62 protein-coding genes (1 of these 62 running past the window's edge) are annotated in these 55451 nt (G+C 76.2%); 32 read left to right on the forward strand and 30 right to left on the reverse strand.

The features are described from left to right. A partial coding sequence (locus tag ACI8AC_RS00005) for an acyl-CoA dehydrogenase family protein (RefSeq protein ID WP_456894011.1) occupies positions 1-432 on the forward strand: 432 nt, incomplete at its 5' end. Positions 433-468: 36 nt separating this feature from the next. Here ACI8AC_RS00005 and ACI8AC_RS00010 read toward each other — a convergent pair. The 3 genes from ACI8AC_RS00010 to aztD all read right to left on the reverse strand — a co-directional run bounded on the left by ACI8AC_RS00010 (position 469) and on the right by aztD (position 3426). Further along, complete coding sequence (locus ACI8AC_RS00010) at positions 469-1089, reverse strand: antibiotic biosynthesis monooxygenase (protein WP_456894013.1); 621 nt, start codon at positions 1087-1089, stop codon at positions 469-471. Between the two features lie 100 nt (positions 1090-1189). After that, complete coding sequence (locus tag ACI8AC_RS00015; RefSeq protein ID WP_456894015.1) at positions 1190-2083, reverse strand: metal ABC transporter substrate-binding protein; 894 nt, start codon at positions 2081-2083, stop codon at positions 1190-1192. After that, entirely contained in the window at positions 2080-3426 is a 1347-nt protein-coding gene (gene aztD / locus ACI8AC_RS00020) for a zinc metallochaperone AztD (protein WP_456894017.1), read from the reverse strand. The genes ACI8AC_RS00015 and aztD overlap by 4 nt, the downstream gene beginning before the upstream one ends. Before the next feature lie 113 nt (positions 3427-3539). On the opposite strand from aztD, the gene ACI8AC_RS00025 reads away from it, so the two are divergent. Further along, positions 3540-4280, forward strand: a complete 741-nt coding sequence (locus ACI8AC_RS00025; RefSeq protein ID WP_456894019.1) for an alanyl-tRNA editing protein — start codon at positions 3540-3542, stop codon at positions 4278-4280. A gap of 30 nt (positions 4281-4310) precedes the next feature. On the opposite strand, the gene ACI8AC_RS00030 is transcribed toward ACI8AC_RS00025, so the two are convergent. The 6 genes from ACI8AC_RS00030 to ACI8AC_RS00055 all read right to left on the reverse strand — a co-directional run bounded on the left by ACI8AC_RS00030 (position 4311) and on the right by ACI8AC_RS00055 (position 9817). After that, complete coding sequence (locus tag ACI8AC_RS00030; RefSeq protein ID WP_456894021.1) at positions 4311-4679, reverse strand: DUF7668 domain-containing protein; 369 nt, start codon at positions 4677-4679, stop codon at positions 4311-4313. After that, on the reverse strand, positions 4579-5139 hold the full coding sequence (locus ACI8AC_RS00035) for an AMIN-like domain-containing (lipo)protein (RefSeq protein WP_456894023.1): 561 nt from the start codon (positions 5137-5139) through the stop codon (positions 4579-4581). The genes ACI8AC_RS00030 and ACI8AC_RS00035 overlap by 101 nt, the downstream gene beginning before the upstream one ends. Before the next feature lie 121 nt (positions 5140-5260). Beyond that, complete coding sequence (locus ACI8AC_RS00040) at positions 5261-6382, reverse strand: alkaline phosphatase (RefSeq protein WP_456894659.1); 1122 nt, start codon at positions 6380-6382, stop codon at positions 5261-5263. Further along, positions 6379-7416, reverse strand: coding sequence for a glutathione S-transferase family protein (locus ACI8AC_RS00045; protein WP_456894025.1), 1038 nt, complete (start codon positions 7414-7416; stop codon positions 6379-6381). The genes ACI8AC_RS00040 and ACI8AC_RS00045 overlap by 4 nt, the downstream gene beginning before the upstream one ends. 29 nt (positions 7417-7445) lie before the next feature. After that, on the reverse strand, positions 7446-7910 hold the full coding sequence (locus tag ACI8AC_RS00050; RefSeq protein ID WP_456894027.1) for a DUF1810 domain-containing protein: 465 nt from the start codon (positions 7908-7910) through the stop codon (positions 7446-7448). Further along, on the reverse strand, positions 7907-9817 hold the full coding sequence (locus tag ACI8AC_RS00055; RefSeq protein WP_456894029.1) for a S9 family peptidase: 1911 nt from the start codon (positions 9815-9817) through the stop codon (positions 7907-7909). The genes ACI8AC_RS00050 and ACI8AC_RS00055 overlap by 4 nt, the downstream gene beginning before the upstream one ends. A 236-nt stretch (positions 9818-10053) precedes the next feature. On the opposite strand from ACI8AC_RS00055, the gene ACI8AC_RS00060 reads away from it, so the two are divergent. After that, positions 10054-10317: a hypothetical protein gene (locus ACI8AC_RS00060; protein WP_456894031.1), complete on the forward strand. Its 264-nt coding sequence runs from the start codon at positions 10054-10056 to the stop codon at positions 10315-10317. A 198-nt stretch (positions 10318-10515) separates the two neighbouring features. On the opposite strand, the gene pstB is transcribed toward ACI8AC_RS00060, so the two are convergent. From pstB to ACI8AC_RS00090, 6 genes are all read right to left on the reverse strand, one after another. After that, positions 10516-11295, reverse strand: a complete 780-nt coding sequence (gene pstB / locus ACI8AC_RS00065; RefSeq protein ID WP_456894033.1) for a phosphate ABC transporter ATP-binding protein PstB — start codon at positions 11293-11295, stop codon at positions 10516-10518. Between the two features lie 33 nt (positions 11296-11328). Next, complete coding sequence (gene pstA, locus ACI8AC_RS00070; RefSeq protein ID WP_456894035.1) at positions 11329-12399, reverse strand: phosphate ABC transporter permease PstA; 1071 nt, start codon at positions 12397-12399, stop codon at positions 11329-11331. Next, positions 12399-13349 (reverse strand): phosphate ABC transporter permease subunit PstC, encoded by a 951-nt coding sequence (gene pstC, locus ACI8AC_RS00075; protein WP_456894037.1) that lies wholly within the window; start codon positions 13347-13349, stop codon positions 12399-12401. The genes pstA and pstC overlap by 1 nt, the downstream gene beginning before the upstream one ends. Before the next feature lie 133 nt (positions 13350-13482). Beyond that, positions 13483-14607, reverse strand: coding sequence for a phosphate ABC transporter substrate-binding protein PstS (gene pstS, locus ACI8AC_RS00080; RefSeq protein ID WP_456894039.1), 1125 nt, complete (start codon positions 14605-14607; stop codon positions 13483-13485). Between the two features lie 262 nt (positions 14608-14869). Further along, the gene (gene mshD / locus ACI8AC_RS00085; RefSeq protein WP_456894661.1) at positions 14870-15823 is read right to left on the reverse strand and encodes a mycothiol synthase; all 954 of its coding nucleotides are present in this window, start codon (positions 15821-15823) and stop codon (positions 14870-14872) included. Beyond that, positions 15820-16554 (reverse strand): winged helix-turn-helix transcriptional regulator, encoded by a 735-nt coding sequence (locus tag ACI8AC_RS00090; RefSeq protein WP_456894041.1) that lies wholly within the window; start codon positions 16552-16554, stop codon positions 15820-15822. The genes mshD and ACI8AC_RS00090 overlap by 4 nt, the downstream gene beginning before the upstream one ends. Before the next feature lie 195 nt (positions 16555-16749). On the opposite strand from ACI8AC_RS00090, the gene ACI8AC_RS00095 reads away from it, so the two are divergent. The 5 genes from ACI8AC_RS00095 (at position 16750) to ACI8AC_RS00115 (ending at position 19789) form a co-directional block, all read left to right on the forward strand. Further along, positions 16750-17571: a hypothetical protein gene (locus ACI8AC_RS00095; protein ID WP_456894042.1), complete on the forward strand. Its 822-nt coding sequence runs from the start codon at positions 16750-16752 to the stop codon at positions 17569-17571. 2 nt (positions 17572-17573) lie between these two features. Continuing rightward, positions 17574-18263: an LmeA family phospholipid-binding protein gene (locus ACI8AC_RS00100; RefSeq protein WP_456894044.1), complete on the forward strand. Its 690-nt coding sequence runs from the start codon at positions 17574-17576 to the stop codon at positions 18261-18263. Positions 18264-18334: 71 nt separating this feature from the next. Then, positions 18335-18409, forward strand: a complete 75-nt coding sequence (locus ACI8AC_RS00105) for a putative leader peptide (protein ID WP_370453278.1) — start codon at positions 18335-18337, stop codon at positions 18407-18409. Positions 18410-18659: 250 nt separating this feature from the next. Further along, on the forward strand, positions 18660-19493 hold the full coding sequence (locus tag ACI8AC_RS00110; RefSeq protein ID WP_456894046.1) for a sulfurtransferase: 834 nt from the start codon (positions 18660-18662) through the stop codon (positions 19491-19493). 2 nt (positions 19494-19495) lie between these two features. Then, entirely contained in the window at positions 19496-19789 is a 294-nt protein-coding gene (locus ACI8AC_RS00115) for a DUF1416 domain-containing protein (protein ID WP_456894048.1), read from the forward strand. 72 nt (positions 19790-19861) lie between these two features. Here ACI8AC_RS00115 and ACI8AC_RS00120 read toward each other — a convergent pair whose 3' ends face one another. Both ACI8AC_RS00120 and ACI8AC_RS00125 read right to left on the reverse strand, forming a co-directional pair. Further along, complete coding sequence (locus ACI8AC_RS00120) at positions 19862-21121, reverse strand: PP2C family protein-serine/threonine phosphatase (protein ID WP_456894050.1); 1260 nt, start codon at positions 21119-21121, stop codon at positions 19862-19864. A 94-nt stretch (positions 21122-21215) separates the two neighbouring features. Then, positions 21216-21920, reverse strand: a complete 705-nt coding sequence (locus ACI8AC_RS00125; protein WP_456894052.1) for a TetR/AcrR family transcriptional regulator — start codon at positions 21918-21920, stop codon at positions 21216-21218. A gap of 137 nt (positions 21921-22057) precedes the next feature. Between ACI8AC_RS00125 and ACI8AC_RS00130 the strand changes: the two genes are divergently transcribed. The 3 genes from ACI8AC_RS00130 (at position 22058) to ACI8AC_RS00140 (ending at position 25399) form a co-directional block, all read left to right on the forward strand. Continuing rightward, positions 22058-23035 (forward strand): NAD-dependent epimerase/dehydratase family protein, encoded by a 978-nt coding sequence (locus tag ACI8AC_RS00130; protein ID WP_456894054.1) that lies wholly within the window; start codon positions 22058-22060, stop codon positions 23033-23035. Positions 23036-23162: 127 nt separating this feature from the next. Further along, positions 23163-23696: an FABP family protein gene (locus ACI8AC_RS00135; protein WP_456894056.1), complete on the forward strand. Its 534-nt coding sequence runs from the start codon at positions 23163-23165 to the stop codon at positions 23694-23696. After that, complete coding sequence (locus ACI8AC_RS00140) at positions 23693-25399, forward strand: DUF885 domain-containing protein (RefSeq protein ID WP_456894058.1); 1707 nt, start codon at positions 23693-23695, stop codon at positions 25397-25399. The genes ACI8AC_RS00135 and ACI8AC_RS00140 overlap by 4 nt, the downstream gene beginning before the upstream one ends. A gap of 40 nt (positions 25400-25439) precedes the next feature. Here the strand turns inward: ACI8AC_RS00140 and ACI8AC_RS00145 are convergent, their stop codons facing one another. Then, entirely contained in the window at positions 25440-25964 is a 525-nt protein-coding gene (locus tag ACI8AC_RS00145; protein WP_456894060.1) for a hypothetical protein, read from the reverse strand. A 104-nt stretch (positions 25965-26068) separates the two neighbouring features. Between ACI8AC_RS00145 and ACI8AC_RS00150 the strand changes: the two genes are divergently transcribed. Together ACI8AC_RS00150 and ACI8AC_RS00155 are read left to right on the forward strand one after the other, a co-directional pair. Then, on the forward strand, positions 26069-28357 hold the full coding sequence (locus tag ACI8AC_RS00150; protein ID WP_456894062.1) for an MMPL family transporter: 2289 nt from the start codon (positions 26069-26071) through the stop codon (positions 28355-28357). Beyond that, positions 28354-29082: an LmeA family phospholipid-binding protein gene (locus ACI8AC_RS00155; RefSeq protein ID WP_456894064.1), complete on the forward strand. Its 729-nt coding sequence runs from the start codon at positions 28354-28356 to the stop codon at positions 29080-29082. Before ACI8AC_RS00150 ends, ACI8AC_RS00155 begins: the two co-directional genes overlap by 4 nt. A gap of 19 nt (positions 29083-29101) precedes the next feature. Here the strand turns inward: ACI8AC_RS00155 and ACI8AC_RS00160 are convergent, their stop codons facing one another. Beyond that, positions 29102-29815 (reverse strand): hypothetical protein, encoded by a 714-nt coding sequence (locus tag ACI8AC_RS00160; RefSeq protein ID WP_456894066.1) that lies wholly within the window; start codon positions 29813-29815, stop codon positions 29102-29104. A gap of 308 nt (positions 29816-30123) precedes the next feature. Continuing rightward, on the reverse strand, positions 30124-31512 hold the full coding sequence (nhaA, locus tag ACI8AC_RS00165) for a Na+/H+ antiporter NhaA (protein WP_456894068.1): 1389 nt from the start codon (positions 31510-31512) through the stop codon (positions 30124-30126). 165 nt (positions 31513-31677) lie between these two features. Between nhaA and murD the strand changes: the two genes are divergently transcribed. From murD to ACI8AC_RS00215, 10 genes are all read left to right on the forward strand, one after another. Then, positions 31678-33006, forward strand: coding sequence for a UDP-N-acetylmuramoyl-L-alanine--D-glutamate ligase (gene murD, locus ACI8AC_RS00170; protein ID WP_456894070.1), 1329 nt, complete (start codon positions 31678-31680; stop codon positions 33004-33006). Further along, on the forward strand, positions 32999-34408 hold the full coding sequence (locus tag ACI8AC_RS00175; RefSeq protein ID WP_456894071.1) for a hypothetical protein: 1410 nt from the start codon (positions 32999-33001) through the stop codon (positions 34406-34408). Before murD ends, ACI8AC_RS00175 begins: the two co-directional genes overlap by 8 nt. 35 nt (positions 34409-34443) lie before the next feature. Beyond that, positions 34444-34911, forward strand: coding sequence for a Fur family transcriptional regulator (locus tag ACI8AC_RS00180; protein ID WP_456894073.1), 468 nt, complete (start codon positions 34444-34446; stop codon positions 34909-34911). Next, complete coding sequence (gene ygfZ, locus ACI8AC_RS00185; RefSeq protein WP_456894075.1) at positions 34908-36029, forward strand: CAF17-like 4Fe-4S cluster assembly/insertion protein YgfZ; 1122 nt, start codon at positions 34908-34910, stop codon at positions 36027-36029. Before ACI8AC_RS00180 ends, ygfZ begins: the two co-directional genes overlap by 4 nt. Further along, positions 36026-36871, forward strand: a complete 846-nt coding sequence (locus ACI8AC_RS00190) for a 3-keto-5-aminohexanoate cleavage protein (RefSeq protein ID WP_456894077.1) — start codon at positions 36026-36028, stop codon at positions 36869-36871. The genes ygfZ and ACI8AC_RS00190 overlap by 4 nt, the downstream gene beginning before the upstream one ends. Further along, a complete protein-coding gene (locus tag ACI8AC_RS00195) occupies positions 36868-37428 on the forward strand; it encodes an RsiG family protein (protein WP_456894079.1) in 561 nt (186 codons plus the stop codon). Before ACI8AC_RS00190 ends, ACI8AC_RS00195 begins: the two co-directional genes overlap by 4 nt. 109 nt (positions 37429-37537) lie before the next feature. Next, the gene (locus ACI8AC_RS00200; RefSeq protein WP_456894080.1) at positions 37538-38545 is read left to right on the forward strand and encodes an asparaginase; all 1008 of its coding nucleotides are present in this window, start codon (positions 37538-37540) and stop codon (positions 38543-38545) included. Between the two features lie 112 nt (positions 38546-38657). Beyond that, entirely contained in the window at positions 38658-39167 is a 510-nt protein-coding gene (locus tag ACI8AC_RS00205; RefSeq protein ID WP_456894082.1) for a helix-turn-helix domain-containing protein, read from the forward strand. Continuing rightward, on the forward strand, positions 39164-39964 hold the full coding sequence (locus ACI8AC_RS00210) for a hypothetical protein (RefSeq protein ID WP_456894084.1): 801 nt from the start codon (positions 39164-39166) through the stop codon (positions 39962-39964). The genes ACI8AC_RS00205 and ACI8AC_RS00210 overlap by 4 nt, the downstream gene beginning before the upstream one ends. Before the next feature lie 118 nt (positions 39965-40082). After that, entirely contained in the window at positions 40083-40370 is a 288-nt protein-coding gene (locus ACI8AC_RS00215; RefSeq protein ID WP_117375531.1) for a DUF2516 family protein, read from the forward strand. Between the two features lie 9 nt (positions 40371-40379). Here the strand turns inward: ACI8AC_RS00215 and ACI8AC_RS00220 are convergent, their stop codons facing one another. From ACI8AC_RS00220 to ACI8AC_RS00235, 4 genes are read right to left on the reverse strand one after another with little or no spacing between them, the layout of a single operon-like run. After that, positions 40380-40586 carry a PspC domain-containing protein gene (locus tag ACI8AC_RS00220; protein ID WP_456894086.1) on the reverse strand — a complete coding sequence of 69 codons (207 nt, stop codon included), beginning with the start codon at positions 40584-40586 and terminating at the stop codon, positions 40380-40382. Between the two features lie 31 nt (positions 40587-40617). Beyond that, entirely contained in the window at positions 40618-41481 is an 864-nt protein-coding gene (locus ACI8AC_RS00225) for a spermidine synthase (protein WP_456894087.1), read from the reverse strand. Further along, positions 41478-41849, reverse strand: coding sequence for a hypothetical protein (locus tag ACI8AC_RS00230; RefSeq protein WP_456894089.1), 372 nt, complete (start codon positions 41847-41849; stop codon positions 41478-41480). Before ACI8AC_RS00230 ends, ACI8AC_RS00225 begins: the two co-directional genes overlap by 4 nt. Positions 41850-41887: 38 nt before the next feature. After that, positions 41888-42745: a class I SAM-dependent methyltransferase gene (locus ACI8AC_RS00235; RefSeq protein ID WP_456894091.1), complete on the reverse strand. Its 858-nt coding sequence runs from the start codon at positions 42743-42745 to the stop codon at positions 41888-41890. A gap of 34 nt (positions 42746-42779) precedes the next feature. Here ACI8AC_RS00235 and ACI8AC_RS00240 point away from each other — a divergent pair, with 34 nt between their 5' ends. After that, complete coding sequence (locus ACI8AC_RS00240) at positions 42780-43787, forward strand: UDP-N-acetylmuramate dehydrogenase (RefSeq protein ID WP_456894093.1); 1008 nt, start codon at positions 42780-42782, stop codon at positions 43785-43787. A 109-nt stretch (positions 43788-43896) separates the two neighbouring features. On the opposite strand, the gene ACI8AC_RS00245 is transcribed toward ACI8AC_RS00240, so the two are convergent. Continuing rightward, positions 43897-44682: an SDR family oxidoreductase gene (locus tag ACI8AC_RS00245; RefSeq protein WP_456894095.1), complete on the reverse strand. Its 786-nt coding sequence runs from the start codon at positions 44680-44682 to the stop codon at positions 43897-43899. Positions 44683-44768: 86 nt separating this feature from the next. On the opposite strand from ACI8AC_RS00245, the gene mshA reads away from it, so the two are divergent. Genes mshA through ACI8AC_RS00260 form a run of 3 tightly spaced genes read left to right on the forward strand, consistent with a single transcriptional unit; the run spans position 44769 to position 48263 of the window. Further along, positions 44769-46118 carry a D-inositol-3-phosphate glycosyltransferase gene (mshA, locus tag ACI8AC_RS00250; RefSeq protein ID WP_456894097.1) on the forward strand — a complete coding sequence of 450 codons (1350 nt, stop codon included), beginning with the start codon at positions 44769-44771 and terminating at the stop codon, positions 46116-46118. A 19-nt stretch (positions 46119-46137) separates the two neighbouring features. Next, positions 46138-46674, forward strand: a complete 537-nt coding sequence (locus tag ACI8AC_RS00255) for a YbjN domain-containing protein (protein WP_456894099.1) — start codon at positions 46138-46140, stop codon at positions 46672-46674. After that, a complete protein-coding gene (locus ACI8AC_RS00260; RefSeq protein ID WP_456894101.1) occupies positions 46671-48263 on the forward strand; it encodes an MFS transporter in 1593 nt (530 codons plus the stop codon). Before ACI8AC_RS00255 ends, ACI8AC_RS00260 begins: the two co-directional genes overlap by 4 nt. On the opposite strand, the gene ACI8AC_RS00265 is transcribed toward ACI8AC_RS00260, so the two are convergent. Then, on the reverse strand, positions 48236-48994 hold the full coding sequence (locus ACI8AC_RS00265) for a methyltransferase (RefSeq protein ID WP_456894103.1): 759 nt from the start codon (positions 48992-48994) through the stop codon (positions 48236-48238). The genes ACI8AC_RS00260 and ACI8AC_RS00265 overlap by 28 nt on opposite strands. A 60-nt stretch (positions 48995-49054) precedes the next feature. On the opposite strand from ACI8AC_RS00265, the gene ACI8AC_RS00270 reads away from it, so the two are divergent. Further along, entirely contained in the window at positions 49055-49354 is a 300-nt protein-coding gene (locus ACI8AC_RS00270; RefSeq protein ID WP_456894105.1) for a hypothetical protein, read from the forward strand. 34 nt (positions 49355-49388) lie between these two features. Then, the gene (locus ACI8AC_RS00275) at positions 49389-50153 is read left to right on the forward strand and encodes a phosphoglyceromutase (protein ID WP_456894106.1); all 765 of its coding nucleotides are present in this window, start codon (positions 49389-49391) and stop codon (positions 50151-50153) included. A 53-nt stretch (positions 50154-50206) separates the two neighbouring features. Here the strand turns inward: ACI8AC_RS00275 and phoU are convergent, their stop codons facing one another. Continuing rightward, a complete protein-coding gene (gene phoU, locus ACI8AC_RS00280) occupies positions 50207-50866 on the reverse strand; it encodes a phosphate signaling complex protein PhoU (RefSeq protein WP_456894108.1) in 660 nt (219 codons plus the stop codon). A 228-nt stretch (positions 50867-51094) separates the two neighbouring features. On the opposite strand from phoU, the gene ACI8AC_RS00285 reads away from it, so the two are divergent. Together ACI8AC_RS00285 and ACI8AC_RS00290 are read left to right on the forward strand one after the other, a co-directional pair. Next, a complete protein-coding gene (locus ACI8AC_RS00285) occupies positions 51095-52297 on the forward strand; it encodes a sensor histidine kinase (protein WP_456894110.1) in 1203 nt (400 codons plus the stop codon). Beyond that, entirely contained in the window at positions 52294-52974 is a 681-nt protein-coding gene (locus ACI8AC_RS00290; protein WP_456894112.1) for a winged helix-turn-helix domain-containing protein, read from the forward strand. The genes ACI8AC_RS00285 and ACI8AC_RS00290 overlap by 4 nt, the downstream gene beginning before the upstream one ends. A 173-nt stretch (positions 52975-53147) precedes the next feature. Here ACI8AC_RS00290 and ACI8AC_RS00295 read toward each other — a convergent pair whose 3' ends face one another. Together ACI8AC_RS00295 and ACI8AC_RS00300 are read right to left on the reverse strand one after the other, a co-directional pair. Beyond that, positions 53148-53369 carry a DUF3072 domain-containing protein gene (locus ACI8AC_RS00295; RefSeq protein WP_456894114.1) on the reverse strand — a complete coding sequence of 74 codons (222 nt, stop codon included), beginning with the start codon at positions 53367-53369 and terminating at the stop codon, positions 53148-53150. Between the two features lie 44 nt (positions 53370-53413). After that, on the reverse strand, positions 53414-53620 hold the full coding sequence (locus ACI8AC_RS00300) for a hypothetical protein (RefSeq protein ID WP_456894116.1): 207 nt from the start codon (positions 53618-53620) through the stop codon (positions 53414-53416). A gap of 81 nt (positions 53621-53701) precedes the next feature. Between ACI8AC_RS00300 and ACI8AC_RS00305 the strand changes: the two genes are divergently transcribed. Next, on the forward strand, positions 53702-54700 hold the full coding sequence (locus ACI8AC_RS00305; protein WP_456894118.1) for a helix-turn-helix domain-containing protein: 999 nt from the start codon (positions 53702-53704) through the stop codon (positions 54698-54700). A gap of 192 nt (positions 54701-54892) precedes the next feature. Here the strand turns inward: ACI8AC_RS00305 and ACI8AC_RS00310 are convergent, their stop codons facing one another. Next, positions 54893-55451, reverse strand: the 3' portion of a protein-coding gene (locus tag ACI8AC_RS00310; RefSeq protein ID WP_456894120.1) for a class I SAM-dependent methyltransferase. The gene runs 287 nt beyond the window's last position; only the last 559 of its 846 coding nucleotides appear in the window; its start codon lies beyond the right edge, outside the window; the stop codon is at positions 54893-54895.

A 55451-nucleotide genomic window follows, 5' to 3' on the forward strand; every position in this document is an offset into this window, starting at 1 on the left:
GCCGCCGCCTGCGAGCAGGTGCTCACCTGGACGGTGGCCTACGCCGCCGAGCGCCACCAGTTCGGCCGCCCGATCGGCGCCTTCCAGGCCATCCAGACCCACGCCGCGGTGATGGCCGGGGAGGTCACCGCCACCGCCGCCCTGGTCGACGCCGCCGTGGCCGCCCTGGACCGCGGCGCCGACCCGGTCCCGGCCGCCGCCGCGGCCAAGGTCCGCGCCGGCACCGCCGCCACCACCGTGGCCGCGCTGGCCCACCAGGTGCACGGCGCGATCGGCTTCACCCAGGAACACCGCCTGCACCACCTCACCCGCCGGCTGTGGTCCTGGCGCGACGAGGGCGGCAACGAACGCACCTGGGCCGAGGTCCTCGGCGTCGCCCTGCTCAGCGGCGGCCCCGACGACCTCTGGCCCGCCCTCACCCGGGTGGTGTGAGCCCGGGGCGGCCCGCGGGCCGCCACCGGGGCCTCCTCAGACGGTCTCCGGCACCCGCAGGTGGGCGAGCACGAGGTCGAACTCGCCGACGTCGGTGACCGCCATGTGCAGCTTCGTCGCGAGCTCGTCCCGGGTGGCCCGCGCCTGCTCCCGGGTGGCCTCCATCGCGGCCCGGTCGGTGAAGGTCACCGCCGTCGCCCCCATGCCCTCGCCGCGGCTGACCAGGGTGCTGGCGCTGCAGAACCCGGCGTACTCCTCCAGGCGCGGCAGCACCGCCGTCCGCGCCACGTCGAGGATCTCGTCGGTCCGCTCCGGGTCGAACCGGGTCCAGGTCACCCGCGTGCACGCGCCCTCGGGGGCCTCGTGCGCCCGGTGCAGCACCGCGATCTCCCACTCCCGCACCTCGGGGGTGCCGCCGAAGACCTCGGCCGCGCGCCGGCGCGACTCGCGGACGCCCTCCGCGCTGGCGTGCATCGCCTCCTCGTCGCGCCAGGCGGAGGTGACGATGCACCGGCCGGTCTCCCGGTCGGCGAGCATCGACAGGCCGATGCAGCCGTCCATCCCCGTCAGCAGGGGCATCACCTCGTCGCGGACGTGGGCGATGCCGGCGTCCACCGACGCGGGGTCCCCGTGGACGGTGTTCGAGCGGGCGTACATGCCACCACTCCTCTCGAGCCGCGGCGGCGCCCCTGCGGCGTCCGCCGCGGGGCACAGGGTCCTCGGCAGCGGGGCGCCGGCAAAGCCCCCGGCCCCCCGCTCACCCGCAGACCAAACCGCGGCGCAGGGCGTCGAGGTTCCCCCGCATCAGCCCGAGGTAGTCCTCGCCCTCGGCGACCTGCTCGACCGGGTGCAGCACGTCGGTGCCGGCACCGGTCTCCTCGGCCAGCGTCCGGGCGACCGCCGGCGCGGTGGCCGCCTCGAAGAACACCGTGCGGACGCCGGCCTCCCGGACGACGCCGGCCACCTCCCGCAACCGGGCCGGCGTGGGCTCGACACCCGGGTCGATCCCGGCGATGCCGACCTGCCGGAGGCCGTAGCGCTCGGCCAGGTAGCCGAAGGCCTCGTGCGCGGTCACCAGCGTGGCCCCCCGGCACGGCGCGAGCGCCGCGGCGTAGTCGGCGTCGAGGGCCTCCAGCGTCGCCTGCAGCCCGGCACCGCGCCGGGCCACGTCGTCGGCGGAGCCGGGCGCCGCAGCGGCGGCCAGCGCCGCCTCGAGGTCCTCGGCGACGGCGGCCAGCCGCTGCGGGTCGAGCCAGACGTGCGGGTCGCCGTCGAGGTCGGCCACGGCGGCCGCGTCGACGAGCCGCTCGGGCGGGTCCTGGGCGAGCACCTCGTCGAGGCTCGGCTGCAGGCCCCCGGAGAGGTGCACGACGACGTCGGCCTCGACCAGGTCGGTGACCTGCCGCGGATCGGGCTCGAAGCCGTGCACGTCCCCGCCCGGGGGCAGCAGGCCGGTGACCCGGACGTCGGGGCCGGCCAGCTGCTCGGCGAGCCACTGGAGCGGGTAGGACGTCGCGACGACGTCGACGGTGCCGTCCGCGCCCCGCGCCGCCGTGCCGGTGCAGCCGGCCAGTGCGGCCACCAGGCAGCCGGCGAGGACGCCGGTGAGCGCCCGGGTGGGTCCGGCGACGCGGGAGCGCGGGACGGTCATGCGCCGCCGTCCTCCCCGTGCTGCATCTCGCCCCCGTGCGCCCCCTCGTCGCCGTGGTCGTCGCCCTCGTGCGCGTGCTCCGCGCCCTCCTCGACGTCCCCGGAGACGCCGGTGAGCTCGTTGGGCGTCACCTCGAGGTCGGCGCTCTTCCAGACCTCGCCGCCCTCGACGTCCACGGCGTGGATCTGCCGGGTGGCGGGCTCGGTCACGTAGGCCGTGCCGTCGACCACGACCACCTGCGGGTGGGGGTCCTGCCAGTCCTCCGACTCCTCCCAGGGCCCGGTGACGGGGATGGACCGGGTGACCGCGCCGGAGGCCGGGTCGACGACCTGCAGGGCGCCGTCGTAGGTGAGGACCAGGCCCTCGCCGTTCGGCCCGCGGCCGAAGGAGCGGTACCAGTAGGGCGCCGGGAGGTCGACCAGGCGCATCTGCGCGGCGGTGGTGTCGATGAGCGCGACGGTGCTGGACCGGTCCTCCGCGCTGCGCTCGTAGTCGCCGAGCACGATCGGCGAGTCCTCGGTGCCGAACTGGTTGCCGATCCGGCCGTACCCGTCCGGGCTCTGGATCTTGGTGAGCTCGCCGCCGGTGTACAGGACGGCACCGTCCTGGCAGCCGATGACGATCGCCTCGTCGGCGGCCACGGTCTCGCCGTGCACGCCGGGGCAGTCGTCGCGGGCGGCGGTCTCCGCCCCCTCGGCGTCCAGGACCCGGACGCCGGAGCGCTCCTCCTCGGTGCCGTCGGAGACGAGCATCCTGCCGTCGGAGAGCTCGACGGCGACGCCGTGGTGCGCCTCGGGGGTGCTGACCTCGCGGACCTCGCGGTCGGGGTCGGCGACGTCGGCGCTGTCGAACGCGGTCACCTCCCCGGTGCCGTCGTCGAAGAGCACCGTGCGGCCGGCGTGCACGACGACGTGGGCCGGCCTCTCGGCCGGGATGACGACGTCGGTGAGCCCCGGCTCGGTCGTGTAGTAGTGCGAGTGGTCGCCGTGCGGCTCGGCCCAGGCGCCGGCGTCGAGGACCTGGAAGCCGCCCTGCGTGGAGACCAGCACGTGGCGGCCGTCCCCGGCGGGGTTGAGCCGGTTGAAGCCGTCGAGCGGCTCGTCGGCGAGGACCTCGAGCGTCGTGCCGTCGAGCACCTGGACACCGCCCTCGTAGGTGATCGCCAGGCGGGGGCTGCCGGCCCCGACCTCGCTGACCGCGGGCTCGGCCCGCTCGTCGGTGGGGGTGGGCGAGCCGGCGGCCGCCTCCCCACCGTCGGCGGAGGCGCAGCCGACGAGCAGCGCGAGGGGGAGGGCGGCGGCCAGCACCGGCGCGCGCCGGGGGCCGGGGGACGGGCGGTTCACGGCGACTCCTGGTGGTCGACGGGCGAGGGACGCGGCCACGCTATCAACAACGAGAATCGTTCTCAGTACGAGGGGTGTGGTGGGCCGGCGCCCGGCCGGGCAGCATGCGGTGCGTGATCCGCGACAGCGACCGGCACGGCCACACCCACCGCCTCGACCTCGCCGACGCCACCGTGCGCGAGTGGGCCGCGACCGTGGTCGCCGCCGACCCCGAGCGGGGCATCGTGCTCGACCGCAGCGCCTTCTACCCGGGTGGGGGCGGCCAGCCGCCGGACGAGGGGGTGCTGCTCTGGGGCGGCGTCCGCACCCGGATCGCCGGCACCCGGAAGGGCGACGAGCTCTACCTGGTCCCGGTCGAGGGCGATCCCGTGCCGCCGCCGGGGACCGCGGTCCGCGGGGCGCTCGACGACGAGCGGCGCACCGCGCTCATGCGCACCCACTCCGGGCTGCACGTGCTCACCGGGGTGGTCTTCCGCGACTTCGGGGCGCTGGTGACCGGCGGCAACATGGAGCCGATGACGGCGCGGATGGACTTCGACCTCGCCGAGGTGCCGGCCGACTTCAAGGAGCGGGTCGCCGAGGCGGTGAACGCCGAGATCGCCGCCGACCGCCGCATCGAGGTGAGGACGCTGCCGCGAGAGGAGGCGTTCGCGATCCCGGACATCATCCGGACCGCGACCAACCTGCTGCCGCCCGACATCGAGGTGGTGCGGATCGTCGACATCGTCGGTCTCGACACCCAGGCCGACGGCGGCACGCACGTGGCGTCGACGTCGATGGTCGGCCGGGTGGAGGTCACCAAGATGGAGAACAAGGGCCGCGGGTTCCGCCGGCTGCGGATCCGCATCGTCTGAGCGGTGCGCCGCCCGGCCGGCGTCGACCGGCTACAGCGCGTGGACGTCGTGCACCCCGACGACCGGGCCGGCGTCGGTCTCGACCACCACGCCCTCGAGGGAGAGGTCGCTGCGGCCCTCCTCGGCGGTCCGGAGGTCCACCACCACGAGCCACCGCCCGGGCCCGTCGGGGGGCTCGAAGGCGGTCGCGTGCTCCCGGGCCTCCTCCGGCAACGGCACGATCGTGGCACCGCGTCCGCCGTAGTGCCGGATCCACAGCGACAGGTCGGCGTCGGCTCTCAGCGCGGCCTCGGCGACCTCACCAGGCGTGCCAGCGGTGGGCCACGTCGAGGACGACCCGCGAGGCCGCGCCGGGGCCGTCGAGGGCGAAGACCCGCACCGGCAGGCGGGCGCGGACACCGACGGCGAACTGCGTCTGACCCTCGAAGGACCCGACGAGGTGGACGGCGCGCAGCGTGTCGTGGCCGCCGACGTCGGCGACCGGGCCGGCCGGCTCGTCGAACACGAGCAGGCCGCCGGCGGACCGGTCGTGCACCGGGTGACCGAGCCGCACCGAGAGCACGGCCCCGCCGGGCACCGGGTGCGGGAAGCCGGAACCGGCCTGGTGCACCACGTCGACGTAGCGCACGTCCCAGGCGTGCGGGCCGGGGCCGCCGATGTCGAACACCACCCGGTCGAAGCACGGGTGCCGGCCGGTGCGGACGTCGGCGACCGGCTCGGCCGCCAGGTCACCGGCCACCTCCGGCAGCGACCCCCAGGGGAGGACCGGGCAGGTCGTCGCGGCGGCGGCCGGGGCCAGGGCGGTGGTCGTGCCCAGCGCCAGCAGGACGGCGGAGACGACGGTCAGCAGGCGGCGCACGGGGACCTCCTCGTCCACGGGTCCTCTGCATACCGCCGTTCGCGGCGGTCGCCGTGGCGGCCGTGTGACGGTTCCCCGACGAGGTCGTGACCGCACCCGGCAGCGGCGCGCCGAGCTCGGCTCAGCCGAGCAGGACCTCCCGCAGGACCTCGTGCAGGCGCGTGTTCGGGTACGTGCCCGACAGCCGCTGGCTGCCCGGGCCCCGGGCGGTGACGGGGGTCGGCGCCGCGGTGTGCGACTCGGTGCTCCAGTCGAGGTCGACGGCCCGGTCGTCGTCGCCGGCGACCGGGATCGCGTCGTCGGCACCGGGGCCGGCGTCCTCCACGGCCAGCCCCCCGGTCTCGTGGTCACCGGTGACGACCAGCAGCGTGCCCGGGTGGTCCTCGGCGTGCTCCCGCGCGACCGCCACCGCCCCGTCGAGGGACTCCATGGCCGCCAGCAGCGCGTCGTCGTCGTTGGCGTGCCCGGCCTCGTCGACCCGCTCCTCCTCCACGACGAGGAAGAAGCCGTCCGGGTCGGCGGAGAGCCGGTCCAGGGCCACGCGGGTCAGCTCGGCCAGCGACACGGCCGGCTCCGGGGACCCGTACAGCGGCCCCTCGGCGAACAGCCCGAGCAGCCGGTCGCCCTCGGCCGAGCCCAGCCGGTCGGCGTCGGTGACCGCGGTGACGCCCTCGGCGTCGGCGCGGTCGAGCAGGTCGTCGTCCCACACGCCGGCGCCGCCGCCGAGGACGACCGACGGGCCGGCCGCGGTCAGGTACTGCTCGGCGACGTCGTCCTGGTCCTGCCGGTCGGGCACGGAGCTGAAGAACGCCGCCGGGGTGGCGTCGGTGACCGCCGAGGTGGTCACCAGGCCGGTGGCCAGCCCGGCCTCGGCCGCCTCCCGGCCGAGCGGGGTCAGCCGCTCCCCGTCGGGGCCGACGCTGAGGGCGCCGTTGGCGGTCTTCTCCCCGGTGGCCCACGCGGTGGCGGCGGCCGCCGAGTCGGTGACCGTCGAGGACGGGTCGGCCGGGACCGTGGTCTGCGACCCGGCCACCGGCAGCGAGCCCATGGCCAGCTCGCCGTCGGCGCCGGCCAGGGCCAGCCGGGCCGCCTCGGCGTGCGCGGCCCCCATCCCGTCCCCGACGACCAGGACGACGCTCCGCGGGGCGGTGCCGGGCCCCTGCGCGGGGTCGGCGTCGGCGGAGCAGGCGGGCAGCAGCAGGACGGCGGCCGCCGCGGCGAGCGCCGGTCGGGCGCGGCTCAGCGGTGCCCGACCCCGCCGGGGCCGTGCTCGGCCGGCACCCGCTCGCCCTCCGGCGGCGGACCGGGCGGGGTGCCGTCGCCGAACGGGGACCCGCCGAGCTCCTCGCGGCCGTGCGGCGTCAGCCACACCGAGGTGTCCGGCCCCTGCGGGACGACCTGCGTCGGGTTGATGTCGGTGTGGACGACGTAGTAGTGCTCCTTGATCTGCGGGAAGTCGATGGTGTCGCCGAACCCCGGGGTCCGGAACAGGTCGCGGGCGTAGGCCCACAGCACCGGCATCTCGGTCAGCTTCTGCCGGTTGCACTTGAAGTGGCCGTGGTAGACGGCGTCGAAGCGGGCCAGGGTGGTGAACAGCCGGACGTCGGCCTCGGTGATCGTGCCGCCCATCAGGTACCGCCGGTCGGCCAGCCGCTCCGAGAGCCAGTCCAGCGCGGTGAACAGCCGGTCGTAGGCCCGGTCGTAGGCCTCCTGCGAGCCGGCGAACCCGCACCGGTACACGCCGTTGTTGACCTCGGTGTAGACCCGCTGCATGACCTCGTCCATCTCGTCGCGCAGCTTCTCGGGGTAGAGGTCGGGGGCGCCGTCGCGGTGGAACGCCGTCCACTCGGTGGAGAGGTCCAGGGTCATCTGCGCGAAGTCGTTGGTGACCGCCTGCCCCGAGGGGACGTCGACGATCGTGGGCACCGTGATGCCCTTGGGGTACCCCGGGTCGCGGGCCAGGAAGGCCTCCTGCAGCCGCTCGTAGCCCAGCACCGGGTCGCGGCCGCCCGGGTCGAGGTCGAAGGTCCAGCTGCGCTCGTCGTGGGTCGGCCCGCACAGGCCCATGGAGATCGCCTCCTCCAGGCCCAGCAGCCGGCGCACGATGATCGCGCGGTTCGCCCACGGGCAGGCGCGCGCCACGACCAGCCGGTAGCGGCCGGCCTCCACGGGCCAGTCGCCCGACCCGTCCGCGGTGATGCGGTCGGTCAGGTAGCTCTGGTCCCGCTCGTACTCGCCACCGGTGACGTAGCCCGACCCGGAGTTCTCCTCGCCCATGCCCCCACTCTGCCCGGGCCGCTCCCCGGCTACGCGCGCCGGTCCGGGTCGCCGGCTCGGATCCGCGACGTGGTGGCGCTGTCGGGCTCCCCGGCGTAGAAGCGGTCGAGCACCTCCCCGTAGACGGCCCGGCCGGGGTCGGCCGCGGCGAACAGCGTCATCGACGAGCGCAGCTTGAGCGCGTCGACCGGCCCCAGCACCTGCTCCGCGCTGCGCCCGGGGACGCCCAGCAGCGCCCTCGCGGCCTCCTCCAGCCGCGGGCCGAGCACGGGGTGGGCCAGGTAGGCCCGCGCCTCGTCGAGGCCGCTGATCGCGAAGTGCTGCGCGGTGGCGCTGCGCCCCAGCCCGGCGACCTGCGGGAAGACGAACCACATCCAGTGGCCGCGCTTGGCGCCGGCCCGGAGCTCCGCGACCGCCTGCTCGTGCACCCCGCCGTCCTGGGCCCGGACGAACCGGTCGAGGTCGAAGCCGTCCCCGCCCACCCCGCTGCTCACGCGGCCGGCTCCGCGGTGCGCTCGCACGGCCCGGACAGGTGCTCGGCGAGGAACCGGACCATCGCCCCGTACAGCCGCCGCCGGGAGTCCGCGCGGCGGTAGTCGTGCCCCTCGCCGGGCAGCTCCAGGTACTCCACCGGCCGGCCCAGGGCGCGCAGCGCGTCCACGATCTGGAGGGCCTCGCCGATCGGCACGTTCGTGTCGTGCTCGCCGTGCACCACCATGAGCGGGACGTCGATCCGGTCGGCCGAGGCCAGCGGGGAGATGTGCTCGAGCAGCGCGCGGTCCCGCTCGGGGTGGCCGTACTTGGACACCGCCACCGAGGCGATCCACGGCTCGCTGTCGCGGAAGAACGTCATCAGGTCGCTCATGCCGCAGACGTCGACGCCCGCGGCGAAGGTCCCCGGGAAGAAGGCCAGCATGGCGAGGGTGAGGTAGCCGCCGTAGGAGCGGCCGGTGACCGCGATCCGGTCGCGGTCGGCGATCCCGGCCTCGACCAGGTGCCGGGCCGCGGAGCAGACGTCGTCGAAGGCCGCGTAGCGCTGGTAGAGGTCGTCGGCGTGCACGAACTCCCGGCCGAAGCCCGACGAGCCGCGGATGTTCGGCGCGAACACCGTCAGCCCGGCCGCGGCCAGGGCCTGGTGCTGGGGGGAGAACATGGGGCGCTCCTGCGCCTCCGGCCCGCCGTGCAGGTAGACCACCGCCGGGCCGGGGGTGTGCGCGGCCCGGTACAGCCAGCCGGTGAGCGGCAGCCCGTCGACCCCGGTGAAGGTCTCCAGCGTCGGGACGACGAGCAGCCGGGCGGGCAGGTCCGGTGCGGCGGTGACGCGGGTCCAGTGGTGGGTGGCGGTGTCCAGGTGCCACAGCTCCCGCGGGCGCAGCGGGCCCTGCACGCCCAGCACCACGCTGCTGCCGTCGCGGCTGAGCACCGGGTCGGAGGCGACCAGCCCCGGCAGCCCGGGGATCGGCGTGCGCTCCCGCGTGGCGGTGTCGAACAGCTCCAGCTCGTTGGACCCGGCCACGTTCCACACCAGCAGGAGCAGCCGGCCGGCGTCGTCGGCGTCCACCCACTCCAGCTCCGCGTCGTCGCGGGCGGCCAGCGTGCGGGCCTCGCCCCGGTAGCCGTTGGGGCCGAACGGCAGGCCGATGAGCTGGCGCCGGGGCAGGCCGACGTCCGAGGCGAGGTAGACGTAGACCGGCCCGCTGTGGTCGTCGGGCGCGGGGCGGATGAGCGCGACGTCGGTGGAGCCGGTGGCGCCCGCGGGCAGGGCGCTGAAGTCCTCGTCGGTGAGCCGGTCGACGACGACGACGAACTGCTGGCCGCGCTCGCCGTCCCGGATGACCAGGAACCGCTCCTCCAGCGACACGTCCAGCACGTGGATGTGGTCACCCTCGGCCAGCCAGTCCAGCCGGCCGGTCGCCGGGTCGGCCAGGTAGGAGGTGGTCGGGCTGCCCGGCGTGGCGCCCGGGAACGTGACGACGAAGCGGTGGCCGCTGCGCGTCCAGGGGCCCAGCTCGGCGTGCTCGCCGGCGTCACCGGCGATGCGGCGGGCCTCGCTGCCGTCGGGGCGGACCACCCACACCGCCGTCCGCACGCCGCCGTCGGTGGCCACCTCGCAGGCCAGCCAGCGGCTGTCGGCCGCCCACCGGACCTCGAGCACCGGGTCGTCGGAGAGCGGCACGTGGCGCGCCGGGGGCTGCGGCCCGTCGAGCACGATGTCCTGGATGTAGAGCTGCGGGACGCCGGAGCGGTCGGAGATGAACGCCACGCGGGTGGCGTCCGGGGTCATGTTGGGGCCCCAGCTGCCCCAGGCGTCGACGAGGTCGGCGGCCAGCTCGACCGCTTCCTCGACCTCCGCGGCGGTCGGGCGCACCCCGCCCGTCTCCCTCAGTCCTCCGTCGTGCACCCGCGGGACGGTAGACCCTCCCCGGCGCCCCACCGCGGTGCGCCCCCGGGGTGTGCGCGTTCGGCCTGCTCAGCAGAGCGGGGCGTGGCGGCGGGCGTGGCGGTGGGCGTGGCGGCACGCCGGGGACGCGGGACGGATCCCCGTGATCACCGCGGGTACGGGTGCCGCGCGCGATCCCCTTCCGGGGGCGGCCGGTCCGTGCCACGGTGCGCCGCCGCCCGTCCAGGAGGGGAACCGTGCTGCTGCGCATCGTGTCCGGGGCCGTCGCCGTGCTCGCCGCCGTGGCCGCGGCCCTGGCGGCGATCGGGTTCGCCGTCGGGCGCCAGCCGTCGGTGCCCGCGGCCGCCGGGTCGGCCGTGGTCGCCCTCCTGCTGCTGGCGCTCGGCATCCGGGTTTTGGTGCGGCGCCCCTCGCAGCGACCGGCCCGCCGCTGGCGGTCGGGCGGGGACTCCCGGGGCCTGGTCGACCTGCTGGCCGACCTGCCCGACCTCTTCCGCTGAGCGCCCGGGGCGGGGCGGGGGCCGGCGGGGCCCCCCCCCCCGCCCCCCCCCCCCCGCCCCCCGCCCCCCCAGCCCCCCCCCCGCCCCCCCCCGCCGCCCCCGCCCCCCCCGCGGCCGGTACCCGCGGGGGCCGCCCCCCCCCCCGCCCCGCCCCCCCCCCCCCGGACGGCGGCCGACCCCGTCAGGGGCCGGCCGGGCTCACCCGAAGCGGCCGGAGATGTAGTCCTCGGTGGCCTTCTGGTCCGGGTTGCTGAAGATCTTCTCGGTCGGGTTGAACTCGATCAGCCGGCCCGGCTGGCCCACCCCGTTGAGGTTGAAGAAGCCGGTGGACTCGCTGACCCGCGCGGCCTGCTGCATGTTGTGCGTGACGATGACGATCGTGTAGCGCTCCTTGAGCTCCGTCATCAGGTCCTCGATCGCCAGCGTGGAGATCGGGTCCAGCGCCGAGCAGGGCTCGTCCATGAGCAGGACGTCGGGCTCCACCGCGATCGCCCGGGCGATGCACAGCCGCTGCTGCTGGCCACCGGAGAGGCCGGAACCCGGCCGGTCGAGCCGGTCCTTGACCTCCTCCCACAGGTTCGCCCCGCGCAGCGAGCGCTCGACGAGGTCGTCCATGTCGGACTTCTTCATCCGCCGGGCGTTAAGCCGCATCCCCGCGGCGACGTTCTCGTAGATCGACATCGTGGGGAACGGGTTGGGCCGCTGGAAGACCATGCCGATCTGGCGGCGGACGTCGACCGGGTCGGCGTCGGCGCCGTAGAGGTCGTGGCCGTCCATGACGACCTTGCCCTCGACGCGGGCCCCCGGGATGACCTCGTGCATCCGGTTGAGGGTCCGCAGGAAGGTCGACTTCCCGCACCCGGAGGGGCCGATCAGGGCGGTGATGCTGCGCGGCTCGATGGAGACGTTCACACCCTCGACGGCGAGGAAGTTGCCGTAGTAGATGTTGAGGTCCGAGACGTCGATGCGCTTGGCCACGAAGGTGGGTCCTCTCTGGTCGGTGCTGGGACGTCAGCGGCCGGTCTTGGGGGCGAAGAAGCGGCTGATCAGGCGGGCGACCACGTTGAGGCCCATGACCAGCATGATGAGCAGGAGCGCCGCCGTCCAGGCCCGGTCGATGGCGAACTCCGGCGGCACGCCCGGCTGGGTGAGCTGGTAGTAGGCGTAGACGGGCAGGGTCGCCATGCGGCCGTCGAACGGGTCGAAGTTCGTGGCGTTGGTGATGCCCACGGTCACCAGCAGGGGCGCGGTCTCCCCGACGACGCGGGCGATCGCCAGGGTGACGCCGGTGCCGAGGCCGGCGATGGCGGTCGGGATGACGACCTTGACGATCGTCCGCCACTTCGGGACGCCCAGGGCGTAGGAGGCCTCGCGGAGCTCGTTCGGGACGAGCTTGAGCACCTCCTCGGCGGAGCGCACCACCACCGGGATCATCAGGACCGACAGCGCGACGGCGCCCATGATGCCCAGCCGGACCCCCGGGCCGAAGAACAGCACGAACAGGGCGTAGGCGAAGAGGCCGGCGACGATCGACGGGATGCCGGTCATCACGTCGACGAAGAACGTGATGGCCCGCTTGAGCCGGCCGCGGGCGTACTCGACGAGGTAGATGGCGGTCATCAGCCCGATCGGCACCGAGATCAGCGTGGTGAGCGCGGTGATGATCAGCGTGCCGAAGATGGCGTGGTAGGCGCCGCCGCCCTCGCCGATGATGCCGACCAGCGAGGAGCCGAAGAACTCCCCGTCGAACCGGACGATGCCCCGGCCCACGACCTCCCAGACCAGCGACACGAGCGGGACCATCGCGAGGCCGAACGCGCTGCTGACGACGGCGGTCACCAGCCGGTCGGTGGCCTTGCGGCGGCCCTCGGTCACCCGGGAGGCGAGGTAGAGCGCGAGGGTCCCCAGGACGACGGCGTAGACGACGAACAGCGCGATGTTGAAGTCGCCGAGGAGCTCGAGCCCGGCGGCGACGGCGGCGGCACCCGCGAAGCAGGCCCAGGGCGCCCAGCGGGGCAGCCGGCCGACGGCCGGCTCCACCGCGTCCGGGGCGCTGACCGGCGTGGGGGTCTGGGTGGCCATCAGTTGGCTCCGGAGAAGTCGGCGCGACGGTTGACGATCCAGCGGGCCAGCATGTTCACCACGAGGGTGATGACGAACAGGGCCAGGCCGCTGGCGATGAGGGTGTTGACCGCGATGCCGGTCGACTCGGGGAACTGCAGGGCGATGTTCGCCGCGATCGTCGCGGGGTTGCCGCTGCTGATCAGGTTGAACGTGATGCCCCCGGAGACCGACAGCACCAGGGTGACGGCGAGGGTCTCGCCGAGCGCGCGGCCCAGCCCGAGCATCGAGCCGCCGATGATGCCGCTCTTGCCGTAGGGGATGACCGCCATCCTGATCATCTCCCAGCGGGTGGCGCCGAGGGCCAGCGCCGCCTCCTTGTGCAGCGTGGGCACCTGCAGGAAGACCTCGCGGGAGATGGCGCTGATGATCGGCAGGATCATGATCGCCAGGACCAGGCCGGCGGTGAGCATGGTGCGGCCGGTGGCCGACGTCGGCCCGGCGAAGAAGGGGATGAACCCGAGGTTGTCCTCGAGCCACCGGTAGAAGGGCACCATCTTGGGCGCCAGCCAGGAGATGCCCCAGAAGCCGTAGACGATGCTGGGGATGGCCGCGAGCAGGTCGACGACGTAGCCCAGGCCCTGCGCCAGCCGCCGCGGCGCGAAGTGCGTGATGAACAGCGCGATGGCCACCGCCAGGGGGGTGGCCACGATCAGCGCGATGAAGGCGGCCAGCAGGGTGCCGAAGATGAGCGGGGCGATGTAGGCGACCAGGCCCTCGCCGCCGGGGATCTCCTCGGCGGGGGCGGTGATCGCCGGGACGGCCTCCGCGACCAGGAACGCCGCGACGCCGGCCAGGATGACGAGGATGAGGATGCCGGCGCCCCGGGCGCTGCCGGCGAACACCCGGTCACCGAGGCGGCGGACCGGCTGGGGGGGGCCGGGCGGGGACGGGGTCCGGGTGGCGGTCACCGTTGCTCCGAGGGTCGTGGGCCGGGTGCGGCGGGGAGGTGTGGGGGGACGCGGTGCAGCATGCCCGTCTCCGGGCGGGGCAACGGCCCGGGACGCCGTTCGGCATCCCGGGCCGTCGCCGGTGTCGCTGAGATCACCCGGCGTTGATCGCGTCGATCGCCGTCTGGGCCTGGTCGCGCAGGGCGTCGGAGATGGGCGCGGAGCCGGCGGCCTCGGCCGCGGCCTGCTGGCCCTCCTCGCTGACCACGAAGCTCATGAAGTCCGCGACCAGGTCGGCGGTCTCCTGCTCGTCGTAGGTGACGCAGCCGACGTGGTAGCTCACCTGGACGATCGGGTAGTTCCCGGACTCCGTGGTGTCCCGGCGGATGTCGATGGCGTAGTCGTACTCGCCGCGCCCCTCGACCCGCTCGGAGTTCTCGACGACCGCGGCCGCGGCCTCGGGGGTGGGCTGCACGAACTCCTCGCCCACGCCGATCGCGGCGACGCCGAGGTCACCCGCCTGGCTGGGGTCGGCGTAGCCGATGGTGCCGTTGCCGGCGCCCACCGCCTGGACGACGCCCGAGGTGCCCTGGCCGGCCTCGCCGCCCGGGACCGGCCAGTCGCCGCTGACCTCGTAGGTCCAGATGTCGGGCGCCGCCGCGGCCAGGTACTCGGCGAAGTTCTCGGTGGTGCCCGACTCGTCGGACCGGTTCACCGGGGTGATCGGCAGGTCGGGCAGCTGGACGTCCGGGTTCGCCTCGGCGATCGCCGGGTCGTTCCAGTTGGTGATCTGCTGGGCGAAGATGCCCGCTACCACCTCCGGCGGCAGGTTGAGGGAGTCGACGCCCTCGAGGTTGTAGACGACCGCGATCGGGGCGATGTAGTTCGGCAGCTCGAAGACCTGCCCCTCCCCGCTGCAGCGCTCCTCGGCCGCGGTCAGCTCCTCCTCGTCGAGGTAGGCGTCGGAGCCGGCGAAGTCGGTGCCGCCGGCGACGAACTGCTCGCGGCCACCGCCGGAGCCGACCGGGTCGTAGTTCACCGTGACGTCCGGCTGCACGCTGGAGTAGGCCGCGGTCCAGCCCTGCATGGCCGCCTGCTGGCTGCTCGCACCCGCACCGACGAGGGTGCCGCTGAGCTGCTCGCTGGCCTCGCCGCCCCCCGCGGTGCCGCCCTCGGCGGCGTCGCTCTCCTCGTTCGCGGCGCCGCACGCAGCGAGGGCGAGAGTGCCGGCGAGCGCCAGGGAGAGGGTCGCGGCGCGCGTCTTGGTCCCGAGGTTCAACTCGATGCCTTTCGACTGGGTGCCCGGTCGTCCGTCGCCGGGCAGCAGGAAACCAACGAGCGCCGACGCTAGGGAGCCGAGGTGGCCGCCCCCGGTGAAGTGGGTGAACGACCGGTGAACGGGTCTTGTGATGCGGCTGACGTTCCTCGGTACTCCGGGCGAGAGGACGGTGAACAGCCCGCGCGCCCGGTTCCGGGGACGGCCCGGTCACGGTCGGATGGGAGGTTGGGGTGAGGTGCACGACTCCCGGCCGGGGGACGGTTCAGCCGGCGGGACGCCGCCAGGAGACGTCGACGGCGTGCCGGCGGAACCCGCTGCGCTCGTAGAGGGCCACCGCCGCGGCGTTGTCCTCCTCGACGTAGAGCAGGACGGAGGTCAGGCCCCGGGAGGCCAGGTGGGCCAGCCCGAGGTCGGTGAGGGCGCGGCCCAGCCCGCCGCCCTGCGCCTCCGGGTCGATGCCGAGGACGTAGACCTCGCCGACGGCCTCCGGGCCCTCGTCCCCGGGCGGGTGCACCTTGGTCCAGTGGGACCCGAGCAGCCGCCCGCCGGCGCCCGGCCCGCCGCGCCAGGCCAGGAGGAAGCCCTCCGGGTCGAACCACGGTTCGGCCTCGCGCACGCGGAGGTCCTCGATCGTCCAGCCGCCCTGCTCCGGGTGGGTGGCGAAGGCCCGGGCGTTGACGGCCAGCCAGGCCTCCTCGTCCCGGCCGACGCGGAAGGCCTCCACGTGCACCCCCTCCGGCAGCGGCGGTCGCCGCGTGGCGTCGGCGGCCTCCAGCGGGCGGCGCATCTGCAGGAGCACGCGGGCGCGCTCGTACCCGCGGGGGCGGGCCAGCTCGGCCGAGCCGGGGAGGTCGCCGTGCGCCCACACCCGCAGCGGCCGCGACCCGGCCAGCTCCTCCAGCCGGGTCAGCAGCGCCCGCCCGACGCCCCGGCGGCGCCGGTCGGGGGCCACGACGAGCTCGGCCTCGGCGTCGCCCGTGCCGTCCCCGCCCTCGAAGCGGGCGTAGCCGGCGGGTGTGCCGTCGTCGTCCCGGAGCAGCAGGTCCCGGCCGCCGGGCGGGCCGCCGTGCTGGAGGCGCAGCTCGGTCTCCTCGGAGACCGGCCGCACGCCGTCGGCCGCGGCGGCCGCCCGGAGCAGGGCGAGGACGTCGGCGACACCGGCCGGGTCGAGCCGGCCGGCGTTCCCGGGGGAGGACGAGGTCAGGACCGGCCTCAGACCAGCTCGGCGTCGGCGGCCTCGGCCCGGGCGGCCGCGGCGGTGGCGTCGGCCACCTGCTGGTCGAGCTTGTAGCCGACGTTGCGCACGGTGCCGATGAGCGCCTCGTGCTCGGTGCCGAGCTTGGCCCGCAGCCGGCGGACGTGGACGTCGACGGTCCGGGTGCCCCCGAAGTAGTCGTAGCCCCAGATCTCCTGGAGCAGCTGGGCCCGGGAGAAGACCCGGCCGGGGTGCTGGGCCAGGTACTTGAGCAGTTCGAACTCCTTGTACGTGAGGTCGAGGGGGCGGCCGCGCAGCTTGGCCGAGTAGCTGTGCTCGTCGATCACGAGCTCGCCGGCCTGCGTGATCCCGCCGTCGGCGCCGTCGGCCGGGGTGCTGGCGGCCAGTCGGCGGGCCGTGGCCCACTTCAGCCGGGCGTCGACCTCGGCGGGGCCGGCGGTGTCGAGCAGGACGTCGTCGACGCCCCAGTCCGCGGAGAGGGCGACCAGCCCGCCCTCGGAGAGCACCGCCACCAGGGCGGAGGCCACGCCGGTCGAGGACAGCAGCCCGCACAGCGTCCGGGCCTGGATCAGGTCGTGCCGGGCGTCGACGAGGACCACGTCCCCGGAGTCGCCGTCCAGCAGGCTCGACAGTTCGGGGGCCACCACGCGCACCTGGTGGCCGAGCAGCCCGAGGGCGGGCAGCACCTCGGTCGTGGCCTGGCGGGCGGCGGTCATGAGCACGAGTCGCATGTCGTCTCCTCGGGGGAGCCGGGGACGACCAGGTCGTCCGGGGGCCCACGACGGCGCTGTCGAGATACGGAAGGATAGCCGACCCGGTGTCGCGACCGTCCGTCCTCCCCGCGTGTGCGCTGCGTGGCGTCCCGGGCAGGGCGTCCTCCGTGCGCCGTCCCGGCCCGGCCGCCCGCCGTCTGCGACGATCGACGGATGACCGCCGCTGCGCTGGGGACCGGGCTGTCGGCCCGCGGGCACCAGCTGCCCGCCGCCGCGGCGGCCGCGGTCGCCACGGCGCTGCTGTGGGCGCTGCCGGAGCAGGCCGGGTCCGGTGGCCGGCTCGCGGCGGTGGCGGTCCTGCAGGTGGCCCTCTCCCTGGCCTGGGTGCCGGCCACCGGCGTGCACGGCGGCCGCGGCGCCCCGCTGCTGGGGGTGGCGGCGGCGCTCGGGGCCGACCTGCTCCTGGTGGTCCCCGAGGAGCCGGAGATCGGTGTGCTGCTGGCCGTGCCCGGGGCCGGTTTCCTGGCCGCCGTCCTGCACCAGATGCTGCGCCGCCCGCCGCGCCGGGAGGTGGTGGGCTCGCTGGCCGGCGTCCTGCTGCTGGTCTGCGCGGTCACCGCTCTGGCGCTGCTGCTGCGGCTCGAGCCCACGGGCGAGGGGTCCCCGGCGGTCACGACCGCGGTGCTGGTGGTGGGTGCGACGCTGGTCACCGGCGCGCTGGTCGACCTCGTCCTGCCCCGCCCCTCCCTGGCGCCCGGCGTGGCCCGCGGGGTGCCGGCCCTGGTGCTGTCCGTGCTCGCGGGGGCCGCGGTGGCCCTGCTCCGCCGGGGCGGGGGGGACCTGCTGGGCGTCGTCACCGTCCTCCTGGCCGGCCTGCTTCTCGCCGGAGTCGCCGCGCTCGTCGGGCTCGTCGCCGACTACACCGTCGCCGGCGGGGCCCGGCGGACCTGGGCCGCCGCGGTGGTGCAGGCGGTGCTGCCCTTCGCCGCGGTGGCCCCGGTGGCCTTCTCCCTCGTGCTCCAGGACGTGCTCTGACCGTGCGCGCGCTCGTGGTCGTCCTCCTCGTGCTCGTCGGGCTGGCCGTGCTGGCCGACCGCGTCGGCGTGGCGCTCGCCGAGGACCGGGTGGCGCAGGTGGTGGCCGAGCGCGGCGAGCTGCCGGCGACGCCGGACGTCGAGATCGGCGGCTTCCCCTTCCTGACCCAGGCGCTGGGCGGTCGCTACGACCGGGTGCGGATCGTCGTCTCCTCCGCCGACGTCGGCCCGGGGGAGGTCACCGGGATCGACGTGACCCTCCAGGGACTGCAGGTGCCGCTGTCCGACGTCCTCGGGGGCGCGGTCCAGGAGGTGCCCGTCGAGCGGGTCGACGGCACCGCCACGCTCTCCTACGCGCTGCTCTCCGACCAGCTCGGGCCGGGGACGACGCTGGAGCGCGAGGGGGACGGGTTGCGGATCACCCGCACCGTCGAGCTGGCCGGGCAGGAGCTGCCGCTGACCGCGGTGGGCACCGTGTCGCTGGACGGCGACGACCTGGTCGTCGACGTGGACGAGGCCGCGGGGGCGGGTGTCGGCCTACCCGGCTTCCTCGTCGACCGGGCCAGCGACCTGCTGGACCTGCGCTACCCCATCGAGGCGCTGCCGTTCGGGCTGGAGCTGACCGGCGTCCGCCCGGCCGCCGACGGCGTCGTCGTCAGCGTGGTGGCCACGAACACCGTGCTCAGCGGCTGAACGGCCGGGCGGGTCCGTCCGGTCCCGGTCCGCGAGGGTGGACCCGCCGGCGCATCGGTTAGGCTCGCAGCGTGGGCATCCTGCTGACCTCGCGCCGCGCAGTGGACCTGTGCCGCGTCGGCAGCTGCCTGTGTCCGGCCGGCTGAGGGCGAGCCCCGGCCCGCCCAGACGTGCCCCGATCGCCGTCCGGAGGCCCTCCGCCGATGTCCCCGCAGCGCACAGGGCGCCCCGCCGTGCCCGCCCGGGCCCGCGGCGGGACGTCCCCCGGCCGGCGCACCGCCCCGGCCGCGGGACCCCGGGGAAGCGCCACCGCCACCCCGGTCGGCACCACCTGATCGGCACCACCCCTCATCCGCACCGCCCGACCGAACCGATCCGCAGGGAGGAACACCCCCCATGAGCCGCAACGACGTGCTCGTCTCCGCCGACTGGGCGCAGGAGCACATCGGCCAGCCCGGCCTGGTCTTCGTCGAGGTCGACGAGGACACCAGCGCCTACGACAAGGGCCACATCGAGGGCGCCGTCAAGCTGGACTGGAAGACCGACCTCCAGGACCCGCTGCGCCGCGACTTCGTGAGCAAGGAGCAGTTCGAGCAGCTCCTGTCGGCCAAGGGCGTCGGCAACGACGACACCGTGGTGCTCTACGGCGGCAACAACAACTGGTTCGCCGCCTACGCCTACTGGTACTTCAAGCTCTACGGCCACGACCAGGTGAAGCTGATCGACGGTGGCCGCAAGAAGTGGGAGCTCGACAGCCGGCCGCTGTCGGAGGACCCCGTCGAGCGCCCTGCCACCCAGTACGTCGCCAAGGAGGCCGACACCTCGATCCGCGCCTTCCGCGACGAGGTCGTCGCCGCCATCGGCGCCAAGAACCTGGTCGACGTCCGCTCGCCCGACGAGTTCGCCGGCAAGCTGGTCGCCCCGGCGCACCTGCCCCAGGAGGGCGCGCAGCGGCCCGGCCACATCCCGTCCGCGGTCAACGTGCCGTGGAGCAAGGCGGCCAACGAGGACGGCACCTTCAAGAGCGACGAGGAGCTGGCCAAGCTCTACGCCGACGCCGGGCTCGACACCTCCAGGGACACCATCGCCTACTGCCGGATCGGCGAGCGCTCGAGCCACACCTGGTTCGTGCTGCGCGAGCTGCTCGGCCACCAGAACGTCAAGAACTACGACGGCTCCTGGACCGAGTACGGCTCGCTGGTCGGCGTCCCGATCGAGAAGGGGGCCTGAACATGTGCGGTGCGCCCAAGCAGGGCGGCGGCCTCGCCGGGGTCGACCTGACCACCCAGACGGTCATCCAAGGCTCGGTGTGGCACGACGGCGCCCCGGTCGCCGGCGCCTACGTCCGGCTGCTGGACGCCACCGACGAGTTCACCGCCGAGGTGGTGACCAGCCCCGAGGGTGAGTTCCGCTTCTTCGCCGCCCCCGGGGAGTGGAAGCTCCGCTCGCTGGCCCCGGTCGGCCGGGGGGAGCGGCTGCTCAGCGCCGACGTCGGCCTCAACGAGACCACCGTCGCGATCGCCTGAGGACCGCCTCCTCCGCAGCGTCGCGGCAGCGGCCCCCTCGCCCGTGCGAGGGGGGCGCTGCCGCGTCCGGGGTCACCCGGCCCGGGGCGGCAGGCGCTCCGGGCCGGCCTCCGGGGGGCGGGGGCGGTCCTCCGGGTGGGCGCGGACGGCGACCAGCGCGACGTCGTCGGCGCCGTCCCGCGGCACCAGGCGCCCCAGCAGCGTGTCGCAGAGCTCGTCGAGCGGGGCGCCGCCCAGGTCGCGCAGGGCTGCGCGCAGCTCCGCGGTGCCCTGGTCCAGGTCGGCCCCCCGGCGCTCGACCAGGCCGTCGGTGAGCAGCAGCAGGGTGTGCTCGTCGGGCAGGTCGGCGGCGTGGTCGGTGCGGAGGGCGTCGGGGTCCACCCCGAGCATGAGCTCCGGCCGGGTGGCCAGCACGGTGCTGCTGCCGTCGGGGGCCAGCAGCAGCGGCGGTGGGTGGCCGGCGTTGCTCCAGCGCAGCACCCGGCGGCCGGCGGCCGGCGCGTCCGGGTGGCGCTCGACGCGGGCGAGGACGGCGGTCGCCAGGCTGCTCACGCCCAGGCCCAGGGCGGTGCGCTCGGCCCGCCGGAGCGTGGCCGACGGGAGCGCGTCGTCGTCGTAGGCCAGGGCGCGCAGCAGGCCGCGCAGCTGCCCCATGGCGGCCGCCGCGGTGCTGTCGTGCCCGACGACGTCGCCCACGACCAGCACGGTGGCGCCGTCGGGCTGCAGGAACGCGTCGTACCAGTCGCCCCCGACCTGGGCCCCGCGCGTCGCCGGCCGGTAGCGCACCGCGACCTGCAGGTGGTCGGGCTCCGGGGGTGGGGTCAGCAGCGCCTGCTGCAGCCGGTCCGACAGCGCCCGCTCGGCGGCGGTGCGCTCCTCGAGGCGGCGCAGCTCGGCGGTCTGCCGGGCGGCGGCCAGCCGCTCGGTGAGGTCGCGGAAGGAGACGACGACGCCGGTGACGGCGCCCTCCTCCACGGTCGGGACGGCGATCAGCTCGACCGGTACGGGGGTGCCGTCGCTGCGCCAGAACACCTCGGAGTCCGCCGCGACCGTGCGGCCGGTGGCGAGCGCCCGCCACACCGGGCAGTCCTCGCGGGCGTACGGCGTGCCGTCGGGGTGGGAGTGGTGGATCAGCCCGTGCTGGTCGAGGCCGCGCTGCCGGGCGGCGGGGTGGCCGGTGATCCGCACGGCCGCGGGGTTGACGAACTCCACGCGGCCGGCGGCGTCCAGGCCGTAGATGCCGTCGGCGACGTTGGCGAGCACGCGCTCGTAGCGCACGAGGGTCCGGGCGAGCTCCGCCTCGACCGAGCGGCGGGCCGCGAGGTCCTGCACCTGCCGTCCGACCAGCTCGTCGATCGCTCCGCCCTCCGCCCTCTCCGGTGCACCCGGGTCCGGCCCTCCAGCCTGCCGCACCGGGCGGGCGGCCTCACCCGGTGGGCGGCTGCGGCCGGAGCCCGAGCAGCCCCGCGAGCTCGCCCATCGCGGCCTCGGCGAAGCGGTCGGCGTCCTCGACCGTGCCCACGAAGTGGCCGAAGAGCTCGAAGCTGATCGTCCCGTAGAGCGAGCTCCAGGCCAGCAGCGCCCGGACCCGGACGGCGTCGTCCAGGGCCGGGTGCTCGCCGCCCAGCACGGCCACCGCGTCGTCGCTGACCAGGGTCGGGTCGCGCGGCACGCCGGCGGCCTCGGGGAGCAGGCCGGCGCGGGCGGCGTCCCCGAGCACCCGGCCCATCACCAGGCCGACCCGGGAGGCGGCCGGAACCGTGTCGCGGGGTGCCCGGTACCCGGGGACCGGGGAGCCGTAGAGCAGCGCGTACTCGTGGGGGTGGGTGCGGGCCCAGGCGCGCACCGCCCGGCACACGGCCATCCACCGCGCGTAGGGGGGCGCCGTCGGGTCGTCCGCGGCCTCGGCGGCGGATCCGAGCCCGTCGTACCCGTCGATGATCAGCCGGGTCAGCAGCTCGTCGCGACCGGCGAAGTAGCGGTACAGGGCGGACGAGGCGACGCCCAGCTCCCGGGCCACCGCGCGCAGCGACAGGCCGGCGGCGCCGACCTCGGCGAGCTGGCGCCGGGCGGCCGCGGTGATCTCGGCGGTGAACTCGGCGCGCACGCGCTCGCGGACGGTGGGTGGCATGCCTCCAGGGTGGCGTGCGCGAGCGGTGCACGCAAGTGAGAGCAGCGCTCTTGACAGTGAACCGGGTGTGCGGCACGGTCGGTGTTGCGAGAGCACTGCTCTCGAAACGGAACGCCCGTCGCACGGAGGAGAGCCGCATGTCCCGCACCCCCGATCTGCACGTCGTCGTCGGCAAGGGCCCCGTCGGCAGCACCACCGCCGAGCTTCTCGCCGGCCGCGGCCACCGCGTCCGCGTGCTGTCCCGCAGCGGTGGGACCTCGACCGACCGCGTGGAGCACCGGGCGGTCGACGCCGCGGACGCCGGGGCGCTGACCGCGGCCGCGCGCGGTGCGGTGGCGGTCTACAACGCCGTGAACCCCGCCTACTCCCGGTGGCCGACCGACTGGCCACCGGTCGCGGCGGCGCTGCTCACGGCCGCCGAGCGCACCGGTGCCCGGCTGGTGACGATGGGCAACCTGTACGTCTACGGCCGCCCGGCGGGTCCCATGACCCCGGCGAGCCCGCTCGCCGCCACCGACGTCAAGGGCCGGGTCCGGCTGGCCATGTGGCGTGACGCGCTCGCCGCGCACGAGGCCGGCCGGGTGCGGGTCACCGAGGCCCGTGCCGCGGACTTCGTCGGCCCCCAGGTGCCGGCGGCCCACTCGCACCTGGTCCGCCAGCTCGACACCCTCCGGCGCGGGCGCCGGGCGTGGGTCGTCGGCGATCCCGACGTCCCGCGCAGCTGGGCCTACCTGCCCGACGTCGCCGCGACCCTGGTGACCCTCGGCACCGACGACCGCGCCCTCGGCCGCGCGTGGCACGTGCCCAGCGCGCCGCCCCGATCCCAGCGGCAGGCGCTGACCGACCTGGCCGCGGCCATGAGCGCACCCCCGGCGCGGGTCAGCGGGATCCCGTGGCCGGTGCTGCGCGCCGTCGGCCTGGCGGTGCCGGTGATGCGCGAGATCGTCGCGGTGCGGCACCAGTTCGACCAGGAGTACGTCGTCGACGCGGCGGGGACGACCGCGACCTTCGGGCTGACCCCCACGCCGTGGGAGGAGGTCGTCACCGCCACCGCCACCGCCACCGCCACCGCCACCGCGGCCGGCGCCACCTCCGGGGCTCGGGTGCCCGCCTGAGGGGAGGCGGACCTACGGTGGGGCGCATGGTTGCAGCCTGGGTCCTCGTCGCCCTGACCGCGCTGGGCGCCCTCGGCAGCGGGTACGCCGCCGCGCGCCTGGCCCGGCGGCCGCGCGGGGTGCGGCGGTGAGCGCCCCGACCGAGCTGCCGGTCCCGGACACCGTCGACGTCCGCTCCGGCCCGGACGTCTCCGACGACCTGCTGGCCCTGCTCCCGCTGCTCGGCGAGTGGCACGGTGAGGGCCAGGCCGCCGGGGCGGAGGGCGACCACCGGTTCGGGCAGTGGATGCGGTTCAGCCACGACGGCCGCGGCTTCCTCGCCTACGAGGCGCGGTCCTGGCGGCTCACCGACGACGGGCAGGTCGTCGGGCCGGCCGACCGGGAGTCCGGGTTCTGGCGGCCCCGCGGCGCCGACGACGTCGAGCTGCTGGTCGCCGCGCCCGACGGCCTGGTCGAGATCTACGTGGGCCGGGCCCGGACGACCACCAGCTGGGAGCTGGCCAGCGACGTCGTGGCGCGGACGCCGGAGGCCCCCGACGTGGCCCGCGCCGTCCGGCTCTACGGCATCGTCGACGGCGCGCTCATGTACGCCATCGACCGCGCCGGCACCGACCAGCCGCTGCGCCCCACCATGTCCGCCCGGCTGGAGCGGCTGCGGTGAGCACCCCGCCGCGTCCGGCCACCCCGCGGGCGCTCGCCGACCGGTACGTCGACGCCGTCTGCGACCTCGACCCGGTCGTCGCGACCTCGCTGGGCACCCGGCCCGGGGACGACCGGCTGCCCGACCCCGGCCCGGCCGGCCTCGAGGCCGAGGCCGACCTCGCCCGGCGCACCCTGGCCGACCTCGACCGCCTGCTGGCCGAGGACCCGGCCCTGGACGACGACCCGGTCGAGCGGCGCTGCGCCCGGCTGCTCCGCGAGCGGCTGGGCGCCGAGCTGGCCGCCCACGACGCGGGGGAGGGGCTGCGGGCGCTGTCCAACCTGTTCAGCCCGGTGCACTCGATCCGCCAGGTCTTCATGCTCATGCCGACCGCGACGGAGGACGACTGGGCGGTCGTCGCCCGTCGCCTGGCGCGGGTCCCCGAGGCCTACCGCGGGTTCCGCGCGGCGCTCGAGGAGGGCGCGCGGCGCGGCCTGCTCGTGGCGCCGCGCCAGGTGGGCACCGTCGTCGGCCAGCTCGGCGAGTGGCTGCAGGGCCCGTTCTACGGCCGGTTCGCCGCGGCCGGGCCGGAGTCGCTGCGCGGTGAGCTGGACGCGGCGGCGGCCGCGGCCGACCAGGCGGTCGCCGACGTCCGCGACTTCCTGCGCGACCGCTACGCACCCCGGGCCGAGGGGACGCCGGACGCCGTCGGACGGGAGCGCTACGCCCTGGCCGCCCGCCGCTGGACCGGCTCGGACCTGGGTCGGGACCGCGGGCTGGAGGAGGCCTACGCCTGGGGCTGGGCCGAGCACCAGCGGATCCTGGCCGAGCAGCGGGCGGCGGCCGAGGAGGTCGTGCCCGGCGCCTCCCCGATGGAGGCCATGCGGTGGCTGGACGTCCACGGCGAGGCGGTCGAGGGCGTCGAGGCCGTCCGCGAGCGGCTCCAGGCGATGATGGACCGCACGATCGAGGAGCTGGACGGGACGCACTTCGACCTGGCCGAACCGGTCCGCCGGGTCGAGGCGATGATCGCCCCGCCGGGCAGCGCCGCAGCGCCCTACTACACCCGCCCCGCGCAGGACTTCTCCCGGCCCGGCCGGACCTGGCTGCCCACGCTCGGCCGGGAGCGGTTCCCGCTCTGGGACCTGGTCAGCACCTGGTACCACGAGGGGGTCCCGGGCCACCACCTGCAGCTCGCCCAGTGGGTCCACGTCTCCGGGCAGCTGTCGACCTACCAGACCTCGCTGGGGTCGGTCGGCGCGAACGTCGAGGGCTGGGCCCTCTACGCCGAGCGGCTGATGGACGAGCTGGGCCACCTGACCGACCCCGGCAACCGGCTGGGCTACCTCGACGCGCAGCAGATGCGGGCCGTCCGGGTGGTCGTGGACATCGGCATGCACCTGCGCCTGCCGGTGCCCGACGACGCCGAGGGCGTCGTCGCGGAGGCGCGCGGCGAGCCGTGGACGCCGGAGCTGGCCCGGGCGTTCTTCGGCGAGAACTGCGGCCGCGACCCGGCGTTCCTGGACAGCGAGCTGGTCCGCTACCTCGGGCTGCCCGGGCAGGCGATCAGCTACAAGCTCGGCGAGCGGGCCTGGCTCGAGGGCCGGGAGGCCGCGCGGCGGGCGCGGGGAGCGGCCTTCGACCTGCGGGCCTGGCACATGGCGGCGCTGTCCCAGGGCTCGCTCGGCCTCGACGACCTGGCCGCGGAGCTCGCCGTCCTCTGACCCCGCCCCGGCGCCGTGGCCCGCCGGGCCCCGCCGCCGGTCAGTCCGCCGGCTCGCCGGACGGGGGCGCGGCCGGGTCGTCCGGCGAGGGCTGCCGGCCGCCGGACACCGCGGTGGTCACCTGGCAGGCCTCGAGGTCGGCCTCCAGCTGGGTCTGCACCGGCTGCAGGCGGCGCACCACCTCGTCGAGGCGGGCCGCATCGAGGTCCATGGCCGCGCGGCCGAGCTCGTCGACGGCGAGGTAGGCGTCCTGGGCGGCGTTGAGCGCCCCCAGGCAGGCGTCGTTCACCTGGAACCGCGCGCCGGGGCCCCCGGGCGGCAGGTCCCCGCCGGGCACCCCGCCGGACCCGGCCGACGAGGACGGCGGGACCGACGGCGAGGGCGGCTCCTGCAGCAGCGACCCCGCGAGCGCGCCGGCGACGAGCCCGACCACCAGGGCCACGGCCACGAGCAGGCCGGAGCGGGCCGCGCCCAGGAGGCCGCGCCGGGATGCCGCTGCCCCGCCGCTCCCGTCCGCCGTCGCCCCGCTGCGCTCGGCCTGTGCTGCCCCGCTGCGCTCGGCCATCGCCGCCCTCTCCCTGCATCCGGCAGGCCGAGCACTACCCGGGCGGGGAGCGGGGTAGTCACCGCCGCGTGGCTCCGGGCGTGGGCCACGACGGGAGGTCCGCGGTGCCCGCACGACCCGACCCTGCCCCGGCGGGCCGGCGTCGCGTGCGCCCCCTGGGCGCGGTCGGGCGGTTGCTGCGCGGGATCGTGGTGCGCGGCCGGTGGCTGGTCCTGGTCGCCTGGCTGGCCGGCGCCGTCCTGGCCACGGTGCTCCCCTCGTCCGGTGGCAACGGGGGCGGCGGGGACATCGGCAGCCTGCTGCCGCCCGACAGCGAGGCCGCGGCGGTCCAGCAGCGCTCGGCCGACCTGTTCCGGGTCCCGGTGCTGTCGGACACCGCGGTCGTCATCCACGACCCGGACGGGCTGGACCCGCTCACCCAGGCCGACGTCGCGCTCTGGGCGCTGGCGCACACCCAGGCCTACCTGGAGGGGAACGTCCCGCCGGGCACCGGGCAGATCATCGGGGCGGTGCCGGTGCCCACCCGGTCGGCCGACACCGCGGTGACCTACCTCTACTCCTCCCCGCGGACCGGCTTCGACGAGTCGACCGCGCGGGCCCGGCAGTACGCCTCGCACTTCACCAACCAGCCCGGTGTGCAGACGTTCGTGACCGGGATCGTGCCGGCTCAGGCGAGCCAGGGCGAGCACCTGGAGTCGCGGCTGCGGCTCTTCGAGATCGCCACCCTGGCGCTCATCACCGTCGTCGTCGCGATCACCTTCCGCTCGGTCATCGCACCGCTGGTGGTGCTGCTGACGGCCGCGTTGGGGTACTTCGTCGCGGTCCGGGTGCTCGACAGCGCCGCGGCGAGGTTCGACTTCGCGCTGCCCGAGCAGCTGCGCCCACTGGTCGCGGCGCTCCTGATCGGTGTGGTCACCGACTACTGCGTGCTCTTCTTCTCCGGCTTCCGCCGGGCGCTGGGCCGCGGCCAGCACCGGCTGGACGCCGCCCGGTCCACGGTGCTCACGGAGGGGCCGATCGTGGCCGTCGCCGGCACGACGGTGGCCGCCGGCACCGCGGCGCTCCTGGTGGCCGACTTCCAGCTGTTCCGGGCCTTCGGACCAGCGCTGGCGTTGACCGTCCTCGTCGGCGTGGCGGTGTCCCTGACGCTGGTGCCGGCGGTCATGGCGATCCTCGGCTCCCGGCTGTTCCTCGGCCTCGCGGGGCGCGACCCGGTGGCTGCGGTCGGGCGGGGACCCAGCCGGGTCACCCGCTCGCTGGCTGCCGCGGTCGCCACCCGGACCGGCGCCGCGGTGGCGCTGGTGCTCAGCGTGGCGGCCCTGGCGATCGCCGCGCTGCCGCTCCAGGACATGCGCATCGACGTGTCCTTCACCAGCGAGCTGCCCGATGACGACCCGGTGAAGGTCGGCGCGCAGGTGCTCGCGGAGTCCGGGGTGCGCGGGATCGTGGCGCCCACCGAGGTCCTCGTCGAGGGGGAGGGGATCACCGCGGACCGGGCGGCGCTGGAGCGGCTCCAGGCCGCCCTGGAGCGCCAGGAGGGCGTGGCGGCCGTGCTCGGCCCGGCGACGAACCCCCTGGACGACGAGTTCGGTCTGGTGCTGTCCGAGGACGGGGACGCGGCCCGCTTCGTCGTCGTCCTCGACAGCGACCCCCTCGGCGCGCCGGCGATCGACGACGTGGGGCTGCTGCAGGAGCGGGTCGACGCCCTCGCCGCCGAGTCCGGCCTGGACGACGTCACCGTCGGCGTGGGCGGCCAGACCGCGATCGCCGCCGAGCTGGCGGAGCTGACCCGCAGCAACCTCACCCGCATCCTGGTGGCCGCGCTCGTCGTCGAGCTGGTCATCCTCGCCCTCTACCTCCGCGCCCTGCTCGCCCCGCTCGCCCTGCTGGCCTGCAGCGCGCTCGGCGTGGCCGCGGCGCTGGGGCTGACCACCGTGGTCTTCCAGGGCCTGCTCGGCGACCCGGGCCTGATCTTCTTCGCCCCCTTCACCACCGCGGTGCTGCTGCTGGCGCTGGGCTCGGACTACAACGTGTTCGCCGTGGGCTCGATCTGGGAGGAAGCCACCCGCCGGCCGCTGCGGGAGGCCATCACCGTCGCGATGCCCGCCACTGCCCGGGCGATCAGCGCGGCGGGGGTCATCCTGGCGGCCACCTTCGCGATGGTGGCGATCATCCCGTTGGGCCTGTTCCGGCAGGTGGCCTTCACGATGGCCGTGGGGTTGCTCATCGACACGTTCCTCATCCGGCCGGTGCTCACCCCCGCCGTGCTCACGCTGCTCGGCTCGGCGGGGAGCTGGCCGAACCGGCGCGTCAGGACCGGGGAGCGGCTTCCTGCCGCGCCGGAGGGGGGCGGGGCCGAGCCCGCCGTGCTGTCCGCCGGGGGAGCCCGGTGAGCGGTCGGGCGGGACGGCGACAGCAGGTGGCCGTCCTGCTGCTCGTGACGCTCGTCGGGACCGCCGCGCTGCTGTGGGGCGCCGACGCGGTGGCCCGGCGGGCCGCCGAGAGCCTGGTGGCCGACGAGGTGCAGGAGGCGACCGGCGTCACGGCCCGGCCGGAGGTCCGGGTCGGCGGCGGGCTGTTCCTGCTGCAGGCGTTGCGCGGTCGCTACGACTCCGTCGAGGTGACCGTGCGAGGGCTGTCCAACGGTCCGCTCCGCATCGAGTCCACGCGGGCCGAGCTCACCGGCGTGCGCGTGCCGCTGCACGACCTGCTGCTGCAGGAGGCGGACGCGGTGGTCGTCGACGCGGCGGTGCAGGAGGCCCGGCTGCGCTACGCCGACCTCGACCGGTACCTGCAGTTCACCGGGCGGCCGTTCCGGTTCTCCCCCGCCGGCGACGGCGAGGTCCGCCTGTCGGGAACCGTGCAGGCGCTGGGCGGCAGCTACGACGTCGCGGCCCGGGCGCGGCTGGGGGCCGAGGCGGGGTCGCTCGTCGTCGAGCCCACCGCCGTGGAGACCGGGGCGGCGCCGGAGGGCACCGAGCTGCTCCTCGCCGAGCGGTTGTCGATCCTCGTCCCGCTCGACCCCCTGCCGTTCGGGCAGACGGTCACCGCGGTGCAGCCGCGGGACGAGGCGCTCGTCGTCCGGACCGCGGCCGAGGGCGTGGTCCTGCGGCCCTGAGGCACCCCGGCGGCGGACCTCAGGCCGGGGGCGGGTTCACCGCGTCGGAGTCCGGACCCACGGGGTCGCCGGGGGCGGCGGGCACCACCTCGAGGACGTCGTCGTCGAGCAGCTCGGCCACGCAGCGGGCGCCGGCCGCCACGTAGGTGCTCATGAGGTCGATGTCGGTGGCCACGCACCAGGCCCGGTCCGCCGGCCACCACAGGTTGGCGCTCTGCTCGGAGGGCTCGTCGGCGAGGTTGGCCGCGGCCGTCCCCACCGGGCCGCGGACCAGCCAGTACTCGCGGTGCGGCAGCACGAGGGTGGGCGCCGCGGCGGTGACGAAGCCGAAGCCGTGCCAGAGGCCGAAGAAGCAGTCGTCCGGGGTGGTGGTGTGCCGGGCCAGCACGGCGGCCAGCCGGACGGCGACCGGCTCGGGCAGGTGCCCGTCGGCGGGCGCGGCGTCCCACAGCGGGGGCTGGCTGTCGGCGCTCACGTAGTCCCAGGCGCCGGTGACGGCGGCCCACTGCATGCCGGGGTGGGCGACCCGGCCGTTGGCCGCGGCCACGGTGCTCCAGCGGACCTCGACGTCGTCGTCCCCCGCGTAGCGGACGGCGGGGTGCAGCACCCGGGCGTGCGCCTCGAACCCGGCCGGGAGGAGGGCGGCCACGGTGCCGGCCTGCCCGGCGAGCGGGCCGCAGAGCCACGCGCCGGGGGAGACGTCCGCCTCGACGGGGCGCCCGGCGAACGGCACGGGACCTCCCCGGGAAACGGACAACCCCCGGGCCGCTCCGCGGCGCCTCCTGCGAGTCGCACGCGGGCCGACTGGACAACGGTCGGCAGCCCGGGGGTCGGGTGACTGTCCGGTTCTCGCTCGCCGCCGGTCGACGGACGGGCGATCATGCCGTCGTCCGGCTTCCACACCGGACGGGCGGCCCATCTGGACGGCGGCTAGCGGACAGCCACCTCACGAGTCCGATAAGCATGCAATTGTTCGGACCACCTCCTCTCCCGTGTACCCCGACGGTACGTCCCGCCGGGGAGCGGGGCAACGCGGTTGCGTCAGCTCTCGGCGGAATCGCGGACCGTGCGCCCGGGCGGGGGAGCGCCCTTCCAGTCCGGGTCGTGGTCGGCGACGTCGTCGACCATCTCGGTCTGGTAGACGTCCGGGATCCCGTCGTGGTCGCGGTCGATCTGCTCCTCCTCGAACATCCGCCGGTACCGGCGGTTGCGCAGCCGGAGGATGACCGTGGCCAGCAGGGCGGCCAGCAGGGTGCCGCCGAGGATGCCGACCTTGGCGTGGTCGTAGGTCTCGGACTCGATGCCGTAGGCCAGCTCGGTGATGAGCAGGGAGACGGTGAACCCGATCCCGCCGAGCAGGGCCAGCCCGACGACGTCGGGCCAGCCGAGGTTCTCGTCCAGCTCGGCGCGGGTGAACCGGGAGACCAGCCAGGTGGCCGCGGTGATGCCGATCGCCTTGCCGGCGACCAGGCCGACGATGATGCCGACGGCGACGCTGTCGGTGATCGACTCGGTGAGCCCGGCCAGCCCGCCGATGGTCACCCCGGCGGAGAAGAAGGCGAAGACCGGGACGGCGACGCCGGCCGACAGCGGGCGGATCCGGTGCTCGAAGTGCTCGGCCAGGCCCGGGCCGGCGCCGGGGCCGCCGGCCGCCTCGCTGCGCACCACCGGGACGGTGAAGGCCAGCAGGACCCCGGCCACCGTGGCGTGCACGCCCGACTCGTGCACGAGCACCCACGTGACGGCGGCCAGCGGGAGCAGCAGCCACCACGACCGGATCCGCTTCTGCACGAGGAAGCCGAACAGCGCCAGCGGGATCAGCGCCAGCAGCAGCGGGGCCACCGCCAGGGACGCGGTGTAGAAGACGGCGATGACGACGATCGCCAGGAGGTCGTCGACCACCGCCAGGGTGAGCAGGAAGGTGCGCAACGCGCTGGGCAGGTGGGTGCTGATCACCGCGAGGACGGCGAGCGCGAAGGCGATGTCGGTCGCCGCCGGGATGGCCCAGCCGCGCAGCGCACCCTCCGCCCCGTTCAGGTTGATCAGCACGAAGAAGAGCGCCGGCACGGCCATGCCGCCGATCGCGGCGGCCACCGGCAGGGCGGCCCGCCGGGGGTCGCGCAGGTCGCCGGCCACGAACTCGCGCTTGAGCTCCAGGCCGGCGACGAAGAAGAAGATGGCCAGCAGGCCGTCGGCGGCCCAGGTACCCAGCGACAGGTCCAGGTGCAGCGCCTCGGGCCCCACCTCGGTGTCGCGCAGCGCCTCGTAGCTCTCCGACCAGGGCGAGTTGGCCCAGACGAGGGCGATGGCCGCCGCCACGAGCAGCAGCGCGCCGCCGACGGTCTCCTTGCGCAGGACCGAGGCGATGCGGCTGGCCTCGGTCCAGGAGCCCCGGCCGAACAGCCGCGGGGTACGGGTGGGGTTGGTCATGGCGCGGCTCCAGGTGGGGGGTCCGGGGTCGGTCAGGACGCTGCCGACCAGACTTCCCGGCGCACCGCGCCCGACTCTACCGGGCACCCCCCGCGGTCGCCGGTCGTCGAGGGGCCTCCTCCGTACAGTGGGCGCCGTGACCGCCCGTCCCGCTACTCGCCACCGGTGAGGCTCGCCGCCCTCGCCGGCCGGCGGGTCGGCGTCTGGGGGCACGGACGCGAGGGCCGGGCCGCGGTGCGCGCCGCCCGCGCCGCCGGCGCCGCGGCGGTCCTGGTGGTCGACGCCGTCCCGCCCACCGGGCTGCCCGCGGACGTCGAGGCCGGCACCGACGCGGGCGCGCTGGCCGGGTGCGAGGTGGTGGTCCGCTCCCCGGGCATCAGCCCCTACCGCGCGGACGCACGGGCGCTGGCCGCCGCCACCACCGTCACCTCCGGCACCGCGCTGGCGCTGGCCGAGTTCGGCGCGCGCTCGGTCCCCACCCTGTGCGTCACCGGCACGAAGGGGAAGAGCACCACCAGCGCCCTGGCCGCCGCCGTGCTGACGGCCGCGGGCCGGCCGGCGGTGCACGCCGGCAACATCGGCACCCCGCTGCTCGACGTCCTGCTCGACGGCGCCGTCGGCGACGGCACGACGCTGGTCGTCGAGGTCTCCAGCTACCAGGCCGCCGCGGTCGACGACTTCCGCGGCTGGGGCGCGGTGACGTCCCTGGCGCCCGAGCACCTGGACTGGCACGGGGACGTCGCCACCTACTACCGGGACAAGCTGCACGTCTTCGCCGGCTGCGGCCCCGGCACCGTGGTGGTCGCCCCGCAGGCCCGGGAGACCGCCCTGCACCACCTCGACCCGGCGCAGCTGGTCGACCCCGGTGCGGTCGTGCCGGCGGACCTGCTGGCCGGTTTCCCGGCCGGGCACCTGCCCGGCCTGCACAACGTGGCCAACCTGCACGTCGCGCTGGCCGCCGCGGTGCTCGCCGGCACCGACCTGGCCGCGCACGGGGACGACGTCCGCGCGGCCGTGGCCGCGTTCCGGGCGCTGCCCCACCGGCTGGCCCCGGTCGCGGTGCGCGACGGCGTGACCTTCGTCGACGACACGCTCAGCACCACCCCGGTGTCGGTGCTCGCCGCGCTCGACGCCTTCCCCGGGCGGCCGGTGACCCTCGTCGCCGGCGGCCAGGACCGCGGCCTGGACTACGGCGACCTCGCCCGCTCGGTGGTCGCCCGCGGCGGCGAGGTGCGCGTGGTGACCGTCCCCGACACCGGCGCCCGGCTGGCCGCCGAGCTCCGCACCGCCGCGGCCGCGGCCGGGCTGCCCGCGCCGGTCACCGAGACCGCGGGGCTGGCCGAGGCCGTCGCCGAGGCGGTGCGGACGACGCCGCCCGGTGGGGTCGTCCTGCTGTCGCCGGGCGCCCCCAGCTACAACCGGTACCGCAACTACGAGGAGTTGGCCGACAGCTATGAGCAGATCGTCCTCGCCGCCGGGGCCGAGCGTGTCTGACGCCGTCGCCCCCGGTGCCGTCGCTCCCGGTGCCGTCGCCCCCGGTGCCGCGGTTCCCGGTGCCGTCGCCCCGGGAGCCTTCGTCCTCACGACGCGGGCGCTGGACCCGGCGACCGGCGAGGCCACCTTCTCCTACCGGCTCGGCGACGACGAGTTCACCGAGCGGCTGACCCTGGACCCCGCCCTGCTGGGGACGGCGCCCGACCCGGCCCGGCTCGAGGCGGCGCTCGACCTGGTGCACCTGGTCATGGGGACCAGCTACTACAAGCTGCGCGCGCCCGGCCGGGTGACGGTCACCCGGCCGCTGACCGAGGCCCAGCTCGCCGTGGCCGAGGCGGCGTACACCCACGGTCTCGGCGAGTTCGCCGCGGTCAACCGGCTGCCGGTGCCGCACGAGGTGGCCGTCGACGCCGGCACGCGCGGCGACGTCCTGCCCGCGGCGGCCCCGGGCGGCTCGGGGGCGCTGCTCCCGGTCGGCGGGGGGAAGGACTCCGCGCTGGCGCTCGTGGTCGTCACCCCGGCGACCGCGCTGGCGGTGAACCCCACCGACGCCCAGCGCGACGTCACGGCCGCCGCCGGCGTCCCGCTGCTCGGCGTCCGCCGCCGGCTGGACCCCCTGCTGGCCGAGCGGACCCGCGCCGGCGGGCTCAACGGCCACGTGCCGGTGACCGCCATCAACTCGGCCATCGCCACGCTGGTCGCCGTCCTCGGCGGCTTCGACCCGGTCGTGTTCGCCAACGAGCGCTCCGCCGACGAGGAGACCATGGAGGTCGACGGCGCCCGGGTGAACCACCAGTACTCGAAGTCCTACGAGTTCGAGCGGCTGTTCGCCGCGGCCGCGGCCGAGGTCGGCGTCGGCTACTTCAGCCTCACCCGGCAGCTGTCGGAGCTGGCCACGGTCGCCGCGGTGGCCGCGCTGCCCGACCTGCGCGGCGAGATCCTCTCGTGCAACCGCTCCTACACGCAGCGGCACATGGGCCTGGCCGGTGGCGGCCCGGCCGAGCAGCGCTGGTGCCTGCACTGCGACAAGTGCCTGTTCACCTTCCTCTGCTTCGCGGTGTTCCTCCCCCCGGCCGAGGCGGCGGCGATGTTCGGCGGGAACCCGCTGGAGGACCCCTCGCTCGTCGACGGGTTCCGCGTGCTGTGGGCGACCGAGAAGCCGTTCGACTGCGTCGGGGAGCGGGCGGAGAGCGCCGCCGCGATGGCGCACCTGGCCGGTAGCACCGCGTGGGGGCAGGCGCCGGTCGTGCGGGCCCTCGGCGCGGAGGCCGCGGCCTTCGCCGGGGTCACCGGCGCGACGATCGCGGGATTCCTCGAGCCGCGGGGCGAGCACGCCGTCCCGGCCCCCTACCTGGCCGCGCTGCGCCGGGCGCTCGCGCAGGCGCGGACCCCGGTCGGCTGAGCCCCGCCCGGCCGCTCCCGGCCTAGGCTCGACGTGTGGCCGACACGCCCTCGTCCGAGCTCGCCGCCCCGCTGGCCGAACGCCTGCGCGCCCGCGGCCTGCGGCTGACCACCCAGCGCCAGCGGGTGCTGGCCGCGGTCGCCGCCCTCGAGCACGCCACCCCCGAGGCCATCGCGACCCGGCTGCGCGAGGAGGCGGGGCCGGGCGGCGCCGCCCCCGACACCTCCACGGTCTACCGCGCCCTGGAGCTGCTGGAGCGGCTCGGGCTCGTGTGGCACACCCACCTGGGCCGGGGCGCGCCGATCTACCACGCCGCCGAGCACCCGCACCTGCACGTCGTCTGCTCCGGCTGCGGGGAGATCTCCTCCGCCGACCCCGCCCTCCTCGACGCGGCGGCGGAACGTCTGGCCGCCGATCTCGGTTTCCAGCTCGACGTGGGGCACGTCGCGCTGTCGGGGACGTGCCGCGCCTGCCAGGACCGCGCCGGATCGGAGTCCCCATGAACCGCTCACCCCTGCTCGCCCGCCCGGGCGCCGTCCCCGTGGAGGGCGGGTCCGTCCCGGGTTCCCGTGCCGTCGCCGCGCACTACGGCGACCCGCTGCGCGAGCAGCGCGCCCTGGCCGAGGGGGCCGCGCTGGTCGACCGCAGCGACCGGGACGTCCTCGCCGTCCCCGGCGCGGACCGCCTGACCTGGCTGCACAGCCTCACCTCCCAGCACCTGGAGCGGCTCGCCGAGGGCACCGGCACCGAGGCGCTGCTGCTCTCGCCGCACGGCCACGTCGAGCACCACCTCGTGCTCGCCGACCTGGCCGGCACCACCTGGATCGACACCGAGCCCGGCGCCGGGGAGCCCCTGCTGGCGTTCCTGGACCGGATGCGCTTCCTGCTGCGCGTGGAGCCCGCCCTGGTCACCGGCGACCGGGCGCTGCTGACGCTGGCCGGCCCGCAGGCCGACGCCGTCCTCACCGCCGCCGGCCTCCCGGTGCCCGGCGAGGTGTGGCAGGTGGTGCCCCGCGAGGGCGGGGGCTGGCTGCGGCGCACGCCCCCGGTCGGGGACGGCGCGGACGCCGTCGACCTGCTCGTCCCGCGGGGTGAGCTGGCCGCCCTCGCCGACGCGCTGCTGGCCGCGGGCGCCACCCCGGCCGGCCGGGACGCCTGGGATGCGCTGCGGGTGGAGGCCCGCCGGCCGCGGGTGGGCGTCGACACCGATCACCGCACCATCCCCAACGAGACCGGCTGGCTGACCAGCGCCGTCCACCTGGACAAGGGCTGCTACCGCGGGCAGGAGACCGTGGCCCGCGTGCACAACCTCGGCCGCCCGCCCCGCCGGCTGGTGCTCCTGCACCTCGACGGGGTCAGCGAGGACCTACCGGCCCCGGGCACGCCCGTGCGCGCCGGCGCCCGGGACGTGGGCCGCGTCGGCACCGCCGTCCGGCACCACGAGCTCGGCGTGGTCGCGCTGGCGCTGGTCAAGCAGTCGGTGACCCCGGGCACCGAGCTCGCCGTGGGGGAGGCGCGGGCCGCGATCGACCCGGACGACCTCCCCGCGGCGGTGGACGACACTCGGGCGGCGGCCCGCGAACGGGTCCGGGCCGTCCGGTCTGCGACCATCCAGCGGTGACGTCCGGCACCCTCATCACCGTCGCGCCGACGGGTGCGGAGTCGGCCAAGGCCGACGTGCCGGCGCTGCCGGTGACGGTGGAGGAGGTGGTGGCCACCGCGCGGGACTGCCAGGCGCTGGGGGCCGCCGTCGTCCACCTGCACGTCCGCGACGCGCAGGCCCGGCCGACGCTGGACCTCGGGTACGTCCGCGAGGTGGTCGCCGCCGTGCGCGAGGCCACCGACCTGGTCGTGCAGCTGTCCACCGGCGGCGCGGTCAGCGACCCGTTCGACGCGCGGCTGGCCGTCCTCGACGCCGCCCCCGACGCCGCCTCGCTGTCCCTGGGCACGGTCAACTTCGGCCGGGACGTCTTCAGCAACCCGTGGGACCTCATCGTCGAGCTGCACACGCGGATGCAGGACCGCGGCATCGTCCCGGAGTACGAGGTCTTCGACCTGGGCCACCTCGCCACGCTGGCCCGCCTGCTCGACCGGCACGGTCCGCCGCACGGGGGGCACGTGCACGCCGACCTGGTCATGGGCGTGCCCGGCGGCATGCCCGGCACCGCCCAGGCGCTCACCGCCTGCCTGCCCCTCCTGCCGCCCGGCGCCACGTTCGCCGCGACCGGCGTCGGGCGGACCTCGCTGCCGGTGATGCTCACCGCGCTGGCGGCCGGCGGTCACCTGCGCGTCGGCATGGAGGACACCCTGACCTACGCACCCGGCGAGCCGGTGCGCGACAACGCGCAGCTGGTCGCCCGCGCGGCCGGGCTCGCGCGGATCGCCCAGCGCCCCCCGCTGGGTCCCGCCGAGGCCCGGGCGCTGCTCGGCATCCCCCGCACATCCGTGGAGGCAACACCGTGACCCGCCCGACTCCCCCCGCCGGCGGGGCCGCCGTCGACGCCCTGCTCGACCCGGGCTTCCTGGGCGCCGCCGTGCAGCGCCCGATGGCCGACGTCCGCCGGCTGCGCCGCCAGGCCGAGCAGGAGGAGGTCAACCTCTCCTACACCCGGCGGCTGCTGCAGGGGCGGCTGGACATCCTGCGCCGCGAGCTGCAGCGGCGGGCCGAGGACGACGGCCGCTCGCTGCTGGACCTGCTGCCGGAGATCCTCGCCGAGAAGGGCCGCGGGCCGGCGCACGGCCTGGGCCGCCACCAGACGGTGCAGCCGGCCGACCCGGAGGCCTACGAGGCCTGGGTCGCCGCGCTCACCCCGGGCGTCGACCCGGCCGTGGTGCCCGACCTCTCCGGCACCGACCTCGAGCAGGCGGCCCGCGCGCTCGCCACCGCCGAGGTCTCGCTGTCCGAGCGCCGCCGGGGCGTCCAGCAGGTCATGGACGCTCTCGCCGCCGAGCTCGGCCGCCGCTACCGCAACGGCGAGGCCGACGTGGCCGCGCTGCTGGCCGCCGAGGCCCGGCACTGATGAAGGTGGGAGGACCCCCTGCTCCCCACGCCTCGCAGGTTCGGCGCGGGTCCCGGGAGGGGGCCGCGACGGGCCCTCGGGTCGGACCAGCGTTGGTCGGAGGCCGGGCGTGACCACGGTGACCAGCCCGGGGTCGGCGCCGGTGCCGTCGGCCGGGTGGCCGGACGAGCCGGTGCTGGTGGAGGTCTGGCGCTCGGGTTTCCTGGAGTCGGTGCACCGCGGTGCGCTCGTCGTGGTCGGCACCGACGGGCAGGTGCGCTTCGCGGCGGGGGACGTCGACCGCCCGGTGCTGCCGCGCTCGGCGAACAAGCCGGTCCAGGCCACCGCGCTGCTGGCCGCCGGCTGGGCGCCGCGGTCGGGGGAGGAGCTGGCCATCGGTGCCGGGTCGCACTCCGGCGAGGACGCGCACCGCGACCTGGTCGCCGGGATGCTGGCCGCCGCGGGCCTGACCCCCGACGACCTGGGCTGCCCGCCGGCGCTGCCCTCCTCCGAGCCCACCCGGGCCGGGTGGCTGACCGCCGGGCGGGCCCGGGAGCGCCTGGCGATGAACTGCTCGGGCAAGCACGCCGCGATGCTCTCGGCCTGCGTCGCCTCCGGCTGGCCCACCGCCGGCTACCTCGACCGCGGGCACCCGCTGCAACGGGCGGTCGAGGCGCGGCTGGGCGAGGCCGCCGGCACGCCGGTCGCCGCCGTCGTGGTCGACGGGTGCGGTGCCCCCCAGCACGCGCTGCCGCTCACCGGGCTGGCCCGCGGGGTGTCCTCGCTCGTCGAGGCGCCGGACGGGACGACGGAGCGGTCGGTCGCCGACGCCATGCGGGCGCACCCCTGGTTCGTCGCCGGCACCGGCCGGGAGGACACCGACCTGATGCGCGCCGTCGAGGGCCTCCTCGTCAAGGGCGGGGCCGACGGGGTGCACGTGGCCGCCGTCCCGGGGCGCGGCGCGGTCGCCCTCAAGCTGGCCGACGGCGGCGACCGCGGCCGCACCCCCGCCCTCTGCGCCGGGCTCGCCCGGCTCGGCGTGGACCCGGCGCTGCTCACCCCGTGGGCGCTCACCGCGGTCAGCGGAGGGGACGGCGTCGTCGGCGAGGTGCGCGCGGCGGCGGCGCTCACGGGCTGAGACGTCCCGGGCGGCACCGGTCAAGGACGGCGCGCCGGGCGTGACGGACCTCACCCCGGCCTGCTAGCCGGAGCGCTTGCAGCAGCTAGCACCCGCGGTTAGCGTCGAGGACGTGCAGCACCCCGGGAACTTCGTCCGCGGGCAGGTGACCACCGTCCGCGAGAAGGTGGACCAGCTCGCGGCCGACGTCGCGGGGACGGTCGCCACCGAGCGGTCCAACGTGTCGGCGGTCGGCTCGCAGGTCGGCCAGTTCATCCGGGAGCAGCGCAGCGCCGCCCGGGTGTCCCTCCGGGAACTCGCCCGCGCGGCGGGGGTCAGCAACCCCTACCTCTCCCAGGTGGAGCGCGGGCTGCGCAAGCCCTCGGCGGAGATCCTGTCCGCCATCGCGAAGGGCCTGGAGATCTCGGCCGAGACGCTCTACGAGCAGGCCGGGATCCTCGACCGCCGGGCGGGCACGCCCGACACGGTCGCCGCGATCCGGTCGGACCCGGCCCTGTCCGAGCGGCACCGGGCCGTGCTGCTGGAGCTGTACGAGACCTACGTGCGTGAGCACGCGGCCGCCGGGCCCGTGCCCGCCACCCCCCGGACCACCCCGTCCCGCACCCAGGAGGAGTCGGCATGACCCCCACCGAGAGCCTGAAGAAGTACGGCGAGACCGTCGCCGTCCAGAACAAGACCGTCCTGCTGGCCGCCGTCGGCGCCGGTGACCTCGCCGTCGAGCGGGCCCGGACCGTCGTCGAGCAGCTGCGCAGCCGCGCCGAGGCCCTGCCGGGCGAGGCCCAGGTCCAGGTCGACCTGGCCGCCAAGGAGGCCCGCACCCGGGCCGAGGAGGCCGCCCAGCGCGCCCGCGGCACCGTGCAGCACGCCCGCACCTCCGTCGGTTCGCTCGCCGCGGCCGTCCGCCCCGACGCCGTCGTGGGCAGCGTCGCCGGCCTCGTGAGCACCGCCCGCACCCAGGCCGTGGCCACCATCGAGACCCTCGCGGTCCGCGGTGGCGAGGTCGTCGAGGAGCTGCGCCGCCAGCCGTCCTTCCGCACGCTGGTGGCCCGCGCCGAGCGCGCGGTCGACACCGTCGAGGACACCCTGGAGGAGGTCCTCGAGGACACCGCCGAGGCCGTCTCCGAGGCCTCCGACGAGGTGACCTCGGTGGCCCAGAAAACCGCCGCCCGTGCGGCCAAGGCCGCCGACAAGGCCGAGGAGAAGACCGCCGAGGTCGCCGACTCCGCCAAGGCCGCGCTCGACGAGGTCGAGGGCGAGGACGGGGGCAAGGACGAGGTCAAGGACGAGGCCAAGGCCACGCCGGCCCGCCGCAGCCCGGCCAAGAAGTCCTCGCCGGCCCGCAAGCGGACCGCCGGGGGCACCACCGCCCGCGTGACCCGCGCCCGCACCACGAAGCGCACCTCCGAGAAGGACGCCTGACCCCAGGTCGCCCTCCTGCAGGCCCCCGGTCGCCGACGGCGACCGGGGGCCTGCGCGCGTCCGGGGGCGGTCCGCGCGAGTCCTCGGTCAGGGCCCCGCGGGCGGGTACCCTCCGGGCATGCTGTCCTTCGACGGGGTCGTCTTCCTCGGCCTGTACTACGGGGCCCTGGCGCTGACCGCCTGGGCGTTCGTGGACGCCCTGGTGCGCCCGGCCCCCGGCTACGTGGCCGCGGGCAAGCTGACCAAGCCGGCCTGGGCGGCGATCACCGGCCTGGCCCTGCTGGTCGTCTTCTGGGTCGGTCCGATGAGCTTCCTCGGCCTGCCGGCGATCATCGCCGCCGTCGTCTACCTCGTCGACGTGCGGCCGGCGGTCCGCCAGCTGCGCCGGGGCGGCACCAGCTGGTGAGCCGCTGCCTCAGCGGCGGGTGTCCGGCGGGATGACCACCCACAGCACCAGGTAGGCGATGAACTGCGGCCCGGGCAGGATCGTGGAGAGCACGAACGCCAGCCGCAGCCCCGTCCGGGACAGGTTGTAGCGGCGCGCGAGCCCGGCGCACACCCCCGCCACCATCTTGTGCTGCATGTCGCGCCGGAGCGGTCCGCGGTAGACAGGCGTCGTCATGCCCCGACCCTACGGCGGCGGCGCGACCTCCTCACCTGCTGAAGACCCCCTCCGGCGGCTCGGGTGAGGGGACGGCGTCCGCGTCGTGCACCGGCCGCGCCCGCCCGGCGAAGCCCCGCAGGTCGTCGCCGGCCACCACGCGCGCGGGCATGTGGTCGGCGGCGCACCGGCGGACCAGCCGGTCCACCGGCAGCGCGGCGTCCGACGCGACCGCCACCAGGTTGCCGAACCGGCGGCCGCGCAGCGTGCCCGGCTCGGCCAGCAGGCAGACCTCGGGGAAGACCGCGCCCAGGGTCGCCACCTGGCGGCGGGCGAAGGCCAGCGGCGGACCGTCGGCCACGTTGACCAGCAGGACCCCGCCCGGGCGCAGCACCCGCCGGGCCTCGGTGACGTACTCGACCGTGGTCAGGTGCGCCGGCGTCCGCGCCCCGGCGAAGACGTCGCTGACCACGACGTCGGCCGACGCGGGCCGCAGCGCGCTCAGCCCCTCGCGGGCGTCGGCCGCCCGGACCCGCACCCGTGCCCCGCGGGGCAGCGGCAGGCGCTCGCGCACCAGGTCGGTGAGCCGCTGGTCGACCTCGACCACCCGCTGCCGCGACCCGGGCCGGGTCACCGCCAGGTAGCGGGGCAGGGTGAGCGCGCCGCCGCCGAGGTGCACCGCGTCCACCGGCCGGCCCTCGGGCGCGGCCAGGTCCAGCACGTGGCCCATGCGGCGCACGTACTCGAACTCCAGGTGGGCGGGGTCGGCGAGGTCCACGTGCGACTGCGGCGTCCCGTCCACCAGCAGCACCCACGCGCCGTCCCGGTCGGCGTCGCCGAGCAGCTCGGCCGGCCCGCCGTCGACCGGCGTCCGCCCCGGCAGGGTCTCGTCGCCGGCCCGGTCGCGGCGGCTCACCGGCCGCGCAGGAGCGCCTCGGCCGCCCGGTCGCCCCGCACGGTCCCCTCCGCCGGCCGCCCCCGCAGCCGCCGCAGCAGCGCGCTCGCCGTCCCGGCGACGGCCGCGTCCGCCGCGTCGGTGCCGCCCGGGACGACGCGGACCGTCCCGCGGTCCAGGGTGACCGACCACGCCCGCCCGGTGTCGCAGCAGGTGACCGCGACGGTGGCCCGGGCGGCGGCCGGCTCCGGCAGGTGCGCCCGGCGCGGCACGACCACGGTGAGCCCCTCGTCGGCGCCGTCCTCGGCCAGGCCCGGCGCGCCGAACCGCTCGCCCTCGCGGGCGATCGCGGTCAGGCAGTCGCGGCGCAGGCTCTCCTCGACGGGCACGGCCGACATCGTGCCGCACCGCACGCGCGGGCTACCGGTCAGGACGGCGCGACCGCCGACCAGCGCACCGTGACCTCGCCGTGCTTCCAGCGCCGCGTGGCGCCGACCAGCGGCCAGCCCTGGTCGACCAGGGCCTGGGCCGCGGCGGTCCAGCGCTGCCGGGGCCCGAACGCCGACAGCCCCGCGGCCGCCGCCCACGCCGCGTCGAACGCCTGCAGGAAGGCGTGCACCGGCCGGCCCGGCACGTTGTGGTGGATGAGCGCCTTGGGCAGCCGCTCGGCCAGGTCCGAGGGGCGGTCGAGGTCGGCCACCCGGGCCGACAGCGTGAGGGTCAGCGGGCCGTCGGCGTCCAGGGCGACCCACGCCGCCCGCCGTCCCCACTCGTCGCAGGTGCCCTCCACGAGCAACCCGCCCGGCCCGAGCCCGGCGCTCATCGTGGCCCACGCCCGCGCCGCGGACTCCTCGTCGTACTGGCGCAGCACGTTGAAGGCGCGCACCAGCACCGGCCGCAGGCCGGCGAGCTCGAAGCCGCCGACCCGGAAGTCGACGCGCGGCGGGTCGCGGTCGGCCTGGACGGCGGCGACCCGCGCCGGGTCGATCTCCAGGCCGACCACCTCGAGGCCGTGGACCTCGGGGCCGAGCCGGTCGGCGAGCTCCAGCGTGGTCACCGCCGACGAGCCGTAGCCGAGGTCGACCACCAGCGGGCGGGCGGCGTCGCGCAGCCGCGGCACCTGGGTGGCCAGCAGCCAGCGGTCCACGCGGCGGAGCCGGTTGGCGTTGGTGGTGCCGCGGGTCGGCAGGCCGAGGGCGCGGGCGCGGCCGGCGGCCAGCCGCGGGGCGGCCTTCCGGGGGAGGCTGGCCCGGCGCTTGTGGTCCCCGCCGCCGGCCTCGCTCACCCGTCCGGAGCGTAGTCGCGGTTAGCGTGGTGCCGTGCAGGTCCGACACGACGCCCGCTTCGCCGACCTGACGACCCTCGGCGTCGGCGGGCCGATCGACCGGCTGGTGGAGGTCACCGACCCCGAGGAGCTCGTCGCCGCCGTCCGCGACGCCGACGCCGCGGGGCGGCCGCTGCTGGTCCTCGGCGGCGGCTCCAACCTGATCGGCCCGGACGCCGGGTGGCCCGGGGACGTGGTCGTGGTGCGCAGCCGGGGCGTCGAGCGGGACGGGGGCCGGCTGGTCGTGCAGGCCGGCGAGCCCTGGGACGACCTGGTCGCCCACACCGTCGAGCAGCGGCTGGCCGGGCTGGAGGCGATGTCCGGCATCCCGGGCTCGACCGGCGCGACACCGGTGCAGAACGTCGGCGCCTACGGCCAGGAGGTCGGCCAGGTCACCACCGCCGTCCGGGTCTGGGACCGCGTGGCGGCCGCCGAGCGCGTGCTCACCCCGGAGGAGTGCGGGTTCGCCTACCGGGACAGCCGGCTCAAGCGCGAGCCCGGTCGGTTCGTCGTCCTCACCGTCTCCCTCGAGCTCGAGCCCGGCGAGCTGTCCCGGCCGGTGGGCTACGCCGAGCTGGCGCGCGCCCTCGGCGTCGAGCTCGGGGAGCGCGCCCCGCTGGCCGCCGTCCGCGCCGCCGTGCTCGAGCTGCGCCGCGGCAAGGGCATGGTGTGGGACCTCGCCGACCCGACCAGCCGCAGCGCGGGCTCCTTCTTCACCAATCCCGTCGTCCCGGTGCAGCGGGCGGTCGAGGGCTGCCCGAGCTGGCCCGCCGACGACGGCACGGTCAAGCTCAGCGCCGCCTGGCTGGTGCAGCACGCCGGCTTCGGCCGCGGCACGCGCCACGGGCGGGTGGGGACCTCACCCCGCCACAGCCTCGCGCTGACCACCGAGCCCGGGGCGACCGCCGAGGAGCTGCTCGCCTTCTCCGAGAAGATCATCGCCGCGGTGCAGGAGCGGTTCGGCGTGACCCTCGAGCGCGAGCCCACGGCGATCCATCCCTGACCCTTCCGCCGCGATCTCGGGCTTCTCGCCGGTCGACACGCCGACGGCGGGGTGTCGACGTGCGACAACCCCGTGATCACGGTGGCCCGGCGCGAGACGGGGACCCGGTTCAGCCCTCGCGGTGCACCTTGTGCTGGGCGGCCTGCGCCCGCGGGCGGACGACGAGCAGGTCGACGTTGACGTGGTGCGGCCGGGTCAGCGCCCAGGCGATGCAGTCGGCGACGTCCTCGGCCACCAGCGGCTCGCGCACCCCGCGGTACACCGCCTCGGCCTTCTCCCGGTCCTGCACCCGGTTGAGGGTGAACTCCTCGGTCTTCACCATGCCGGGTGCGATCTCCACCACGCGGACCGGCTGGTCGAACAGCTCCAGCCGCAGCGTCTCGGCCAGCGTGTGCACCGCGTGCTTGGCGGCCGTGTAGGACGCCCCGCCCTCGTAGCTGATCAGCCCGGCCGTGGAGCCGACGAAGAGCAGGTCGCCGGCGCCGGAGGCCACCAGCGCCGGGAGCAGCGCCTTGGTCAGCCGGACGGTGCCCAGCACGTTCACGTCGTACGTGCGCTGCCAGGACCCCAGGTCGGCCTCGGCGACCGGGGCGGCGTCGTAGGCGCCACCGGCGTTGTTGACCAGGACGTCGACCCGGTCGAGGGCCCCGACGAAGGCGTCCACGGACGCGGGGTCGGTGACGTCCAGCGGCAGCGCGCGGGCGCCGATCTCCTCGGCCAGCGCGGTCAGCCGGTCCAGCCGGCGGGCCCCGACGACGACGTCGAAGCCCTCGGCGGCCAGCCGCCGTGCGGTGGCCGCCCCGATGCCGCTGGAGGCACCGGTCACGACGGCCGTCCGGCCCGAGCCGGGCAGGGCGGCGGAGGCGGATGCAGACTGGGACGAGGGGTCGGCCATGAGGACGATCCTGGCGCTGGTGCAGGATGAGGAGTCGAGCGGGTGCCTCCGGTGCCCCGACCAGGAGCGAGGGCGGGAGGTCGGACGTGGCCGCTCGCCGCCGTCCCCGGTCGGCCGTGCCCCGCCGGCTGGCGACGCTCTCGGTGCACACCAGCCCCCTCGACCAGCCCGGTGCCGGCGACGCCGGCGGGATGAACGTCTACGTCGTCGAGGTCTCCCGGCGGCTGGCCGCGCGAGGCATCGCGGTCGACGTGTTCACCCGCGCCACCTCCAGCGACCTGCCCCCGGTGGTCGAGATGACCCCCGGCGTCACGGTGCGGCACGTGAGCGCCGGGCCGTTCGAGGGCCTGGGCAAGGAGGAGCTGCCGGCGCAGCTGTGCGCCTTCACCGCGGCGGTGCTCCGCGAGGAGGCCCAGCACGAGCCGGGGCACTACGACGTCGTGCACTCGCACTACTGGCTCTCCGGGCAGGTCGGCTGGCTGGCCCGTGACCGGTGGAGCGTGCCGCTCATCCACACCGCGCACACCCTCGCCAAGGTGAAGAACGCGGCACTGGCCGCCGGCGACTCGCCCGAGCCCCGGGCCCGCGTGATCGGCGAGGAGCAGGTGGTCGCCGAGGCCGACCGGCTCGTGGCCAACACCGACGACGAGGCCCGCCAGCTGGTCGAGCACTACGGCGCCGACCCGCGCCGCACCCTGGTCGTCCCGCCCGGTGTCGACCTCGACCGCTTCAGCCCGGGTGACCGCGCGGCGGCACGCCGGGAGCTGGGCGTGCCGCGGGACGCCGTCGTCCTGCTCTTCGTCGGCCGCATCCAGCCGCTCAAGGCCCCGGACCTGCTGCTGGAGACGGCCGCCCGCATGCTCGCCGACGACCCGGGGCTGCGCGACCGGCTCGAGGTGCACGTCGTCGGCGCGCCGAGCGGCTCGGGCCTGGACGCGCCCCGCCGGCTCGAGGAGATGGCCGCCCGCCTCGGCATCGGCGACCGCGTGCGCTTGCTGCCCCCGCAGCACGCGGAGCGGCTGGCCCTCCACTACCGGGCCGCCGACGTCGCCGTGGTCCCCAGCCACAACGAGTCCTTCGGCCTGGTGGCCCTGGAGGCCCAGGCGTGCGGCACCCCGGTGGTCGCCGCGGCCGTCGGCGGGCTGCCGACCGCGGTGCGCGACGGCGTCTCCGGGGTGCTGGTCGGCACCCGCGAGCCGGCCGACTACGCCACCGCCATCCGCGCGGTGCTCGGCCGCCGGGAGCTGCTCTCGGCGGGGGCCCGGCGGCACGCCGGCACCTTCTCCTGGGACCGCACGGTGGACGCGCTGGTGGAGGCCTACGCGGCGGCGGGGACGGAGATGGCCGCCGCGGCGCGGGGCCGGGCGCCGGTGCTGCGCCCCGCGCGGGCGCTGGGCCCCGTCCTCCCGGTCCCGGGCGCGCAGGTGGCACGCTGAGCACGGCCGGGGAGGTGCGGTGAGCGGACGACGGACGATCGACGAGCTGGACGCCGTCATCGCGCAGGCCCTCCGGGACACCGAGCTGGTGCACGAGCACCCCGCCCCCGGGCGCTGGCTGGTCGACCTGCCGGGCACCCAGAAGCTCAAGACGGTCTGCGGCCTGGTCGTGGGGGAGCACTCGCTGCGCGTCGAGGCCTTCGTCTGCCGGCAGCCGGACGAGAACCGCGAGCAGCTGTGGACCTACCTGCTGCAGCACAACGCCCGGATGTACGCGGTGGCCTACTCGATCGACGCCGTCGGGGACGTCTACCTGACCGGCCGGCTCCCGCACGCCGCGGTGACGTCCGAGGAGCTCGACCGGGTCCTCGGCGCGGTGCTGAGCTACGCCGACGACCACTTCAACACCCTGCTCGAGATCGGCTTCGGCACCTCGATCCGCCGGGAGTGGGAGTGGCGGGTCGCGCGCGGGGAGTCCCTGGCCAACCTGCAGGCGTTCGCCGACTTCGCCGACCCCGGCCGGCGCGGCCGGAGGTCCGCGGACGGCGGGGCGTGACCGCCACCGACCGCACCGCACCGGCGCCGCAGGACGCCGAGCTGCCCCCCGGCTACGCCCGCCGCTGGTGGGTGCTGGGGACCATGACGCTGTGCCTGCTCGTGGTCATCATGGGCAACACCACGCTGAACGTGGCCATCCCGACCCTGCAGCGCCAGCTCGGCGCCACCCAGGGGCAGCTGCAGTGGGCGATCGACGCCTACATCCTCGTCTTCGCCGGGCTGCTGTTCTCGTGGGGCGTGGTCGGGGACCGGATCGGCCGCCGGCGGGTGCTGCTGATCGGGCTGTCGATCTACACGCTGGGCTCGGTGCTCGGCGCCTTCAGCGACAGCCCGTGGCAGCTCGTCCTCTGGCGGGCGGTCATGGGCGTCGGCGGGGCGGCGGTGCAGCCGGCCACCCTCGCCGTCATCACCAACGTCTTCCCCGCCGGCGAGCGCGGCCGGGCCATCGGGATCTGGGCCGGGACGGCCGGGCTGGCAGTGGCCGGCGGGCCGCTGGCCAGCGGCGCGGTGCTCGAGCACTTCTGGTGGGGGGCGATCTTCCTGATCGCCGTCCCGGTGGCCGTGCTGGGGGTGATCGGCACCCTCGCCCTGGTCCCCGAGTCGAGGGACCCCGCGCCCGGCCGGCTCGACGTCCCCGGCGTGCTGCTGTCGATCGTGGCGCTGGCCGGGCTGGTCTACGGGATCATCCACGGCGGCTCGGGCGCCGGCTGGTCCTCCCCCGGGGTGCTGGTCCCGCTGGTCGGCGGGGTGCTGCTGCTGGCCCTCTTCGTCTGGCTGCAGCGGCGCTCCACCCACCCGGCCCTCGACGTCTCGCTGTTCCGCAACCCCGCGTTCTCCGCCGCCGCGGCCGCCCTGGGGCTGAACTTCTTCGCCCTCATGGGCGCGACCTTCTACCTCGTCTACTACCTGCAGGGCGTCCGCGGCTACAGCCCCCTGGAGAGCGGTGCCGCGCTCATCCCCGTCGCGCTCGGCATGTCGCTCATGGCCCCGCAGAGCTCCCGGCTCGCCGAGCGCTTCGGCGCGAAGGCCGTCGTCGGCACCGGCTTCGTGCTCATCGGCTCGTCGTTCCTGGGCTTCCAGCTGCTCGACGGCGAGTCGCCGCTGCCGCTGCTGCTGACCGTGCTGAGCGTGCAGGGCCTGGGCATGGGCGCCGTCATGGCCCCGACGACCGAGTCGATCATGTCGGTGGTGCCTCGGCACAAGGCCGGCGCCGGGGCGGCGGTCAACAACTCGGTGCGCCAGGTCGGTGGTGCGCTCGGCGTGGCGACGCTGGGCTCGCTGCTGTCGGCGACCTACGCGGCGCGGCTCGGCGACGCCCTCGACGTGCTGCCGGCCGACGTCCGCGCCGACGCCCGGACCTCCGTCGTCGCCACCCTGGAGGCCCTGGCGCGGGCCCGGGCCGGCGGGGACGAGGAGCTGGCCGCGGCGGCCGGGGCGCTGGTCGACCCCGCCCGGGAGGCGTTCGTCTCGGCCATGCACGTCACGGCCCTGGGGACGGCGACCGCATCGGCCGTGGCCGCGGTGGTCGTGTTCACCTGGCTGCCCGGGCGCCGGCGGGGTCAGGTCGCCGCGCCGTCCCACCAGTAGGTCACCGACGTCCGCGGCCGGTCGTCGGACAGCCGGGCCATCGCCGCTGCCACCTCGGGCTCCCGCTCGACCGGCAGGCACAGCCGCCGCCGGGTGAAGGCCAGGACGACGTCCTCCGGGGCGTCGCGCCACGGGTCGGGCCGGCTCTCGACCGCGCGGGAGGCGGCGATGCCCCGCTCGGCGAGGACCTCCCCGAACAGGTCGGCGGTGGGGCCGGCGGGGCGGTCCTGCCCGTGGAAGTGCCGCCAGAGCGGCCCCAGCGAGGTCCAGGGGTGGACGTCGGCCAGCTCGACGACCACCCGGCGCCGGGCGTGCCCGGTCAGCGCGGTGACGAAGGCGTCGACGTCCGGGACGTTGTAGACGACGTCCGCGGCCACGGCGACGTCGGCGGCCGGCAGCTCGGCGGCGATGTCGGGCCAGCGCCCGGACCACGTCCGCACCGGCGTGCCGCCGGCCGCGGCCCGGTAGCGCTCGAGCATCTCGGGGGAGGAGTCGACGGCCAGCAGTTCGGCTGCGCCCACCGGGATGCTCGCCGCGCCGCCGCCGCAGCCGACGTCCAGCACGCTGCGCGGCGCCACCGCCCGCACCGCGGCCACCGTCAGCCCGGCCCGCCGGGTGCTGCCGAACAGGCCCGGCGGGAAGCCGTACGGCGACTCGGGCGCGGCCGCCAGGATCCCCGGGTCGATCGCCCACTCCGCCAGCTCGTCCGCCCACCGCTGCCCGGCACCCACCTGGGCGATCCTGCCCCAGCCGGCCCGCGCCGGCGCCCGGGAGCGGTTAGCGTTCCGGTGGTGCAGGAGCTGACGGTGCAGGAGCGCTTCGTGCGGGCCTGCGTGGGGGTCGTCGCCGCCTCGGCGCTGGCCTACCCCCTCGTGCTCGCCTCGGTGCGGCTGCTGGTCGCCCAGCTGCTCGTCGTCGACGTGGCCGCGGTGGTGGTCTGGCTGTGCGTCGGCATCGCCTGCAGCGTCGGTGCGGTGGCGGCGCTGCGCTGGGGGGCGGCCCGCCGGGTGCGCAGTCCCTGGCTGCTCGCCGGGCTGCTGCCGCCGGCGGCCTTCGAGCTGTGGGTGCTCTGGCCGCTGCTCACCGCGTGAGGCCGGTCCCGGCCGGGTCGGGCAGGATGGCGCCGTGACCACGTCGTCCTCGACCTACACCCTCGTCCTGCTCCGCCACGGCGAGAGCGAGTGGAACAAGGCCAACCTCTTCACCGGCTGGGTGGACGTGCCGCTGTCGGAGAAGGGGCGGGAGGAGGCCGCGAAGGGTGGCCGGCTGCTGGCCGAGCACGGCGTGCTGCCCGACGTCTCGCACACCTCGCTGCTGCGCCGGGCGATCATGACCGCCGAGCTGTCCCTGCACGAGGCCGACCGGCAGTGGATCCCCGTCAAGCGCTCCTGGCGGCTCAACGAGCGGCACTACGGCGCGCTGCAGGGCAAGGACAAGGCCGCGACCCTCGCCGAGTTCGGTGAGGAGCAGTTCATGACGTGGCGTCGGTCGTACGACACCCCGCCGCCGCCCATCGAGCCCGGCAGCGAGTTCTCCCAGGACGGCGACCCGCGCTACGCGTTCCTGCCGTCCGAGGCCCGGCCGACGACCGAGTGCCTCAAGGACGTCGTCGTCCGGATGCTGCCCTACTGGTACGACGCGATCGTGCCGGACCTGCGCCTGGGCCAGACGGTGCTCGTGGCCGCGCACGGCAACAGCCTGCGCGCGCTCGTGAAGCACCTCGACGGCATGGGCGACGACGAGGTGGTGGGCCTGAACATCCCGACGGGCGTCCCGCTGCGCTACGACCTCGACGACGACCTGCGGCCGGTGCGGCCCGGTGGGGAGTACCTCGACCCGGAGGCGGCCGCGGCCGCGATCGAGGCGGTCCGCAACCAGGGCCGCAAGTAGCCGGAGGCCCCCTGCCTCCCCCGGGAGCTCGGGGAGGCAGGGGGCCGCCCGGGTCAGTTCGCGGTGGCGTGCATCTCCCGCTCGCCGGTCACCAGGAAGACCACCCGGCGGGCCACGCTCACCGCGTGGTCGGCGAAGCGCTCGTAGTACCGGCCGAGCAGGGTGATGTCGATGGCCGCCTCCATGCCGTGCGACCAGTCGTTGGCCAGCAGCTCGGCGAACAGCTGCCGGTGCAGCTTGTCCATGAGCTCGTCGTCGGCCTCGAGGGCCGCGGCCGCGTCCACGTCCAGCTTGGCGATCACGGCCGCGGTCTGCCGGACCAGGCTCTCGGCCACGTGGCCGGCCTCGAGGAAGATCGGCCGCAGCTCCTGCGGGACGGCGCGGTCCGGGAACCGCATCCGGGCCAGCTTGGCCACGTGGACGGCGAGGTCCCCCATCCGCTCCAGGTCGGCGATGATCCGCATCGCCGCGGTGATCGTGCGCAGGTCCGTGGCCACCGGCGCCTGGCGGGCCAGCAGCGTGAAGCAGCGCTCCTCGATGCTCGTGCGCATGTCGTCGATGCGCTCGTCGCCCTCGATGACCAGGTTCGCCAGGTCCACGTCGGCGTCGAGCAGGGAGGTGGTGGCCTTGCTCATCGCCGAGCCAACGGCGTTGGTCATCTCGACCAGGCAGTTGTTGATGTCGTCGAGTTCCTCGTGGTAGTGCTGGCGCACCGTGTCCTCCTCGTCGGCCGGCCGGGCACGGCCGTGGGGCAGCTGGCGCCGCGGGCCGTGGGTTCGACGTCGCGGGCGCACTCCCCGTCGAGGGTAGGTCCAGCACCCGCGATGGGGCTGCCGGGACGGTGAACGGGCGGGCACCGCGGCGTGAACAGTCCCCGTCCCGGGTGCTGCGCCACCCGGACGGGCGATGACGGAGGGTCGCGGCCGCCTAGCATCACGGTCGTGAGCCCCACGGTCGCCCTCGTGGTCGGCCTGGTCGTCGGTGGCGCCCTGGTCGCCGCCGTCCTGCTGCGGTCCGCCCGGCTGGGCCCGAAGCCGCCGCCACCGCCGCCGGCCCCGCTGCCGGAGGCCATCCTCGCCCGCCGGCTGGTCGACCTCATGGACCCGGCCGTCGTCCTGCTGGACCCCGCCGACGTCGTGGTGCTCGCCAACCGGGCCGCGCGCGGGCTCGGCATCGTGCGCGACACCCGCCTGGTGGTCCCCGAGCTGCTGGAGGTCGCCCGTGCCGTGCGCGACGGCGGCCGGCCCCGCACCGACGTGTCGCTGCCCGGGGCGCTGCTCGGGTCCAGCCCGCGCATGGTGGGGGTGCACGGCCTGCTGCTGTCCGCGGAGCCCGGACCCGGCACGGGGCCGGTCGCGCTCGTGCTCCAGGACGTCACCGAGGCCCGGCGCGTGGAGGCCGTCCGCCGCGACTTCGTCGCCAACGTGGGGCACGAGCTGAAGACCCCGGTGGGCGCGCTGTCCCTGCTGGCCGAGGCGATCGAGGACGCCGCCGACGACCCCGAGACGGTGCGCCGGTTCGCCAGCCGGATGAGCCACGAGGCCGACCGGCTGGGCCGGCTGGTCCGCGAGCTCATCGACCTCTCCCGCCTCCAGGGCGGCGAACCCATGCCCGAGCTGGTCCCCGTCGAGGTCGACCGCGTCGTCGCCGAGGCGGTCGACCGGACGGGGCTGGCGGCGTCGGCCAAGCGCATCCCCATCGCCACCGGCGGCGAGCAGGGCCTCGTGGTCCGCGGGGTGGAGTCCCAGCTGGCCACCGCGGTGACCAACCTCCTCGCCAACGCCGTGACCTACAGCCCCGAGGGCACCCGGATCGCCGTGGGCGCCCGGGCCCGGTCCGGCTTCGCGGAGATCACGGTGACCGACAGCGGGATCGGCATCCCGCGGCAGGACCGCTCCCGGATCTTCGAGCGCTTCTACCGGGTCGACCAGTCGCGGGCCAGCAGCACCGGGGGCACCGGCCTCGGCCTCGCCATCGTGAAGCACGTGGCCAGCAACCACGGCGGCTCGGTGACCGTCTGGAGCGAGGAGGGCCTCGGCTCCACGTTCACCCTCCGCATCCCCCTGGCCGCCCGCCCGGCGGCCGACCCCGATGCCCCAGCCGGCGACGCCGTCGCCGCCGACGTCTCGAAGGGACGGTCATGACGCGAGTGCTCGTGGTGGAGGACGAGGAGTCCTTCTCCGACGCGCTGTCCTACATGCTGCGGAAGGAGGGGTTCGACGCCGTCGTCGCCGGGACCGGTCCCGAGGCGCTCTCGGAGTTCGACCGCGGCGGCGCCGACATCGTGCTGCTGGACCTCATGCTGCCCGGCCTGCCCGGCACCGAGGTGTGCCGCTCGCTGCGGGCCCGGAGCAGCGTGCCGATCATCATGCTCACGGCCAAGGACGCCGAGATCGACAAGGTCGTCGGGCTCGAGCTCGGCGCCGACGACTACGTGACCAAGCCGTACTCCGCCCGGGAGCTGGTCGCCCGCATCCGCGCCGTGCTGCGCCGCGGCGGTGACGCGGAGCCGCCCCTCGAGGCGACGCTGGAGGCCGGCCCGGTGCGCATGGACGTCGAGCGGCACGTGGTCTCCGTCGACGGTGAGCAGGTGGCCCTCCCGCTCAAGGAGTTCGACCTGCTCGAGCTGCTGCTGCGCAACGCCGGGCGGGTCCTCACCCGGGTGCAGCTCATCGACCGGGTGTGGGGATCGGACTACGTCGGCGACACCAAGACCCTCGACGTCCACGTCAAGCGGCTGCGCGCCAAGATCGAGCCCGACCCGGCCAACCCCCGCCACCTCGTGACCGTCCGGGGCCTGGGGTACAAGTTCGAGGCGTGACCCATCGTCGGCCTACCGGCCTCCCACCGCGGCGGCGCTGAGCCGGACCGGCCCGGCCGCTCCTCGGGGACCCTGCGGGCCCCGCTCGTCGGGGCACCCACCGCGGCCAGGAGCCGTCCCCGGCCGGCGCCGAGCCGGGTCGGCCCGACTCGCCAGGTGGGGGCCGGCCGGGGTCACTGCCCCCGGCCGGTCTCCTCCTGCAGTTCGTCGATCCGCTGCGAGGCCTCGGCCTTGGTGAGGTCGTCGGGGACGTCCTCACCGGCCTGACGGGCCAGCGTGTGCAGGTAGCTCTGCTGGGCTCCGGTGGCCGGCTCGTCGCCGGTCACCCAGTCCGACGGGTCCTTCTCCGCGGTCGGGTCGCCGGCCGCGCCGCCGTTGGTCGTGTCATCGCTCATGTGTTCGACGGTAGGCCCATCCGGCCCGGTCCGCAGCGCGGGGCTCAGACGCCGACGAGCGTGCGGTCGGCGTCCGCGGTGCGCTCCTGCGCGGCGGCGGTCCACCGCCGGCCGGTCCGGTAGACGTGGACCGCGCCGCACGGGCACTCGACGTGCAGCGCGATGTGGGTGGGGTGGTTCACCACCGAGCGGATGCGCCGCTCGGCGACGAGCTCGTCGGTGCCGGTCACGGGGCAGGTGATGAGGAACATGCCGAGAGCCTGGGCCGACCGCCCGCCCCGCACGAGTGGCAGGACTGACGCCGATCGCGTGGTTCCTGCCATACTCGGTGCATGACCGGGAGCGACCGTCCCCTCGTCGTCAGCACCGTCGTGGCCGACGGGCTGGTGGGGTCCTTCGGGCTCGGCGTCGCCGCGGAGGTCTTCGGCTACGACCGGCGGGCCATCGGCATGCCGCTGTTCGACTTCGGGCTCGTCACCGAGCAGCCCGGCGTGGTGCGCACCGACACCGGGATCCCGATGACCGTCGAGCACGGCCTGGACCGCCTCCCGGCGTCGGACATCGTCACGATCACCGCCTGGGAGCTGTTCAGCCGCGTACCGTCGCCGCAGCTGCTCGACGCGTTCCGGGCGGCGCACGCCAACGGCGCGCTGATCGTCAGCCAGTGCACCGGCGCCTTCGTGCTCGCCGCCGCCGGCCTGCTCGACGGGCAGCGGGCCACCACGCACTGGAAGTACGCCGGTGAGCTGGCCGCCCGCTACCCGGCGGTGCGGGTCGACCCGATGGTGCTCTACGTCGACAACGGCCGGATCATCACCGGTGCGGGCACCGCCGCCGGCGTGGACACGCTGCTGCACGTCGTCCGCCGGGAGTGGGGTGCGGCCGCGGCCAACGCCCTCGCCCGCGAGATGGTCGTCCCGCCGCACCGGGACGGCGGGCAGGCGCAGTTCATCGACGCGCCTGTCGCCGCCTGCGAGGACGACCTGCTCGGGGCCGTGCTGGACTGGGCGCAGGGCCACCTGGCGGAGGAGATCACCGTCGAGCTGCTGGCCCGCCGGGCCCTGATGAGCCCGCGCAGCTTCGCCCGCCGGTTCAAGGCGACCACCGGGACCACCCCGCACGCCTGGCTGCTCGGCCAGCGCCTGGCCGCGGCGGAGGAGCTGCTGGAGAACAGCGACGCCCCGGTCGAGGAGATCGCCCGGCTGGTCGGCTTCGGCACCGCGGCCGGTCTGCGCGACCAGTTCACCCGGCGCCGGGGGGTGTCCCCGCGGGCCTACCGGCAGACCTTCCGCGCCGCGGTCGCCGTCGGGGACGACGACCGCGCCGCCTGAGGGAGGACCCTCCGCGGGCTCGGGCGGGACCCGCCACCGGATGACTGCTGCGCGAGGTGCCGACCTCCCCGCGGGAACGTCGGCGAACCGGGGCTCGACCGCATTCCCGCGGGAGCGTCTCGGGAGGCGCCCGGCGCGCCGACCCCCCCGATCGCTGATCGCCGACGACCACCGACCCCTGGGGTCGATCGTCTAGCCGCCGGGGATCGGCCGGGCGACGCCCACCAGCGAGTCCAGCCGGCCGGCGTTGGCCGCGGCCAGCGGGCTGCGCACCACACCGGTGAGGGCCAGGCCGGCCCGGGCCAGCAGCAGCGCGTGGGTGCGCGGGGTGAAGTGCCAGATGTGCTCGGTCGGCTTGAGGGTCCACCAGCGGGTGCCCAGCAGCCGCGCCGGCAGCGAGGACCAGTACGGCGTGGAGAACAGCACGACGCCGTCGTCGGCGACCAGCGAGCGGACCGTGCGCCAGAACGACAGCGGGTCGGGCACGTGCTCGACGGTGTCCCAGGCGCAGACCACGGCGAACCCCGGCTCGAGCGGGGCGTCCTCGAGCTGGCCGCAGAAGACGTCGAGGCCCAGGGCGCCGGAGGCGTGCGCGGCCCCGGTGCGGGAGAGCTCGACACCCGAGGTCGTCCAGCCGGCGGTGCGCGCCGCGTCGAGGAACAGCCCGTACCCGGCGCCGACCTCGAGCAGCCGCCCGCCGGGGAGCAGGCCGTGCTCGCGCTCGATGAGGCGCAGCCGCCCCGCGGTCCAG

The sequence above is a fragment of the Geodermatophilus sp. SYSU D00758 genome, from assembly GCF_054049955.1.

Bases quoted from the DNA above. Each gene is read 5' to 3' on its own strand.
- ACI8AC_RS00010 (WP_456894013.1), bottom strand. From the start codon at position 1,089: ATGTACGCCCGCTCGAACACCGTCCACGGGGACCCCGCGTCGGTGGAC.
- ygfZ (WP_456894075.1), top strand. From the start codon at position 34,908: ATGAACCGCTCACCCCTGCTCGCCCGCCCGGGCGCCGTCCCCGTGGAG.
- pstA (WP_456894035.1), bottom strand. From the start codon at position 12,399: ATGGCCACCCAGACCCCCACGCCGGTCAGCGCCCCGGACGCGGTGGAG.
- ACI8AC_RS00300 (WP_456894116.1), bottom strand. From the start codon at position 53,620: ATGTTCCTCATCACCTGCCCCGTGACCGGCACCGACGAGCTCGTCGCC.
- ACI8AC_RS00045 (WP_456894025.1), bottom strand. From the start codon at position 7,416: ATGGGCGAGGAGAACTCCGGGTCGGGCTACGTCACCGGTGGCGAGTAC.
- ACI8AC_RS00145 (WP_456894060.1), bottom strand. From the start codon at position 25,964: ATGGCCGAGCGCAGCGGGGCAGCACAGGCCGAGCGCAGCGGGGCGACG.
- ACI8AC_RS00095 (WP_456894042.1), top strand. From the start codon at position 16,750: ATGACCGCCGCTGCGCTGGGGACCGGGCTGTCGGCCCGCGGGCACCAG.
- ACI8AC_RS00090 (WP_456894041.1), bottom strand. From the start codon at position 16,554: ATGCGACTCGTGCTCATGACCGCCGCCCGCCAGGCCACGACCGAGGTG.
- ACI8AC_RS00220 (WP_456894086.1), bottom strand. From the start codon at position 40,586: ATGACGACGCCTGTCTACCGCGGACCGCTCCGGCGCGACATGCAGCAC.
- ACI8AC_RS00215 (WP_117375531.1), top strand. From the start codon at position 40,083: ATGCTGTCCTTCGACGGGGTCGTCTTCCTCGGCCTGTACTACGGGGCC.
- ACI8AC_RS00305 (WP_456894118.1), top strand. From the start codon at position 53,702: ATGACCGGGAGCGACCGTCCCCTCGTCGTCAGCACCGTCGTGGCCGAC.
- nhaA (WP_456894068.1), bottom strand. From the start codon at position 31,512: ATGACCAACCCCACCCGTACCCCGCGGCTGTTCGGCCGGGGCTCCTGG.
- ACI8AC_RS00290 (WP_456894112.1), top strand. From the start codon at position 52,294: ATGACGCGAGTGCTCGTGGTGGAGGACGAGGAGTCCTTCTCCGACGCG.
- ACI8AC_RS00110 (WP_456894046.1), top strand. From the start codon at position 18,660: ATGAGCCGCAACGACGTGCTCGTCTCCGCCGACTGGGCGCAGGAGCAC.
- ACI8AC_RS00015 (WP_456894015.1), bottom strand. From the start codon at position 2,083: ATGACCGTCCCGCGCTCCCGCGTCGCCGGACCCACCCGGGCGCTCACC.
- ACI8AC_RS00210 (WP_456894084.1), top strand. From the start codon at position 39,164: ATGACCCCCACCGAGAGCCTGAAGAAGTACGGCGAGACCGTCGCCGTC.
- ACI8AC_RS00130 (WP_456894054.1), top strand. From the start codon at position 22,058: ATGTCCCGCACCCCCGATCTGCACGTCGTCGTCGGCAAGGGCCCCGTC.
- ACI8AC_RS00115 (WP_456894048.1), top strand. From the start codon at position 19,496: ATGTGCGGTGCGCCCAAGCAGGGCGGCGGCCTCGCCGGGGTCGACCTG.
- ACI8AC_RS00125 (WP_456894052.1), bottom strand. From the start codon at position 21,920: ATGCCACCCACCGTCCGCGAGCGCGTGCGCGCCGAGTTCACCGCCGAG.
- ACI8AC_RS00245 (WP_456894095.1), bottom strand. From the start codon at position 44,682: ATGGCCGACCCCTCGTCCCAGTCTGCATCCGCCTCCGCCGCCCTGCCC.
- ACI8AC_RS00295 (WP_456894114.1), bottom strand. From the start codon at position 53,369: ATGAGCGATGACACGACCAACGGCGGCGCGGCCGGCGACCCGACCGCG.